Here is a 54917-nt window from a genome sequence, read left to right as displayed (position 1 = left end):
ACATGTGGCCGCTGCGATCGATCTCGTCCACAAACTCAGCGCGCGTTAAAAGCGTCAGACGTGAGATGGCGACCGGACTGCCGGAACTAAACCGTCTGCGACTCACGTCTAACCTTTCACGAAGGAAGCCATGCCTGGACCACAACGACCGATTGCCGTGCTGCTGATGGCCATGGGCGGTCCCGACCGCTTGGAGAACGTCGAGCCCTACCTGAAGGATGTGCGGGGTGGTCGCCCTACGCCGCCGGAATTGGTCGAAGAGATCAAGGAGCGGTACCGCGCAACCGGCGGCAAATCGCCGGTGTTGGGGATTACCCGCGAAGTGGCGAGAAAGCTCGAGCAGCGACTCAACGGTCCCGGTGGCGAACGGTATCGGTGTTATGTCGGGTTACGTCACTGGCATCCGTTTATCAAGGAAGCCTACTCGGAATTGCTGGATGACTTTCCGGAGCGGGTGATCGGTCTCTGCATGGCGCCCCAGTATTCCTCGCTGAGCATCGGGGCCTACATGAACAAGGTCGAGGAAGCTCGCGCCGAATTGGCGAATGAGACGCCGATCAGTTTCGTGACGAGTTGGCATCGGCATCCCCTGCTGGTGGCGGCGATTACCGACAACATCCAGCAGTCTCTGCAAAAGTTTCCCGCCGACGTCAGGGCCAAGGTGCCGGTGCTATTCACCGCGCACAGCCTACCGGAGCGAATCGTGGCCATGAAGGATCCGTATCCCGACGAGGTCAAAGCGACGGCCGCTTCAGTGTGCGAACGATTGGGCACCCAACCGACCAGATTCGCGTTTCAGAGCCAAGGGCGTTCCGGCGAAAAGTGGCTGGGGCCAACGGTGGAGGATACCTTGGCGGAATTGGAGCGGGAAGGCCATCGGCACGTTCTGGTTGCGCCGATCGGCTTCATTTGCGATCACGTCGAAACCCTCTTCGACATCGACATCGAGTTGAAGCGATTGGCGCAGACCAAGGGCATGCAGCTCGAGCGGATCCCCATGTTGAACGCCGCCCCGGCGTTGATCGATATTTTGATGGCGGTGTTGGAACAGCACGAGGCGTCTCTCGTGGCCGGCTCAACGGCGAACTCATGAGCCGCGGCCGTCCGATCCGGTGCGGCCAGCGCACGACCGGTCCCGCGCGCTGACCCTCGGCAGTGGGTGGCTAAATTCCCGTGGCGCGTACTCCCAAGTCAGTTGTCATTATCGGCGGCGGTATCTCCGGGCTCTCGACCGCCTTCTCCTTGGTGGAACAGGCTCAATCCGCCGATTTTCCCGTTACCTGCATGGTACTGGAAGCCTCCCCGGCCTGGGGTGGGAAGATTGTGACCCATCGGGTCGGGCAACTGGTGATGGAGGCAGGGCCGGACTCCTTCCTGTCTCAAAAACCATGGGCGCTGGATCTGTGCCGTCGCGTCGGTCTCACCGATCAACTCATCAATACGAATCCCACTCCGAAGAAGGCCAGTGTCCTCTGTGACGGCCGGCTCCATGAATTGCCGGAAGGGTTGGTTACGTTCACCCCGACGCAATTGGGGCCGCTGTTCCGCAGCGGGCTGCTTTCTTGGATCGACTTGGCCCGCATGGGGTGTGATGTGCTGATCCCGCCAAAGCGATCCGGTGAGGACGAATCGCTGGCCGGGTTCTTTCGTCGCCGATTCGGGCAGCGTGCGACCGAGCGTGTGATGGAGCCGCTGATGGCTGGCATCTACGCCGGCGATGCCGAGCACATGAGTCTCCGGGCGACGTTTCCCAAATTCTATGAACTGGAGCAAACGCACGGCAGCGTGATTCGTGGGATGATGGCGGCGAGGCGAGCCCGCGCGCAACAACGTCCGTCCGGTAATGCGCCGCGCACAATGTTCGTCACCTTGCGGAACGGGTTGAGTGACCTTGTGACGGTCGTGGCTGGGCACCTCGTCAAGGCCGGCGCCGTACTCAAGGCGGGCGTGCAGGCAGAATCCATGCGGGTGCGATCGCATAAGCCCGGGCGTTGGACGTACGATATTCTCTGCACCGATGGGACGACCTTGGCTGCCGAGGCCGTGGTGTTGGCGACACCTGCCTACATCAGCGCCGACCTGGTGCGTCCCTTGAGTCCGGTCGCGGCGGGCGTCATGGATTCCATCCCCTATGCTTCGACGGCGACAATTTCGCTGGTGTATCGGGCGGCGGAAGTCGGTAATCGGCTTGAGGGGTTTGGTTTCATCGTGCCGCGGGCGGAAGGGCGGAATCTGATCGCGGCTACCTGGACCTCACAGAAATGGCCCTATCGCGCCTCCGACCAGGATGTTTCGGTGCGCTGCTATCTCGGCGGTGTGGGGCGCGAAGCGATTCTGGATCACGACGATCAGCATCTGGTGCATTGCGTGCGATCTGAACTGGCCTCGATCGTGGACCTTCATGCGGAGCCCCACTATGTGGAGGTCAACCGCTGGCATCGGGCCATGCCGCAGTATACGATCGGACATCTCGACCGATTGGCCCAATTGGACGACGCCCTGTCGCGTTTCGGTGGATTGCTGATCACCGGGGCGGGCTATCGCGGGGTTGGCATCCCCGATTGCATCCGCGATGGGACAGACATCGCGACGAAAGCCCTGCGATATCTACAGTCCGCTCAACCGTAATTCCCGGGACACAACCCGGCGCATTGAAGAGAGGCATGAGGCTATGGACGACGAACTCAGAATCACCGACGTGAGCGGGCCCTTTCGGGAACCGCGTGAGCCGGTGCTGTCCTATGACTATTCCATTCACCGGACGATTTGGCCCACCCCCCATGCCGTGAGGGTGAAGGTGTCCGTCGCCGATGAATTGGATCGCATGAAGCAAGCGTTGATGGGGAACGTGACGGGATCGCCCGGCCAACAACTGATGCTGACCAAGCTCTTGTCCCGCAAGATTGGCGATGAGAAACTTCGCATTGCGGAGGCGGAAGGCATGTTGAAAGAGCGTCGCGATGTGCTGCTCGCTCCCTTCACCGGACCGCTGGCCCATCTTTTCCCTCGACTTGAAGCCTGGGTCCAGGCCGAGCAAGTCAACCTGCGAGAAGAAATCAAGCGCACGATCGGCCTCTCCGTTTAAGCCGGTTCGGTTCCGTACCTCACGATCCCCTGCGTTGGAGCGGCATTTCGTGTCGCACTCCTGTGGAAAAGATTGTGGATAGTGTACAGGTTTTCCGCCGGCTGCGGGACCGGCCGGCTCTGTCGAGAGTCTGCCTCATAATGAGCTCTTGTGTCGAACTGGTACAAGACCACAAGGATTGGTAGAAGATGGAAACCCTTAGGGAAACCTGATAGATCCGGTTTTGACCTGGGGATAATTGGTTCGACTTGGCGCGGGTTTCAGGGCGAATGGCACGACTGGGAAACAGACTGGTTTCCCATACCGCATTCGGGATCAGCCGTTCCCGATAGAAGTCTGCTAGAAGATTCTCCGGTAGTGCTTCGAGTGAACGCCGGACTCGTCCGCAAATCCCAAAGAGCCGGTGTCGGGATTGCTCGTGTCGTTCAAGTCGATACGGTAGTGCCCAAGTACCTGCTCCATGGCTTCCTCGAAAGGAATGGCTTGGGGATAGAGGTCACCCGGCGCATGCGCTCCCCGTGCAAGGGTTCGCACCGACTCCGGCTGCGCATACTTGCTCTCTGAAAAAATGTAAATTTCTCCTACGGCATGGTTGCCGAGTTTGTGCCCCGGGCTCGTTGGCGGCAGCAGATCGTCGAGGGATTGGGCAAGTCTCGCGTTCTTGAACCGCTTGAGCAGGCTGACGACCTGACTCGTGGTGGCCTGTGGGGGCACGACCACGCTGACCGCGTTCAGGTCGGGAAGGCTCGCCTGCACTTTGAACATCACCGGGGCCGCTTCTGGATCTTCCATGGTTACTTGGGAAATTTCCGGTCCCATGGCTTGTTTCTGCTTGCCGCTCGGAACGGCCAGGTTGATCAGCACCCACATAATGATGATGACACCGAACACCACCGCCACCGGGTGCATGCCCGCGCGTTTTCCTTCTTCGTAGGGGCCCTGGTCGTCGCTCATATCGGTGATCCCGTGCTGTCTGCAGATGACGGCCCCTTCGATGGGGGCACGGCGCCGGCGGCCAGCGCCCGCTTCGCCTCCGTCCAATAGGCTTCCATTTGATCCAGGGTCAAGTCCGCCATCGTGCGGCCGCTGAGCGCCGCCTGGCTTTCGATGTATTGAAACCGGTCGGTGAAACGGTTCGTCGCTTGGCGCAGCGTATCTTCCGGATTGACTTTCAAATGCCGTGCGAGATTCACGATCGAAAACAAGAGATCGCCCAACTCCGCCTCGACCTCAGGCGTCGGTGGAGCCGGCGCCGGCTGCGCTGCCACCGCCTCCTGCAATTCGCCCAATTCCTCCGTGACCTTGCCGAACACGCCGGCAAGGCCCTGAGGGCTATCCGGCCAGTCGAAACCGACCCTTGCAGCGCGGGCTTGGACCTGATAGGCCCGCAACAGGGCAGGGAGAGCCTTGGGAACGTCCTGAAGCATCGAGTCGGGCTTGCCGGCATTCTTACGCTCGGCTCGTTTGATTTCTTCCCACCGGTGCACCACCTGATCGGAATTCAAGGACTGGTCGTCGCCTTTTTCGCCGAATACGTGGGGATGGCGGCGGACCAGCTTGTCTCCCAACACGCGCAGGACGTCTTCGATCGTGAAGGAGCCAGCTTCCGCGCCGATTTGGCTGTGAAAGAGGACCTGAAGGAGCACGTCGCCCAGCTCTTCCTTCAGCTTCGGGAGATCGCCTTGGTCGATCGTCTCCAATACCTCGTAGGTCTCCTCGAGTAGGTATGGCTTGAGTGACTCATGGGTCTGCTTACGGTCCCAGGGGCACCCTCCCGGAGCGCGGAGCCGAGCCATGATGGAGACCACGTTGTCGAAATCATCTGACATACGGAGGATCCTTTCGTGGCGCCACTCTAACCGACTTGAGCCCTGCCTTCAACGGGGGTGCTGTCTTGAACCCCAGGGGGGGCTATGATAGGGTACGCGCCTGCGAGCCGCTCAGGCCGCGCGGTTCGAGCGTTGGGGGGGATTCCATGGCAGAAGAACAGGACCAGGGGTTCGTCATCCGGGATCGCCGAGGACGGACCGAGGAGCCGGCCAAACCGGCGACGGCACCGACGCCGCCGAAGAGTCAGGAGCAGAGCCACCAGGCTGGTGACCACGTGGCCATGGGCGCTCAGCTCCCGGTCAATTTTGCCTCGTTCGTCATTTCGATGGGGAGCTCGGCGCTCATGCTCATGGGTGAGCAACTCGATCCCCAGCAGCCAGCCCTCCCGCTCAACCTGCCGCAAGCCAAGGAAATCATAGATTTGCTCTCCATGCTGGAAGACAAGACTCGGGGGAATCTGACCCCCGATGAGCAGGTCGTGATGAAGGACATGCTCTACGCCCTGCGGATGAAGTTTGTCAGCCTGACCTCTGGTACGTCACCGTTGCACCAGCCATAGTGTGTTCCCTGGAGAGGCCGTCGAGCGGCAATTCGGACGGGTCATTTCTCCTGCCCGACCCATCGCGTGCCTGTTACAGGATAGTCTCGCCCCCACGCACGGGGATGAGTCTTTTTTGAGACTCCCGCCGGAATTCGATATAGTGTCAACGGGGTAGAACCGGAGGAGCGAACGCCTCATGGCCGAACGCGGAGAGATACAGCGGATGGTCCCTCCTGGCGTGATCGCGGACGCGCCGGCACCGGCGACACCGTCGATCGTCGACAGCGAGCACCGGAAGCGTCATGTGCGGCCGGTCTGGATCGTCTTGATCCTCCTGCTCCCCTGTCTGGCGCTGACCGTCTACTATGCCCAAACAGCGATTCCCATCGGAGAGGAATCGGACTCTTTCCTGCCCAGTACCGGGTACGCCTTCGTCCTGCTGCTGGTCAATCTCGACCTCATCGGCTTCGTCGTCCTCACGCTGCTGCTTTCCAGAAACCTCATCAAAGCCTATTTCGAACGCCGCCATCGCATGGTGGGATCCGGGTTCCGGGCCAAGCTGGTTGCGGCTTTCATCGGGTTCTCGCTGATTCCAACGGTATTGTTGGCGTTGGTGGCCAGCGGGTTGGTCAACAAAGCCGTCGATGTGTGGTTCAACGATCAGATCGAGCACGTGATGAAGGATTCCTACGAGGTGGCGCGCATGCACCATGCCGGGCATGTGACGCTGGCGATCAATAGCGCCAGGGCCATCAGCCACGAGATCTTCCGCGAGGAATTGTTGCTCCCCGAGCAGCGCGACCTATTGGTGGCCGCCATCGCCAGGAAGCGAGCCGAATACGGAACGGCGGGAATCGAAGTCTTCTCCGCCAAAATGGAAACACTCACGAAGTCGCATGATCCGGAAGTGCCGGTTGCAGTACTGGATCTGCCGATCGGGCAGCTCGTCTTGCAGGTCATCAATGGGAAACAGGAACTGACCTCGGTGCAGGAAGCCCAGACCGGGCGGTTGGTGCGGGCGGGCGTGCCGATTGCCTCGAGTGTGAGACGCGGAGAAATCGACGGAGTGGTCGTCGTCGATGCCTACGTGCCGGAGTCATTGCTGGGCAAGATGGAGAGCATCGGACGGCAATATTCAGAATATAAGCAGATGAAGGCGATGAAGAATCCCATCAAGGCTGGCGCCTATCTCCTCGTGGCCGTGATCACGGTGATGATTCTGTTCAGCGCTACCTGGTTTGGGTTCTACGTGGCGCGCGGCATTACGGTGCCGATTCAGCGGTTGGCCGAGGCGACGGAAGCGATCGCGCAGGGCGACCTGTCGGTCCGCATCGAGGCGAAGGCCACGGACGAGATCGGCACGCTGGTCGAATCGTTCAACCGCATGACTGCGGACCTGCAGGGGAGCAAGGGCAAGCTGGAAGAGGCCAACGTCTCGCTGCGCCAGTCCAACCTCGAGTTGGATCGTCGCCGTGCGTACATCGAAACCGTCGTCGATACGATCGCGGCCGGCTTGCTCTCGATCGATCGGCAGGGGATCATCACAACGTTCAATCCCTCGGCAGAGCGAATTCTCGGCCTCTGGGCGGACCGGTTCCGTGGGCGGTCCGCGAACGAGGTCTTCAAGGAATACAAGCTCGATCTCTTCCAATCGGTCTACGACCGCATGCTGGCTGACCAGCGGGACAACATCGCCTTGGAGGGGCAGCTCGACTTACAGGGGCGTTTCTTGACCATCGGGGTGCATTGTTCGCGCATGCGGGACGAATCGAACAAGGACCTGGGGTTCGTGCTCATTTTTGAGGACCTGTCCGAACTCATCAAAGCGCAGAAGGCCGCCGCCTGGCGGGAGGTGGCCCAGCGGATTGCGCATGAAATCAAGAACCCGCTCACGCCCATCCAGTTGTCGGCCCAGCGACTCCGAAAGAAATTCCAGGATAAGGCGCCGGACTTCGACCGGATCTGCGATGAGTCGACCCAGGTCATCGTCAACGAAGTCGCGAGTCTCAAGCAGATGCTCGACGAGTTTTCCAAGTTCGCGCGGATGCCCGCGCCCCACATGACGATGAATTCGTTCGACGAGGTAGTCAGGGAAGTCGTCGCGCTTTACCAGAGCGCCCATCGCGAGGTCGAATGCGTCGTGGACCTGGACCAGGATCTGCCTCCGTTCAATTTCGATCGGGAGCAAATCAAACGGGTCTTGGTCAACCTCTGCGACAACGGCATCCATGCCATGAACCACAAAGGGCATTTGTGGATCCGGAGCCGCTACGATATGAAGCGCCGGCGCGCGGTGGTGACTATCGCCGACGAGGGAACCGGCATTGCGCCTGAGGATCAAGAAAAACTGTTCGTGCCGTATTTCTCGCGCAAGAAGACGGGCACCGGCCTTGGTTTGGCCATCGTGCGGCGCATCATCACGGATCACGACGGGCAGATCCAGGCGGGCAATAATCAGCCGAAAGGTGCCCAATTCACGTTCGAATTGCCGGTGTAGTTGAGAGTTCGATGTGGCGATTTCGTGCGGTGATCGCCCCGATTCACCGGATCAGGTGTTTTCAGCAGTCACTAGATCGTCAGATCCTACGTTGTACTTGGAGAGGATATGTCTGCATCGATTTTGATCGTCGACGATGAAGTTTCGATTCTCAACTCCTTGAGCAGCATTCTCGAGGATGAGGGTTATGACATTACGGTGGCCAAGAGCGGCGTCGAAGCCCTGCGCCTCTGTACCTCCGATCCGCCGGACCTTATGATGCTGGACATTTGGATGCCGGAAATGGACGGTCTTGAAACCCTGCGTCGGGTGCGAGAGCTCGCGCCGTATACCCAGGTCATGATGATGTCCGGGCACGGCTCGATCGAGACTGCCGTGAAGGCCATCAAGCTCGGCGCCTACGACTACATCGAAAAGCCGCTCTCGCTCGAGAACGTGACCCTGCGGGTTAAGCATGCGCTGGAGCAGCACCGGTTGGAGCAGGAAAATCGCACGCTGCGCACGAAGGTGCAGGGGAAGTTCGAGCTTGTCGGGCAGGCGCCGGTGATGCAACAGCTTCGTCAGCTGATCGAAACGGCCGGACCGACCAACAGCCGCGTCTTGATCGGTGGAGAGAACGGAACCGGCAAGGAATTGGTGGCTCGGGCGATACACCAACACAGCGCACGGGCCAGCCGGCCCTTCGTGGCCGTCAACTGCGCGGCGATTCCTGAAACCTTGATCGAGAGCGAACTCTTTGGCCATGAGAAGGGGGCGTTCAGCGGCGCTACCACCATGAAGCGCGGCCAGTTCGAGCAGGCTGACGGAGGCACGCTGTTTCTCGACGAAATCGGCGATATGAGCCTCAACACGCAAGCCAAGGTGCTTCGTGCTCTGCAGGAACAGCAGTTCACTCGGGTGGGGGGGACGAAGCTTATCAAGGTCGACGTGCGTGTGCTTGCGGCGTCGAATAAGGATTTATTGAAGGAAATCGAGAAGGGGGCCTTTCGCGAGGACCTGTTTTATCGGCTCAACGTCGTACCGATCATCGTCCCGCCGCTGCGTGACCGTAAAGACGACATTCCGCTCCTCGTGAAGCATTTTCTCCACCTGCATGCCGAGGAACAGGGGCTGAAGCTCAAACAGGTGTCGCCGGAGGCCATGGAGGTCTTCACCCACTATGAATGGCCGGGCAACATCCGAGAGTTGCGCAACCTGATCGAGCGGCTGATGATCATGGTTCCTGGGCCGGTGATCGAGTCGGGGCACGCTTCGCTGGCGTTGCAAGTGAGGCCGAACCTGCCGGCCGCTCAACCGGCGGCTGGGGCTGCACCGGTGAGCAATTTGCTCAGCAAGCCATACGATTCCTTGCGCGATGCCCGGAATGCCTTCGAGAAGGAGTTCATTGCCCGCAAGTTGCGAGAGCACCATTGGAACATCTCGCGCACGGCGGAAGATCTCAAGATCGAGCGCAGCCATTTGCATCGGAAGATTAAGTTGCTCGATGTCGAAATGCGCCCCGAGAGCTGATCGGGCTGCGGAAACAGCACCCAACGGCGTTCTCGGCTTGAATCGATCCTCAACGTACCCCCGAGGGTACGCCTCGCTGTTCGAAGAACCTGCCGACTCACCGCCTCGCCGGCGTGCGCAACCGTGATGCTCGTTATCCCTCGCATCGCGCACCCTGCGGCCTTGTTGGATGAGCTGTTTGAGCAGCCCGAAAAGCGTCGTGCGTAGCTCTATGCCCTTTTTCATCGAGATGCTTCACAAGCCGCGCGTCGCCGCGTCTCCCGGCATCGGTGGGTCGTAGTTGACCAAGCCTCCATTGCATCGCTAAGATGCGCCCTTCCTATGACGACCTATCGCGATGCCGGGGTCGATATCGACGCCGGCGATGAATTTGTTGAACGTATTAAGCCCCACGTCCGGGCGACCTTTCGTCCGGAGGTGATGACCGACCTGGGTGGGTTCGGCGGATTATTCCGGTTTCAGGCCAGCCGCTACCAAGATCCGGTGCTCGTGTCCGGCACCGACGGGGTCGGCACCAAGCTCAAGATCGCTTTTTTATCGGACAAGCACGATACGGTCGGCATCGACCTCGTGGCGATGTGTGTCAACGACATCGCGGTCAGCGGGGCCGAGCCGCTGTTCTTCCTCGACTATTTCGCTACGGGCAAGTTGTCGCTCAAGACTGCGGAGGCGGTGGTGCGCGGTATCGCCGACGGTTGTCGCCAGGCAGGCTGCGCCTTGATCGGCGGCGAGACGGCGGAGATGCCTTCGTTTTATGCCGAAGGGGAGTATGACCTGGCTGGGTTCGCGGTCGGAGTCGTCGACAGACCGAAGATGATCGATGGCCGGACCATCGTTCCGGGCGACGCGGTGATCGGTCTGGCTTCCACGGGCGTGCATAGCAACGGCTTTTCGCTGGTGCGCAAGGTGTTGCTGGAAGGGAGCGGGCTTAAGGTCCTCCAGGTGGTCCCCGAATTGGGCCGTCCCCTCGGTGAAGTACTTCTGGCGCCGACGCGGATCTATGCCAAGCAAGTCTTGGCCTTGGCCCAGGCGTTTCCACTCAAAGGCATTGCCCACATCACCGGCGGCGGTATTACCGAGAATCTTCCCCGCGTGTTTCCTGCTCACTGTGGCGCGCGCGTCCGTCGCGGTTCCTGGCCCGTGCTACCGATTTTTCAGTCGATCCAAGAGAGGGGCAGGGTGGCGGTCGATGAGATGTACCGTGTGTTCAACATGGGCATCGGACTCATTCTGGTGACCGCGCCCGAGTATGCAGACTCCGTGATCGCCAAGGCGACCGAAATGGGTGACAAGGCGTATCGAATCGGTGAAATCGTGAGCCAGGCGTCGGAAGAGGGGACGGTTGAGTATGTCGGGTGAGGCGCCGCGAAAAGTAAAAATCGGCGTACTGGTTTCCGGACGCGGCTCGAACCTTCAGGCCATCATCGACGCCATCGAGGCCGGCAGACTTTCCGCCACGATCGCCGTCGTGGTGAGCAACAAGAAGGACGCGGGTGGGCTCGAGCGGGCGCGCAAGCATGGTCTCACCGACGTCTTTCTCGATCCTAAGCCGTTTGCGGGCCAGCAGGACAGCCGCGAGGCGTACGACCGGGCAGTGCTCGACGTACTGCGCAAGCACGAGGTGGAACTTGTGTTGCTAGCCGGATACATGAAGATCGTGACCGGCGTGCTGGTCAATGCCTACGCCAACCGGATGATGAATATACATCCCTCGCTGCTGCCGTCGTTTCCCGGCCTCGACGTGCAGAAGAAAGCCATCGAGCATGGATGCAAGATCGCCGGTTGCACCGTGCATTTCGTCACCGAGGGCGTCGATGAGGGCCCGATCATCATTCAGGCGGCCGTGCCGATTGTCGAAGGCGACGGACCGGAAGCGTTGGCTGCCAGGATTCTCGAACAAGAACATCAGATCTATCCGCGGGCGGTTCAGCTCTATGCGGAAGGGCGGTTGCGGGTTGAGGGGAGGCGAGTCGTCGTGAGTCGGCCCGGCGCGCCGCCCGCGGGGTTCATCAGCCCGGCCTGATTCGCAAGTTCGTGTAGAGAGTCGAAAGACTCTCGTGTATAATGCAGCCTGGATTGAGGGACGAACGTCAGGCTTTCTCCCCGTCTCCTCCGCAGCATCAGACGATCCGCGCATTGTCGCGCGGAACAACCCTGCGGTTCGGTTTTCGACGTTCGTCCCAACTTTCCGGCAGGCAAGCTCCCATCTTCAACAGAGTGGGGCGGTGACCTTGAGGACGACGAATCGGTGAGGGTGGGGTCCCAACCTCCATCGCTCGGTAAACAGTGCCCATCCAGGCATCGGTGTGGGGGGCTAGCTCAGTTGGGAGAGCACTACGTTCGCAACGTAGGGGTCGGGGGTTCGACTCCCCTGCCCTCCACCAAACCTCGCTTCTTCGAGACCCCACGCTTCCAATAGGCGAGGGGTTATCTAATACCTCCAGTGAAATGTAATCCCTTTTCGGTTTGAGCCGGCGGCTCGTGAGGCAAAGCCTTTTGAGATTGCTGCGGCAGCTTGATGCTTCCCGACAATCTGCCCGCGCAGTTTCTTTCGTACGATACAGAAGTGGTCGAGGGATTCTGCTTTCACGCATGAAGAAGGCACGGGGGAGGAATTCCTGCGGGACCGGGCTGGGATTGGCGATCGTGAAGGGGATCGTCGTGCCTACGAGGGCACGGTCTCAGTCGAGACGCAGGTCGGAGGGGCTCCGATTCGGCCTTGTGGCTTCCGGCGCTTTCAGCGGAGCTCGGCTGAGGGGGGAGGGTGCTTGCGCGCCTATCGCTTGTAGACGACTTCCACCCTCGCGAGAAAATCCTTCAACTCAGCGCATTGCTGCGTAATGGTAGTCTGGTCTCCGGTCAAAGCGGCCTGTTCCAACCGTCCGCCGATCTCGCTGATGCGGTCGAAGCCGTATCCACCGCCGTCACCCTTCATGCGGTGTCCCAGCAGTCGAACGGTCTGCCAATCCAGCTTTTTCAGACAGCCATCCAATGTCGCCATATCACGCTGCCGGTTTTGCAGAAAGACCGGCACGATATCTTCAAGGTCGGGGTCGATCTGCACGACGATCTTTGACTCCTGGTTGACTGACTTGCCTGGCGTCATGAGGGACGCGTCCTTTCAAAGGCCGACAACAGTTCCAACAGCGTCGTTTTCTTGAGCGGCTTCGTCATGTGCGCGTTGCAGCCGGCTTCGACGATTTTGACCCCTTCCTCCTTGAGCGCGAGCGCCGTCAGCGCCACAATTTGGACCGGGGGAAGGCCCTCCTGCCGCTCCCACTGGCGGATCGTGCGAGTCGCGGTCAGGCCGTCCATGACCGGCATCTGCATGTCCATAAGAATCAGGTCGTAGTGGCCGTGTTGGAACTTCTCCACCGCGATCTTGCCGTTGTCCGCGATGTCGAGGCGGTGCGGCGATTGTTTGAGGTATGACTGAATGAGCAATTGGTTGTCCGAGGAGTCCTCGACCAGGAGGATCCGGAGAGCCCGTCCCGACGGGGCTGGAGGCTGCGTCTTCGCTTCGGTTGCGGCGGCCAAGGCGCTCTTGCTGCGGCCCAACGCGATACCGATTGTTTGATACAGATCGGAGCGCTTGATGGGTTTCACGAGATAGCCACCGAGCCCCAAGTCGTAGGTACGGGCGATATCGTCGGCCCAGCGGTCGGAGGCAAGCATGATGATCGTAATGTCGCGCAGCGCCGGATTGGCTCGAACCTGCTGCGTGACTTCGAACCCGTCCAGGCCTGGCATGCGGCAGTCGAGGAGCATGAGGTTGAAAGGCTTACCGGCCTGCTGGGCCTCCTCGAGCACGGCCAATCCCTGTTCACCGCAGTCGGCCTCGGTGACAACCGCGCCCCAGCCGTACAGGATCTCGCGCAGGATCAAGCGATTGGTCGGGTAGTCGTCCACGACCAAACAGCGGATCCCCTTCAGGTTCAGGAGCACCGGTGTCTTGGAGCGAGGCATTTCTTTCTGGATGCCGAGTCGTACTTGGCAGTGAAACGTGCTGCCTTGCCCCACGGCGCTTTCCACCCAGATGCGCCCGCCCATCAGTTCGGCCAGGTGCTTCGAAATCGAGAGGCCGAGCCCCGTGCCGCCGTATTGGCGGGCGATGGCGCTATTGGCCTGTGTAAAGCTGTCGAAGATGGCTTCCAGTTTGTCCGGAGGAATGCCGATCCCGGTGTCCGTCACGGAAAAGCGGATCGCCCCCGGCTCCTTGAGATCGGGATCATTTACGATCTTCATGACGACCGCGCCTTGCTCGGTGAACTTGATGGCGTTGCCGATCAGATTGACGAGAATTTGATGGAGCCGGTTCGGGTCGCCGAACAGGTGGCAGGGCACGTCCGTCGCCAGATGGCAGGCCAGTTCGAGGCCCTTCTCATTCGCGCGAAGCGCGAGGATTTCGCTGGTCTTATCGATGAGTTCGCTGAGGTCGAAGTCGATCAGCTCGAGATCCAAATGACCCGACTCCACCTTCGAGAGGTCGAGAATGTCATTGATGAGGCTGAGCAGACTGCTGCCGGCGCGCCTGAAGATCCGAAGGTACTTGCGTTGCTCCGGCGTGAGTTCCGTTTCCCACAACAGGTCCGCCATGCCGATGATGGCGTTCATCGGGGTGCGGATCTCGTGGCTCATGCTGGCGAGGAACTCGCTCTTCGCGCGGTTGGCGATTTCGGCGGTATCTTTCGCTCGTTGCAATTCCTCCACGCGCCGTTCGAGCTCGGTCGAGACCTGTTCCAGCGCGCGTTCGGCCTTTCGGCGGGCTGTCGTTTCGCGGCGGAGGTCGGAAGAGGTCGGCACGCTGGTGCGGGAGGGTGCTTTTCGAGACAGCGGTCGAGGAGAGGGCTTTCGTGAGGGCTGCTTGGCCATGCCGTGCCGGGTCAATCCTTCGGCTGGTTATGAACCAAGGTGAGTACACCGGCTTGCTTGGCCCGATTGCGTCCCTCTTGCTTGGCCTGATACAGGGCCTGATCCGCGCTGCGGATCAGATCGGTCGATGCCGCGACGCGGCTGGGGACGGTGGTAGCGAACCCCAAGCTGATGGTGACTTGCTGGCCGTCCGGATGCTTGATGGCGGCTTCGAGGACTTTTCGGCGCAGGGAGTCGGCCACTTGGGCTGCGCCTTCGACGGTGGTGCCGGGGAGGACGATCACAAACTCGTCGCCACCGTAGCGGGCGACCATGTCGCCGGGGCGGTTGACATTGCCGGAGATGATCTGCGCGACTTGCCGCAAGCACTCGTCCCCTGCCTGATGACCGTGACTGTCGTTGAAGGTCTTGAAGTGGTCGATGTCGAGCATGATCAGCGAGAGAGGCGTCGATTCACGAGCCGCTCGGCGCCATTCCTGATCGAGGAAATCGTCGAACTGCCGTCGGTTGGTGATGCCGGTGAGGCCATCCAGACAGGACAGCCGCAAGAGCATCTGGTTGGCCTCCTGCAACTGGCGCATCACTTCCAGCAATTCCTGTTCGCGCGCCCGGCGGCGTTCAATTTCGTGGACCAGTCGGAGGACGCAGCGGACGCGGGTGAGGAGTTCGATTTTGCTGATGGGCTTGGCCACATAGTCGATCGCACCGGCGGCAAACGCCAGCTGGAGATCGACGGGGTCGGTCTTGATCGTGACCATGATGATCGGGGTGTCGCGGTAGCGGTCGGTGGCCTTGATTTGGCGGCAGGCTTCGATGCCGCTCGTGGACGGCATGAAGATGTCCATCAAGATCAAATCGATACGACCGGCCGTATGCTTGCCGCCGTCGAGCCCCAAGTGACGGAAGGCCGCGGCGGCCGACTCGGCGACGAAGGTGTCTTCGTAGCCGGCGTTACTCAGAATAGATTGGATCAGCAGACGATCGTCCGCCGAATCATCGACGATCAGAATACCCATGGGATGGTAACTCCGTGAGGCCGTGACCCAGGGAAAATGCTAGCAGCTAGTCTTTGTAAACACCAGGATAAAGCTTTTTTATGCAGGGCGTGCAGAGGCCGTGGCTGAACTCCGCTTCGGAGTGTTGTTGGATGTATTCCTCCAACTGTTGCCAGAATCCCTGATCGTTACGGATCTTCTTGCAGGACGCGCAGATCGGGACCAATCCCTTGAGGACTTTCACTTCCCGCAGGGCCTGTTGCAGTTCGGCATTGCTCCGTCGGAGCTCCTGCTCACGGAGTTTGCGGCAGTCCATCTCCTTCTTCAGCATCAGCGCCGAATTGACACGCGCCAGCAGCTCGACGCTGTTGACCGGCTTCGTGATGAAGTCCATGGCACCTGCCGCGAAGGCAGCCTGCAGGTTGCCGAGGTCGGTTTTCGCGGTCACCACGATGACGGGAATGTCCCTGAGATGTTCGAAGCTCTTGATGTGCCTCGTGGCCGCGACGCCGTCGGTGACGGGCATCATGAAGTCCATCAGGACGAGATCGATCGGGTGGGTTTCGCCCTGGGGCGCATCGGTGCCTAACTTCGCGTAGGCGGCGGATGCGGAGTCCACCATTGCGAGATCCAGGTGTCCGGCCTTGGTAAGGATGGACTTCAACAGCAGCTGTTGGTCGTGAGAGTCGTCGACGATCAAAATGCTCATTGCGAGGAATCCTTCGGCGGCGGTCGCTATCTCGCGGTCGCGAGGCCGATGCCGAACGGCCGAACCGCGAATGATGTGAGTATAGCAGCGAGACGGCCGTTGAAAAGAAATTTCAACGCTTGGAGCAATGCGGCTGTCGATTCACTACGTAAGCGAACGTGGGCTGACGCGCGTGTTTACTTGCCGGCGAGGGCGGATTTGACGAGGTCGCTGACGAGCTTGCCGTCCACGGTTTGCCCGGCCAGGCGCGCCATGACGGCCTTCATGACGTGCCCCATGTCTTTCAGCGACGCGGCGCCGGTTTCGGCGATGACCGCCTTGACGATCGCGCCCACCTCATCGGTCGACACGGCTTTCGGGAGATAGGCTTCGATGATTGTGATCTCCTGACGTTCCTTTGTCGCGAGATCGGCCCGGTTACCCTTGTCGAATTGGTCGGCTGCCTCTCGCCGCTGTTTGATCAGGGTGGTCATGATGCGGCTCATCTCGGCATCGTCCAAATCCTTCTTGATCTCGACCTCCTTGTTCAGGACCGCCGCCTTGATCATCCGAATGACATCCATCCGGAGCTGGTCCTTCGACTTCATGGCGAGTTTCAGGTCTTCGGTCAATCGATCTCGTAACGACATGGCATCCTTTCCTCGATTACGTTGGAGACAGGATGGCAGAATAACCGGTCCGGCGGAGGCAGTCAACGCGGTGCGGGAGCAGGACGTTAGGGCCTGATGGGACGGACCGGCAGCGAGATCCTGATTCCGGTTGAGAGTCTCGGGTGGCTGCTCCATAATACGGCGCCGGCGCGTCCGTCGGCCCAAGAATCGACAGGGAGGATGCAGGATGATACGGACACAGTGGAGTTCGAACTGGAAAGCGGGAGCGGTCTGCGGGATTGTGGCTGCCGTCATGCTGACCGTCGGCTGTTCCAGCGATAAGCCCAAGCCGATGGCGCAACCATCGCCGGAGCAGGTGAAGGGGAACGCCGACCGTGCGTTCGACAAGTTAAAGCAGGAAGAGCGAGACCACAAACCGGCTGGGATGTAACGGCCCTCGCAGCCGACCTGCCCTGAGGCGGCCGTCCGTCAGCGGGGTGAACGGGAGGGCCAGCGCGCCATCAAAGGCTTGATGAGCGGGAGCTCTCTCACCAGTTCGCCCTGCGACATGGTCTCGATCTTGCGCGGTTCACCGAACCGCCCCAACATGCTGATCGCGATGGCGAGCCGCAGCAGCCCGGAAATGAAAAATACAAAGGGCAGGTTCGAGGCCGGCGTCAGGTCCCAGAAGGCAAACCGAAGCTGGGCAGGGACGATTGTGGCGAGCCAGCTGCCCGTCAAGGCGCCGAGTCCCCAGCCGATGGCGTTCATCGCATTGGCCAGTGCGACGCCCCTTGTGCGTTCTTCGGGGCGAAGCGAATCAAACACATAGTTCTGCAAACCGAGCGATAGTCCCGCCCACACGATCCCACCGAAGAAATTGACACCCAATAAATACGGGTACTGTCCGCTCACCAGGTAGGCCATCGGCAAGACCGGCACCGCAAAGGCGGTCACGCGTAGCAGGTTCTTGTTGCCGTATCGATCTCCGAATTGTCCCCAGGGTTTCAGCGTCGTGAACTGTCCGAGAATGCTCGCCGCCATCCACCCGGCATAGTGCAGGTAAGTCCAATGCAGGTCCCGCAGCAGGTAGATCACGAAAAAGGGGCCGGAGATCAGCACGGCCCAATGGACCAGCCCTGAAAAGAGCATGAAGCGGCGGAAATCCGGCGTGGCCTGGTGAAGTAGAAAATGCCGGAAGCCGTGAGGTGCGTCGATGCCGTGGCCGGCTGTCCGTGCGGCAACCAGCGCCTGGCAATGGGTCGCACCGAGCCGCGCCGAGGCCGCGCCGAGAAAGATCAGCACGAATCCCAGCCAGCTCACCCCCCAAGCCTGTCCCACGGTCAGAATCGTTCCCGCCGCGCCGAGCGCCAGAAAGCTGACGAGCGCGGTAATACGGGCCCGCTGGGCAAAGTAGGCTCCGCGGGTTTCCGTGTCGGTGAGCTCGATCAGCAGGCTATTCCACGCCGGTGCGGTCGCATGGCCGAAGGCAAAATACAGGACGGCGCACGCGATCAGTACCCAGGGGCCTCGCGATGGTATGAGAAGCGGCAACGCCAGGAGAGGAAGCCAACAGAGGGCTTGCCCCCAGCCTCCGAACACGACCAGGCGCTCCGGCTTTCGAAGGTATTGGAGCAACTTGACCGAGGAAAGCTGCGACACTATCCCGACGAGCTGCGGTAGGGCAGAGAGGATGCCGATTTGAAACGGAGAGGCGTGCAACAGCAGGGCGAAGGCCGAAAAATAATTCTCTCCTCCGCCTTGGGCAGCTGCTTGGAAGGCGGCATCGCGAAGGCCTTGTTCACGTTGCGAGGTCTTGGTGCCGGAGTATGGCGATTCTGTCGGGGGCTCGGAGTCGGTCTGTAAATCTGTTGCAGGCAGAGAGGGCGCGGCGTTCATGCAGCTCAGAAGAATATCCTGAAAAAGCCTCCCGGAGCGGCAGCTTCGGGAATATCTGGGATTATATCAAAGAGACCCCCCCTTGCCTCGTTCTTCCGGCGTTTCCGCCGACGAGTTGAACCCTTCCGGACAAGTCGGTACGATGATCGTATGCTATCAACACGTTCCGGTTACCGATTGGGTCGCCAGTGCCGGTGTCGGCTCGCCGGCGCATGGGGCATCTGCTTAATGGCTGCCTTGGCATGGATAGGCCCACAGTCGGCGGAGGCGCGTGATCTCCTCGCGCCCAAGGAGCAGGCGACGACGGAATTCGAGCCGACGGAAGCTCCCTCCATGGACCTCCAGCAGAAGGGCATTCCCCAATCGCTCTTCACCTGGATCAAGATGGCTCGAGGCTATGACGTTGAATGGGATACGTTCGGACGCAAAGGGTGGTTTACACAGGACCCGCGGCTCAAGCCGGTCGAGCCTGGCGCCAGCTTATTTCCAGCAGACGCGCCTGCAGTCTTCATCGTATTTGAAGTGGCGCCGCTCGAGGATCCGGCTCAGTTCGCGGCCCAAGTGTTTCCGATAGCACCGGACGGCAAAGTCGGTACCTCCCCGTTGGTGTGGGATTCGCTCGAAGTGCCGGGCCACGAGCGGTATGGATTCTTGGAGCTGAAGCGACCGGGCGAAGCGTGGCCGGTCGGCTCTTATTTGGTGAAGATTTATATTACCTCGCTGGGGCAGCAGCCCTTCCACGCAGTCAACCAGGTCGGCACCATGCGATTCTCCGTCGGTGATCAGCCGGCCCCTTCCTCGCCCCCTTCCGACGCCACGCCCCGTTGAAAAGAGCCGGGTCCCTGGTCTAACGTGCCTCATGGGCGACGTTCGGTCGCCGATGGTGCGTAGACGCGGGGAGTAACCGTTATGAAGGAAACGGATGCAGAAAAGCTGGCGTTGCTCTACGAACGATTTCGGGACGTTTGTCTGGTCGAAAAAGAAGTGTGGACGGAGATCTACATGCCGCGAACGTTCAAGGACGGGACCGCGGTGCGGACAAATATTCAGGATCGTTATGACGTGGTGATCGACGACCCAAAGGTGGAAGAGGCGCTGGACGCGAACATTCCACTGGGGAAGGCGGCGCTGGGCGCGGCCATCCAAGAATATCAAGGGCACATTAGTTTCGTGAAGAAGACTTGAGTGGAGGGGGTGCGACTCTCGGTCGCACCCTGTAGCGCCTAGTCGCTGACTGCGGAAGGGGTCTTGTCGAGGCTGGGTCAATTCTTCGTGAGGTAGTGTTCGACATCCTTCACGATTTCAGAAGCCAGAGGCTTGGTTCCGTGGTGGTACCGGGCTACGACGTTTCCCGACCGATCCACGAGATACTTCTGAAAGTTCCATTCCACCTCGCCGGGGAATGGGCTCTGTTCCGTGAGATAGCGATAGAGCGGGTGCTTGTCGGCGCCCTTCACGCTGATCTTGCTGAAAAGGGAAAACCCCACGCTGTATTTTGTAAGGCAGAAGCCCTTGATCTCCTCGTTCGTCCCCGGTTCCTGCTGCCCGAAGTTGTTGGCCGGAAACGCGAGAATTTCGAGCCCGCGAGCCTTGTAGGTTTCGTACATCTTTTCAAGGTCCGCATACTGCGGCGTATTCCCGCAGAAGCTGGCGGTGTTCACCAGCATCACGACCTTCCCTTTATATTGGCTGAGCGAGACGGGCTTGCCGTCGATATCGTTCAGCGTGAAGTCATAAATGCTTCCCGCCTTCGCTGCCATCAGCATCGCTCCTTCTTCCGCTGCGCCGGCACGCTCCGTAGCCACGAGCAGACCGAGCCCGACTCCAATGATCAAGCCCCCGAGCAGCATCTTCCAGGTGCAAGTCGAATCTCTGGTCACCATTGGCCTCCTGCTCAATTGGTGGATCGCCGGGACCCCCGATTCGGTTTCCGGCTCCGCACTGGAACCGGGATACCGGGGGGAGACACCAGCTTACCGAAAGCGGTCATCAACCCCTGCCAGATCGACCGTAGGTCCAGTCGAGACAGGCCAATCCTCACACCCTTACTGATGCCTCGGACTGTCGCCATGATCGAGCCGGTGAACATGCGGACCCTCCTTGAATGGTGTAGTCGTTATGAAAGCCGCTGCAATGCTGCGACCCGTTCTTCGATGGGGGGATGGGTCGCAAAGAGATGCATGAATCCTGACGTGTTGCCCGAAATCTTCATCGTCGCCAGCGCGTCCTGGGTGCTGTACTCGAACTGAGCCCGGTTCACCCAACGATCGATGGCTTGAAGGGCGCCGATCATCGAGTCTTTCCCGTACACCTTGGCAGCGAAGGCGTCGGCGGCATATTCGCGGCGTCGCGAATGCCAGCTTACAACCAACATCGCCAGGACAGACAGGATCACCTGCAGCACGATGTACACGACGAACGCCAGGATCGGATTGCCGCCTTGCCCTTCTTCGCGATTCTCCCCTTGGGGTTGTCCGATCATGGAGTAGACGAAGTTGCTGATATAGTGCACGAACGTGTTCATTAAGCCGGCCAATACCGTCGTCGTGAACATGTCGCCGTTGTAGACATGGCCCATCTCGTGCGCGAGAACCGATTTCACCTCATTTTCTCGCAGGTTCGCAAGTAAGCCAGTCGACACCGCCACCATCGAATTGTTCTTGCTCGGTCCGGTCGCAAAGGCGTTAGGGTCCGGCGATTCATAGACCCAAACCTCCGGCATGTTGATGTGCAGCCGCTGGGCGATCTCTTGCACCGAACCGAAGATCACCTGCTCCGCCTGAGTGCGTGGCTGGGTGATTTGCTGGCAGTCCAACATGGCGCGGGCCATCTGCTTGGAAAAGAGCAGACTGATGAACGCACCGCCGAAGCCGATGACCAACGACCAAACCAGGAGTTCCTGGCTGAAGGCCCCACGCACATCGATACCGAAGGCCGGCAGCACGACGTTGATCAGCACCCGAACGGTGATCGAAAGCGTCAGATAAATGAGGAAGTTCGCAATGAGAAACAGCCCGATACCCTTCAACCACTTCATCTGTGTCCTCCTTCATCGCCCACCGCCCCTTCTACATGACTATACGGGACCGGACGGGCACTGGATGTCATTATACCGGACGCGCAGGCGGTTTTCAGAGCCGGGGGACCGGCCTGGCTGTACCTACCTCAGATAATGCCTCCTGCTGAGGCAGTCAAGGCGCCTGTGGTCCTGCAGATTCTACCAGGAGTCAAGCTCGTGGGGGGGCTGTGGATAAGGGCGGCTGGTTGGTTGACCGACCCGGTTCCATCTGTTAGAAGACTTGGCCATGAGTAGGCCGTTGGCCATAGGGATGGGCGCGTTCCTCATGCTTTTGCCCGGAATATCGGGCATCCAGGTAGGTCGGGCGGCCGATCAACCGCCGCAGGTTCCCCCCTTGGCCGTTCCACTCGACCAGCGGGACATGGTGCAGCGGGCCACCATCATCCTCGATAGCTATTCATATACCCCCAGCCACCTCATTGTACAGGCCGGGAAGCCGGTCGAACTGGTTCTCACCAGCATCACCTCGATCACCCCGCACAACTTCATTTTGAAGGATGAGTCAGCCGGGCTGTCTATTGAACGCGACGTCGGCGCCGGCAAGACCGTGACGGTGCAGTTCACACCGACCAAGCCTGGCACGTACGCCTTCTATTGCGACAAGAAGCTGTTATTCCTTCCAAGCCACCGGGAAAAGGGCATGGAAGGCAAACTTGAAGTCAGATAAGCAGGTCCAGCCACGAGTACTCCCCCGTCCAAGCACGAACTGCTGCACGTCATTCTCAAGCAGGTCTCTCGCTCTTTTTACTTGACCCTGAATGTCCTGCCGTCGGATGTCCGTGACGAAATGGGCTTGGCCTATCTGTTCGCACGCGCGGCAGACACCATTGCCGACGCCGACTTAATCGGGCGGGACCAACGCCTGCGCTACCTCACCATGTTTCGTGCCCAGTTTGCGGCTGATGAGGTTCAGCTGCAGGATGTGCAGGCAATCCAGGCGGGTCTTTTGCCGCACCAGACCGATTCAGCCGAGCGTGTTCTGCTCCAGCGCTTGCCGGAATGTCTGGCGATGTATCGGCAGTTCGATCGCGGAGACCGTGAGCGTATCCGCTGGTTGATGGAGGTACTCCCGAACGGAATGGAAATGGATCTGACCAGGTTTCCAGGCTCCTCGGCGAAGGATCTCACAGCCTTGGAACGCCCGGAGGAGCTGGATCGCTACACCTATTACGTTGCGGGTTGCGTGGGCGAGTTCTGGACCCGTATGGTCTGCGCGCATCGCCGGGCGATGGCGCATTGGGATGTCGACCGGATGTCCGCGATTGGCGTACGGTTCGGGAAAGGGCTGCAACTGACCAATATCGTGAAGGACCTTGCCCGTGACCTTCACAACGGCCGTTGTTATGTGCCGACGCAATGGCTGGACGAAGTCGGCCTCAAACCGGTGGATCTGCTCAGACCGGAAAGCCTGCCGACCTTTCGCCCGATCCTCCTGCGCATGATTAAGCAGGCGGTCGAACACTTGGATCAGGGCTGGATGTATGCGATGGCGTTGCCGAGGCTCGAGATCCGGCAGCGATTGGCCTGTATGTGGCCCATCCTACTGGCCGGTGAAACGCTCAAACGTGTCGCTGCAGCCCCCGATTTGCTCGATCCTGCCGTCAACGTCAAGGCTCCGCGCTCGGTCGTCTATCGAGTCATGGCCCTTACCACATTCACCGGTGCCTGTGGCTACGTCGGTACCGCCTACTGGGGCCGTCTCAGAAAGCAAATTTGCTAATCAGCACGAGTGATTGTTGAAGGTGCATCTTAAGCTCCAGACGTTCTTTGGGACAGGTAACATGCCGGATCTGCGGATAGTAGCGCGGGAGTACCGGGAGAATATTGCAAAAAAGTCGTTTGAGGAATTGGTGTTGCTTCCCCCCAAGGGGGCCAAGAATCGATCATTCGCGATGGGTACGATCTTTCAGTGACGGTTTGGCATGACTTGCTCGATTCCGGAGAACATAGAATTGTTGTCCAAGTCGGAAAGCCTGGGATGCTTGCGTCATGGCGATTCGAAGCGGATGGTTTCGTGATTGTGAGTTTGACCGGGCGACGATCATTGACAGATGAGGAACTTTCCCCGTTTCGCCAGTTCACCGTTGCAATGCTGAACCCGCAAAGTCCCCCTCCTGCGGCCTTCCACGGGGGCGCTTGGCTGATCCCTACTGCGCGTTCAACGAGGGCCTTGCGAGGTCGCGCGTTGCGCGAGCACAGGGATCTGCCGGGTGCCCCCGACTACTTCTTTTGCGGCTCCAGCAGCTTGTCGCCTTTGCGGTAGACCGCATAGATCGCTTGCGAAGGGCAAGCGTCAAGACACAGCCGGCAGCTTTCCAGGCAACGGGACGGATCGAACTTGTAAGGCGGCGTCGAGAGCCAGGCGCTCGTCGGGCAAACCGGCATGCAGATAGCTTGGTGGGTGCACCGGTCAGGATGGCGCACCAGGTGATCGCGAACGAGCATCATAGGCTTCACTCCTTCGAAGAGACCTTGCGAGAAGATCTCGAACATATTCTTTTTGGGCAGACTGCTCACTTCCACTCCTTGACCAGATCCTTGAGCCGGTCTTTCAATTCGGGGATCTGTTCCAGGTTATTTTGGATCGCACCGAGAATCTTTTCGAGCCGGGCGGACCGCATCGCGTCCTTGTCTTTCTGAACCAACCGATCGTATTCCTCATACCACGCCGGTTGCCGGGGTTGCAGCTGCGGCCGAGCCGCTTGTAGGGCCTCTCCTAACTCGAACGGTTCGGTTGCCGGCGGCGGCGCGATCAGAAGCGTCCCGTCCGTAAAGATCAGGGCCGCAGAGCCGGCCTTGCCTTTCAGCGGCGCGACCGCTTCTACGGTTTTGCCGCGCAACTCCTCCCATCCCTGCAGGAGGTTGGGGAAGGCTTTCATGAAGGCCACCTTCTCCATATTCGCCTTCCATTTTTCATCGGCGGGCATGACAACCTCTGATGGCACGGTCGGGGGCGGTGCTTTAGCGTTTCAGCGGGGAGAGCAACGCGGGTGGAGCCTGGTCCGGCATCAGAAGGCGTTGGACGACCTCGCCCTTGAGAATATGGCGCTCCATGATTTCGGTCACATCGGCCTCGGTGCTCACCCGGTACCACACCCCTTCCGGATAGATCACCACGCTGGGGCCCTGCGCGCAGTAATCAAGGCATCCGGCTTTGTTGGCCCGTACGACTCCCTTGAGGTTCAAACGCTTCGCTTCCTGCTTGAACCGGGCATGCAGCGATTCTGAGCCTAACTTAGAGCAACTGCCGCGAGGATCGTCGGGCTCCCGCTTGTTCGTGCAGACAAAAATATGACGTTGGTAGCCGGTCATGGTGGTGAATGGGCGGTCTCGGTGGTGTGATTGGACCGATCAGGCCCGCGCGTGCAGTCGATCGATCAGTTGTTTGACGTCCGCCGCATCCAGCAATGTGGATCCGGAGGGCTGGGCCCCGGCAATGGTGGCGATCTCTTGCAACCGAAGCTGGGCACGCTGTTTGGCTTCAGGTTCCGACACCGCTGAAGATTGGCCCTTGGCCAGTTTGTCGAACTCGGAGCGAATGTCCCTGAAGTCCCGTTGCAAATTCTTTATCATCGAGCAGGGCTCACAATACCACTTTGGGCTCTGGTCCGAGGAGGGGGACAGGCGGTCATAGGTTCGTCCGAAAAAGTCCTTACCCAACGACAACTTCATCAAGGCTGTGCCCGTGGCACCACAGGCATTGCAGGCTTCGACTTCCATACGCGAGTGACTCCTCTCCGCCTTCGGCGGTCAATGGGGGCGAATCTTACCGCACGGGCCTTTGCGGTAGCAAGCCGCCACGGGGACGGTGTGAGGCGATCTGTGTATAATGCAGCAGCGGTGGCAGTGAGCGCTCTTCAGGGAGGGAATCATGCGTATCGGGGTACCGAAAGAAATTAAAGATCATGAGTATCGCGTCAGCGTGACCCCCGATGGAGTTCGCGCCTTGCGGCATGCCGGCCATCAGGTGCAGGTCGAAGCCTCGGCGGGACAGGGCAGCGGCTTTTCTGACGACGAGTATCGCCAAGCCGGGGGCCAAATCGCCGTCTCCAAGGAGGCGTTGTTCGTTGAATCCGACCTCATCGTGAAGGTGAAAGAACCCCAGCTCCCTGAGTGCAGTCTCTTTCGCCCCGGACAGGTTCTCTTTACCTACCTCCATTTGGCTTCCCTGCCGGAATTGACCAAGGCGTTGATGGCAGCGAGCATCACAGGGATCGCCTATGAGACGGTGGAGGCGGCCGACGGCAGTTTGCCTATGTTGCGTCCCATGAGTGAAATTGCCGGGCGGCTCTCCGTGCAGGTGGGCGCACGCTATCTCGAACGGGCGCAAGGCGGCCGTGGCGTGCTGCTGGCCGGAGTCCCCGGGGTGGAACCGGCCAAGGTGGTGGTGGTGGGGGCCGGCGTATCCGGGGCTTCGGCGGCACGGATTGCCGTGGGGATGGGAGCGCAAGTGACGGTGTTGGATTTGAATCTCGATCGGCTGCGGGCGCTGGACGATCTCTACCATGGTAGGATCATCACCCGAATGTCGACCCATGGGGCCGTCGAGCAGGCGGTGATGGAGGCAGATCTCGTGATCGGCGCCGTGTTGGTGCATGGTGCGCGCGCACCGAAGGTGGTTAGCCGGGCGGCTATCGGGAGCATGCGGCCGGGCTCGGTCGTCGTGGATATCGCGGTCGATCAAGGCGGCTGTTTTGAGACGACCAGGCCGACGACCCATTCAGATCCCGTGTATGTCGTTGACGGGGTTACCCACTATTGCGTGGCCAATATGCCGGGGAGTGTCCCTCGTACCTCGACCCTCGCTTTGACGAATGCGACATTGCCGTACCTGCTGCGCCTGGCTTCCGACGGAGTCGATCGGGCCATTCGATCCGATCGCGGTTTGGCGCGCGGAGTGAACGTGATGGAGGGCAAAATTACCTGTCAGGGAGTGGCGGATGCGCATGGCTTGCGTTTTACCCCCGTCTTGTAAGACAATCCGCAACTCGTTTCCCGTGTCTGCCCGGTCGGGGCGTAGCGCAGCCCGGTAGCGCACTGCGTTCGGGACGCAGGGGTCGGAGGTTCAAATCCTCTCGCCCCGACCAAACAGAACTTCCCAGATCTTCCCTTCTCATGTGCTCCCAGACATCCGGCACCTTTTTTCATATTCAGTAGCGGTTCGTGCCTGTCGGCGGCAGATCGAATGCAGCCGTTCTTTGTTGTCGCCGCCGGATGAACTTCTTTGGGCGATCTGCTGCTTTCGTGTGCTCCGCCGTGCCTCCCTAACGGCTCCTGATGACGGGACCTGCGCACCGAGTAGTTTTTCATCTGTGTCCCACAACCCGCCGGCGGCGCCATCCGATTCCCTGAGGTTGCGCGCGAATCGTCATGGCATTGACGCACTCGTTCCGTCTGAGGGGCATTGCGTACCGACCTAATCCTCAAGTTGTGTTCCGAACAAGCCGATTCTTCTACAAGCAGGCGGACAGTGGGTTGATCTGTCGACCTTGCCGGACGGACGTTTGAAACAACTCGCCGGTCGTGATGAGCGGCAAGAAATGTGGGATCGCGCAAACTCCTAAAAAGCGTGACGGCCTTTTGGAGGTGTGAGAATATCCACGCAAGGCGAGACCACTTCAGCCCGTCAACCGTCAGTTCAGTGTGAGCGTCGTCAGCCCATGCCTCAGAGCGATTCCCGCGAACACGTGTATGCGAGGGTGTTGGTGAGCGGGAGGGTTCAGGGCGTTGGGTACCGGGCCTTCACGCAGCGAGTGGGGACGGCGCGACGGCTTGCGGGCGGCGTACGAAACCTCGATACCGGACAGGTTGAACTCGAAGTCGAAGGCAGTCGGGCGGTGATCGAGGATTTGCTTGCGGAATTGCGGAAGGGGCCGGTCGGGTCGCGTGTGACTCAGGTGCAGGTCGAGTGGAGTACGGCGGCCGATCGATTCACGGATTTTCAAATTTGGTATTGACCGATAAGGACTATGGCACGACGCGCGACAGCTCTCAGCCACGATGACGACGAGGTCAAGGCTTCCGCCGCCCTGCGTCGCCGCCGCTCCGCCCGTTCGGACGAGGATAACGAGGAGGCGACTCACGGCTCCGAGGAGTCGCAGACGGAACAGCGGCCGGCCGAATCGGAACGATCGGAAGGCCTCGACACGATTAAAAGTTACCTGCGCGAGGTGCGCCGCTCCACCTTGTTGACCTTCAAGCAGGAGCAGCAGCTCGGGAAGCGCGTCATGGCAGGCGACGAGCAGGCGCGCCAGCAGATGATCGAAGCCAATCTGAGGCTGGTGATCAGCATCGGCAAGCGCTACATGAATCGGGGGTTCCCGTTTGCGGATATCGTAGAGGAAGGGAACCTCGGGCTGATCAAGGCCGTCGAGAAGTTCAATTACAAACGGGGTTTCCGTTTCAGCACCTATGCCTCCTGGTGGATCCGGCAGTTTATCGAGCGAGCTATCATCAACCAGGGGAAGCTGGTCCGTCTGCCGGTCCATGTCGTCGAACGTTTGAATCGGTATTTGGGCAAGGTCGAGCAGTTGGTGCACGAACTCGGCCGGGAACCTCGCGCCGATGAAGTCGCGGCGAAGATGAAGACGAGCGTTGAGGAAGTGGAAGATTTAAAGCAGTTGGTTCGCACCACCTGCTCACTCGACAGTCCCATCAGTGACCGACAGGATACCTTTCTGCGGGACGTGATCGAAGACCCGCTCTGTCTCTCTCCTGCCGATACGGCCGAGGGCGTCATGCGCCGGGCAGAGATGATGGCTTGGGTCAAAGAGCTGCCTGAAAAGGAACGGATCGTGATTCTGGCTCGGTTTGGACTTGACGGCGCGGAGGCTCGGACGTTAGAAGAGATCGGCCGCGAGATGGGTCTGACACGCGAACGAGTCCGTCAAATCGAGACGGCCGCGCTCGTCAGGCTGCGCGGGATCATCGAACGAAAGACCATGAAGCGGGGGGACCTCCTATGATGAACCCCTGCGCCGACCGTGCCCATGAACTACAAGGCTCTCATCCGCGAAGTTCCGGACTTTCCTAAGCCCGGTATCCTCTTCTACGACATCACGACTCTGCTAAAGGACGCCCGCGCCTTTCGTACCATTGCCGACGAACTGACGGCTCGGTATGAGGGGAAGGGAATCGCGAAGGTCATCGGAATCGAATCCCGTGGATTCATTCTGGGCGGCACCTTGGCCGCGCGCCTTGGGGCGGGATTCGTGCCGGTCCGGAAGCCCGGGAAGTTGCCGGCCGATATCTACGAGGTGAAGTACAACCTCGAGTACGGCTCGAGCGCGCTCGCGATCCATCGGGACGCCGTGTCGATCGGTGAACGGGTTCTGATCGTGGACGATCTCCTGGCGACGGGGGGGACAGCGGCGGCGACGGTCCACTTGATTCGCCAACTCGGCGGTGAAATCGCGGGATTGGATTTTCTGGTCGAATTGAAAAGTCTCAGCGGGCGGGAACGCTTGGCAGGGCAGGAGGTCCATTCGACGATCGTCTATCCCTGATTCCCCCATATCTTGTGGATAGAAGGACTTGTCAAACGACGTGTAGCGTGATATACCAGCCGAACTTTTGCGCCTAACCCTCATCACGAAAGGTCATGAGTCACTATGGCGACGAAAGTCCAAGCGAAGAAGAAACCGTCCCCCACCACTACAAAGGCAAAACCTTCCGCGCCGCCGTCGGCCAAGCCGGTCGTGAAGCCGCGGACGGCTGAGGTTAGTACTGTGATTGAGAAAGATAGCGATAGCGTTGCCGCCCGCGTGGTGGCTGCGCTGACGGCGAAGGAAACACCGAAAGAGCGGGAAGCCCGCGAGCGTCGTCGCGATATGTTGCAGCAGATGCTCATTCGCAAGCGCCAGGAAATCCTCAAGGAGATCGAGGGAAACCTCGGTCAGTCCCTGACGGAAGATCAGCAACGGCGTTTGGAGTCCGCGCGTGACGTCGGAGACCAGGCCTTGATGGACTTGGAGCGTGAGCTCGGCATTTCGCTCATGGAAATGCGGAACCGCAAGCGCCAGTCCATCGATGAGGCATTGACTCGGCTCACCGAAGGCACTTATGGAATTTGCGCCGAGTGCGGCATTGAGATCAGCGAGAAGCGCCTCGAGGCAGTGCCGTTCGCCAAGCTCTGCGTGCAATGCCAGTCTCAGCTCGAGTTGCTGGAGAAGATCGAGAAGGAAGAGGAGCGCGACTAACGCGTTCCTGTTCCGGAGGCTGTTGCCCCAACCTACCCGAATTTTCTTCCTTCCGGGGAGTGCATTACCTTCGGACGCGAGCATAATTCATCGCGTTCCATCCACGTATGATCGCTGCTTCAGCGAAGGCCGTCATTCTCCTCAGCGGGGGGCTGGATTCTGCCGTGACGGCTGCCGTGGCCAAGAGCGAAGGGCATGATCTGTATTGCCTCACCGTGCTCTATGGACAACGCCATCAGGTGGAGGTAGAGCGGGCGAAGGCAGTGGCAGGGGCGTTGGGGGCCAAGGGGCATGTGCTGCTGGATCTCGACCTGCGGGCGATCGGGGGCTCAGCCCTCACCGGCGACCAGGCCGTGCCAAAAGACCGAAGCGAGCAGGAGCGAGCCGGCGACATTCCCGTAACCTACGTTCCGGCGCGAAATACCATCTTTCTATCGCTTGCCTTGGCCTACGCGGAAGTGGTTCATGCCGGTGCGATCTATTTCGGCGCCAACGTGGTGGATTATTCCGGCTATCCCGACTGCCGTCCCGAATTCATCGCGGCGTTCGAGACCATGGCAAGGCTTGGGACCAAGCGGGGAGCGGCCGGCCAGGTCATTGAGGTGCGGGCGCCGCTGCTGACGTCCTCGAAGGCCGACATCATTCGGAAGGGATTGGCTCTCTCAGTTCCGTTCGAATTGACCCACAGTTGTTACGATCCTGATGCTCAGGGGATCGCCTGTGGCCGGTGCGATAGCTGCCAGATCCGTCGGGAAGGATTCCGCCAAGCAGGTCTTGAGGATCCGGTACGGTATGCGATACCTTAGTCTGGAAGTTATGTTTGCGTGAACAGATGATGTGGTGAAGTGACGGTTTGAGCTGCCTTCGCCGGTCGGTTCTACGCTTCTACCGCTACAAGGAACGATGTCTCCTGAAGAATTCTTCATGTACCTCACCATCGCCTTGATCGTGGTGGTTCCGGTGGCGGTTCGTCTCTATCGACGGGCTACGCTCAGCCGGACGACCGAAATGCTGCGGCAAGAATTGCATCATCCGACCTCATCTGCCGCCGATAAGCCGGAGCAGAAACCGTCATGATCCTGCGAAATTTGCGTTCGTCCCGTTGGGTGGGACCGATGGCCCTTGGGTTCTGCCTGATGCTGAGCGGGCTGGCCGCCTGCGACTCCGGCGCAACGAATCCCGGGTCCCCCCAAGCGTCGAACTCGGGGATACCGGCTGAGTTCCAGCCCGGTGAGGCAAAGTTCAATGCCAACTGCGCCGCTTGCCATGGCGCGCGGGGGGTCGGTACCAGCCAGGGGCCACCGTTGGTTCACAAGATCTACGAGCCGAATCACCATGCCGACGTAGCCTTTCAACGCGCCGCTGCCAATGGAGTCCGGGCGCACCACTGGGAATTCGGAAACATGCCGAAGATCGAGTCGGTGTCGTCGGAGGACGTCGATCAGATCATCCGCTATGTGCGCTGGTTGCAGAAGCAGGCCGGCATCTTCTAAGTCACGTATCTCGTGAAACGTCGATCGTTTCTGATCTCCCGTCTCCTCGTCGACTGACGGGCTCTCGCTCGTCTCTCCCTCGTCAGCATTCGGGTTCGCCCCCTTTGACAAGATCGGTTTTGGTTCGTAAGGTAACTGCAGTGCAGGCGCAGCGGGAACGCAGGTCCACGTGCGCGCGGGAGGGGTGGTGTTGGCTGGGCCTTATCACAGGAGGGAGCTATGAAACAGGGAGTCGGGTCCATGCTGGGAGGGGTCATCGGAGTGGGCGCCTTGTTGCTGACGACCGGCTGCGCGGCGATTGAAGCTGGGCATGAAGGGGTGATGGTCGAACAGCCCTTCTTATTCGGGCACGGCGGAGTCGATCCGGTACCGACCAAAACCGGTCGCGTTTGGGTGGCTCCGACGACCAAGGTCATCGATGTCGATGTCCGTCCCGTTCAATATTCGGAGCATTTCGACATCATCTCTGCTGAAAACGCACCGGTGTCGTTCGATGCCTTCCTGATCGCCAACGTCGTGGAGGGACGATCGCCGGAACTCATCAGCCGCTACGGCTCAAGTTGGTATCAAAACAACGTGAAGGAAGCCTTCAGGACGTTCGTCCGGGAGGAGGTGCAAAAGTATCCCCTCTTTCAGCTGACCACCGACCCGACCACGAGGACCAAACTGCAAGATGCCATCGCGCGGGAAGTCCAGACCAAGCTGATCGAGAAGCAGAATATTCCGATCAGGCTCAACCGGGTCGTCGTGGGCAGCATCCTTCCCCCCAAGGGCGTGGTCGAACAGACGACCCAGACCATCGTGCAGGAACAGCGCAAGATTACGATGGTCGAATTTCAGAAGGCAGAGGAGGCACGCGAGAAGGCCGAGAAGCAGCGCGGCATTGCCGATCGCGCCTATCGCGAATCGCTGGGGTTGACCGCGCCGGAGTTCGTGGACCTTCGCCGGATTGAGGTCCAGAAGGAGATCGTGCAGCACTCACCTTCGGCCCTGACCGTCATCATGGGGTTGGAGCGGGTGGGGATCAATATGCCGCCACTCGCGGCGGATCGCTAATCTCGAACAACCCGTGGGAGAGCCGGGATGTTCCTTGGCTCTCCCGCCGCGGGCCGCTCACTTCACCAGCCAGACCCGGTAGGTCTTCGTGTTCAGGGGCTTGGCTATCTTCAAGGTGCCGACCTCTCCGGGATTCATTACATCGTCCCCGCCGGCCGTGCGCCTGGCCGGGTAGCGGGTACTTCGCAACAGAGCGCCCTGCTCATCATAGAAATCCACCATGACGTCCGCTGACTCGCGTAGGCTGCCTTGATAGGCGGTGCCGAGCCAGTCCAGCCGCTTCAAGGCCTTGTAGACGATAATCACGGTACCGTCCGCGTCCTCGCGCACACTGAGGATCTTCAGCGCACGATTTTGGTCCAACCCCGGTTCGCTGCCTCCTGCTGTCTGCGTGAGGAATACGCGCTCGACGTCGGAGGCTTGAAACAGCGCCTTGATTTTGCAGTAGACGGTCCGTCCTTTTTCGCTCTGCTGTAGGATCTGCTGCTCGGTGACATGCTTGGTCGCCAGTTGGTGCACAAGGTTGCGGAAGAGCGTGGAATCCACGATGCCGATCATCTGCTCGCGAACCGGCGCGGATGTGCTGATAGCCTGGTGCAGGGCTTCCGTGCAGGCCGTTTGCTTTGCCTCGGCTGCGGTTTCCGGTTCGTGAAATGCGTACCGGTAGTCACCAGTGACTTCAATACGGCCGCTGTCTGCGTAGGCGTCCAACGGCGCAGCGAGGGCCAAGCTCTGGGTGGCGAGGAGCAGGATGCCGAGGCTCGACAGGGACAGGAGAGGAGTCATACAAGCCACCTTCCTTTCTCTGGCTACACGTCAATCCGGCAGGGCCCTCATAGTGGAGCCACTTCATGCTATCACGCAGCTGTGGGGGCATCAATGTCGGGGAGCCGCTTCGGAGCGGGGTTTGAGTTGGATTGTCCGGTCGGATGCGGAATGCGGGAGGAAGACAGTCACGTAGACAGGCGCTGCAGTTCTTCGACGATAGCCTGAACCGTTTTCGGCGCATGGCCTTCCGCGCGATTGTTCGCCAGCACATAGGGCGTCACGCCCTGCTGATCCGCTTGTTGCGCGAGGACTGCGGCCTCGCGACGCATTTCCGGCTGAGCTTTCACGATTTGGTTGTAGGGCGCATAGCGTTCAACTGCCTTGGCAAACGCCAGTCCCAACGGCGTCAGCAGCCGCATGACCAGAAACGGCGCAGTGAACTGTTCCTCCAAGAGGCGATGCTGCACCAACAAGGGCGGCATCCCGGTCCAGTGGTTGTAGGTGTGGCCCACGCGATGGGCCCCTAAGATGTCACGGTACCTCCTGCCGAGAATGGCGGGATTCCTGATTTCAACGGCATAGGGATAACCGGGCGGGAGCTTGCCGAGAAACGCATCCAGCGCGTCGAGGAACTGCGCCGGCTCGAGACCGGTGCGTTGGAACTCGAAGATGAACGGTCCGAGGCGTCCGGGCAGGCTTTCGACGAACGGACCGAGCACCAGATCGTGAAATGTTCCGGGGTCGAGGAATCTGGGATTCGGTTTGCCGGCCTTCGCACCGTATCGCGGGAGATTGGCGTAAGCCGGAATCGTGAGCTCTTCCCAAACCTTGGAGCAAAAATGGAAATTGGGCGGCACCTGCGCGGCATAGTGCCTAAGTTGCGCCGCCGATGCCGGTCGATAAAACGTATGGTCGATCCCGACGGTGCGGAAGAGCGGATGGCCGTCATATTCGTAAGTCGCATACTCGGCCAAACTGTCTTTGGAGAACCGGCTCGTTGGATAGGTACGTTGGTAGACTTGGCCCTGCCATCCTTCATAGGCCCATGAACTGGTGCCGAAGCGAATCAGGGATGACCGCACCATATCTGTTTCCATTGTTGCCGTTGTAAACCTGGTGGTTGTGTCTGGATGCTCAGTGCGCGTGTGCGCTGCATGATGCCAGAGCCGCCCGCGATTCTCGATATCTTTCTGTCGCCCTGCGAAGGTCGGGCACTCCGAAAAAGTTCGACATCAGACTGGGGAGCGTGCCTCAGTCTGTTGATGGTCGGTGCGCATTTGCCTTGACACTCGTTGGAGCGATCCGGTAAGGATTGCACTTCGTCGTCGACGCACTTCTATGAGTCCTATGAGATCTACACTGCTGGCACTTGGGATCCTCCTCTCGGGATGTCAAATGCTCGAGCCAGCCGGTACTCTTCCCGCTTCGCATCCGCCCAGCGTGATGTCGATGTGGGATCTCTATCGCTACTGCCAAACGAGCAGTGACGTGGAAGCAGTACTGACTGCGGCGAAGGAACTGCGTCAGTCCGCCGACACCCATGTGGTGCCGACAGCGGATTTGCCGAAGAGTTTCGATCGGTTCGTGGCGCGGCAGCCGGTGAGAACTACTGTAGACCCGAAAGCCATGGCGGCATCTTGCACGTTGCAGGCGGCGCGGACGAGCTTGAGCGCCGGACGTGGTCGAGAAGCCGAGCAGCTGCTTCACTCGGTGGTGGCCAGCTACCCCGAGATGGAATATACCTTCTACGTCGAGCAGGCCAGGGTTTGGATCCAAGAATTGCGGCGGCCCGGATCGGACAATCCGGAATTGCATCCCATCTCGAATTTCTGACCGCTTCTTCCTTCGTCCTAAACACGACAGCCTATAGTGCCGACCAGGATTGGTCGTTGTTCTTGCTTGTGGTATCACCATGTGCGCGAGGTCTCGCGGCCGACTGCGGCGAGCAGACGTGCGGAGTGACGAACGGGGATGCTGGACGACCACCAGGGGTGGGATGGGAGCCAAGGCGGATGGCGAGCCAAGCTTCGGGGCAAACGGCCCAAGCATGTCATTCGTGCGCTCCTCGTCCACGTCTGGCCGCTTTCGATTGTGGGTCGCTGGCTGTATCGGCTTCGTTGGCTGGCTCCCGTTTATCAGGCGATCAACCGTCGATCTCGCCGTCTGTATGCGGCCCATCGCCAGCGGCTTGACCTACCGGCCTTCCACGCAGTGCGTTCCTTGCGAAAAGACGGGCTCTACCAAACCTCGATTGCGGGACTGCTCGGACGAGCCGAGCTATTCGACGACTTGCGGGCCGACGCCGGACGGCTCCTGGCCGTGCCGGAAGTGCAGGCACGAATCCAGCGTCGAAGCCATAGCCTCGATCGAAAGTGGTACGTCGTGCGGGCGATCGGCCATCGCGCGCGCCGGCAGCCGATTCCGGCGAGCTTCGGCGAGTTTTTTCTCCACGAACGGATGTTGGCGATTGCGAGCGCCTACTTTGGTGTGCAACCCCGGTTGAACTACGTCGACGTTTGGCACAACTTCGCGGTCCGGGACGGCGAGCCAGCGATCAGCGCCGAGTATTGGCATCGGGACCACGAGGACAAGCATGTGCTCAAGGTTTTTCTTTACCTTGAAGCGATCGACGAGACGATGGGACCACTGACCTACCTGCGGGGCTCGCAACCGGGCGGGGCGTTCGGCACTCTGTTTCCCGCTGTTCCCCCCACCGGTTGCTATCCAGAACCGGCAGCGCTCGCCGCGCAGGTGAAAGCGCGATCGATTCCGGTCCTATCTTGCATCGGCGAAGCTGGTACGGTCGTGCTGGCGGATACCGGCGGGCTGCATCGTGGAGGTCGGTCGCATACCAAGCCTCGTGTCGTACTCATAGGCGTCTACACCTCCAACGCCGGTCTGGATTCCACGCGCTATAGCCTGATCGATGCACCGCGCCGGGCTGCCCTCTCACCCATGGCCCGCTTTGCATTGTACCGCTGACCTCGCCAGCTCCCGCTCTTGACAGCACTCCGGTGCCGCCGTACCCTCCAATGAAATCGCGGGCCGATCGTCGCCCGAGAACCACAAGGAGAGAATCATGATGCCGGCCTATTGCGCGAGTCACGATAGAGGTGAAAATTTCATGAAGACTGTCGGTATGGCTGTGGCCTTTCTGTGTGCGGTGGCGGTGAGTCCAGGACTGGCAGGGGCGACGGAAGATCTGCCGAAGGAATCGGTTTTGCCGTCGGCACTGGCGGCCAAGGCCGTACAGGCGGCGATCGAGCATTGTAAAAGAGACGGGTATCGAGTGAGCGCTTCGGTGGTGGATCGCTCGGGTCTGTTGCGGAGCATGACCAGGGCCGATGGCGCCGGTCCCCATACCATCGACAGCAGCCGGAAGAAAGCCTATACCGCAACCAGTTTGCGCCGTCCCACCAGCGAACTCGCCGATATGATCTCCAAAACCCCGACGCTTCAGGCGCTCCGCGACATGAACGAACAGATCCTCATGGTCGGCGGCGGTCTGCCCATCGAAATCGGTGGGGAAGTGGTCGGAGGGATCGGGGTCGGGGGCGCCCCAGGCGCTCATCTAGACGATGCCTGTGCCGAGGCTGGACTCGATGCGATCGGAGCTGCACCCAAGGTGCCGACGGGCAAGTGAGCCGTCAATTCGGATCGGTGCTGTCTACGCTGCTGCTCGTTCTATCGCTGAGCGGCTGCAACAGCGATCGGCCGGAACCGGCCGAGTTCACGCTGGCTCCTGAAGGGCTTCTGGTTCGCATTACGAGGGTGGCGACCCACCCCTTTCTTTCTCGTCACAACCTGACGTTGCGCGTCGAGCAACTCGGGGGCTGCACGGCCACGGCCGAATTGTTTCCCGACACAGGGTACGCAGGCCGGCGCAACGTCTATCGTCAGTCCTCTGGGCGGATCGGCATCGTTGGGCAATATGATGTCCGAGTGATCGAACCGGGGACCTGTTTGATTCGGCTGATCGAGTTCCAAGCCTGGGACCGACAGGGGCAGTATCTTGGGGCATTCGATGCCGATGCGCAGAAACGCTGGCGGTTCTTTCCCAAGGCGGAGCGGCAGGAACTGCCGTTTGAAAAACTCTAACTGCCGATGTCGGCGGACCCGTCTATTGCCGTGGGGCCATCCGAAGAGGTACGAGACCGCACGCTAGCGAGCTCTATTGCGTGCGCCTAAGAGTATCGCGGCTGCAATGGTCGCGGCGCCGAGTGCAACGATCGTAAGACCAATCTGGTTGAAGAAGGGGGCGCTCTCGTCCCTTGCCATGAGGCGCCAGCAGGGGATAGCGGAAGACACCAGGAAGGCGCCACAACAATAGAGGCCTAGGATGGTCGCGCGGTCTGGCTTCGGAGCGTGCGATGGTGGGCTGACCCTGTCTGGCCGGATCTGTGGTACTCGAAGGGTTCGTTGAAGCCGATACCCGCCGTAACCGAGCGCTACCACAAGGAGTAGCCAGCCCAACCCGTCGGCGCCGTGAAGAAAATCCGAGATGTCCGTTCCGCTTGGAATCGTCATTAGTACTAGGTGATTCTAGCACTAGTACTAAATATGACAACAAGCCGAGCAAAATGCTCTTGAGGAGCTCGGGTCAGCCGGCGCCGAAGGGATGGTCGATCACGAAGAGCCAACGGCCATCGGCTTGCCGGCGAGCCACTTCGATATTCTGCCCGCGCATTTCAATGGGCTGCCCGTCAGCCGCCTTGGCGGTGAGGTGCCAGTCGCCTCGCAGGAGAGCAAGGTCCTCTGTCTGGACGACATAGACGGTTGAGATCGTCATCCGGCCCTTGAGGGCCATGAACTGCTCCAGCGCTTGCCGGTTCGCGGCGGCACCGATTGTGATCTGACCCGGTTGTGGGACCAGCGCTGCCTCCGGTTCATACAGGCGCATCACAGCGTCCAAGTCTCCGCTATTGAAGGCTTGGGTGAAGGCTCGATGAAGCTGGTCTGGTGCAGTGCTGTGCATGGGGACTCTTGTTGGATTACATGATCAGTTCGGCAAGTCCATAAACCGGAACTGTCCGTTCTCCCGCGGTAATCTCCCCTGTGACGATGCCCATCGAAAAGCCGCCGATGAACCAACTGCTGAGGGTCTTCCGAAAGGACAGGCTGATGTTCATGGTGCCTGGTCCGGCGCTGCTCATCCAGGAAATGCGCCATTGTTTCGGCCAGCGGTACATGCCGGGCGCGAAGTCCTCGTCGAGCACTTCGATGCGGATGTCCTGCATCGATTCGGGGACGTCCCCGTTGACGGTAAATCCCATCAGCTTACTGACCAGCAGCGCGAGACGGTCGCTCTGGTGGCTATGCAGGTACAGATCGGTCGGGTTTGCCGCAGACAGGTACAGCCCCTGGAAGCCTTTCCACATGCCCCAGTAGGTCTTGGTCAGGCGGTTGAAGTTCGGCATCATCACATATTCGTAGATGACCCGGCCGGGAATCGTGCGCCCGCGCCACGTGAGTTCGGCCGGTCCGGCGCTCATCCAGGTTTCTCCGCCGTTGTGCTGGTTTTGGGTATGGCGGGTCAGGCTTCCGATCTTTAGAACCAAATTGTTCGATGAACTGCTGATCGTGATGCCAGATTCCGGAGTGCCCTCGAACCGGAAATTCGGGGAATCCGGAATGCGGGCGGTGTCGTGGTGAAGGTTGGGATAGGACCCGTTGCCCGCCAGTTCCACCCAGCCTTGCTGTTCGTCATGCAGGAGTACGAGGTGCTCGGCCTGATATTTTGCGCCGTCCTTTCCCCGATTATTGTCGAGGATGAACGACACATGCCCCTGGGCATCGGTGCCGACGAAGGAAAAATAGTCCGAGATGTAGAGGAGGGAGGGGCCTGGGGCCGACGGCGTGTGGGGCGTTTGTTCGGCGGCCCGGCCCGACTGGGGAAGGGCCACAAGGCCGCAGAGGACGAAGCACAGCCGAATGACAAAGCCCAAGCCGGAGTGAGTCAGAATCCCCTCCCTCTTCCTGCGCGGCACTGTGGAGGATCGTCCTCAGCAGGACTGCGTAGTCCATGAAAGCCTAGCGGGACTGGCCCGTTCTGTCAACGAAACCGCCGCTTCTCCCGGGCGGCGTCGCGAGGCTTACCCGGCCAGCCTGTCTTTGAATGTCAGCTCGGCGATGGCGGACTTGTCCAACTCCCCCTTGCCTTCCTCCACCAGCCGGCTGTACTGCGCATAGGTCGCTTGCGCAACCGGAAGGGTGAGCCCGACCTGTTCCGCCAGCGCGAGGGCGATGCCTGAGTCTTTCGCTGCATGCGAGGCTGAAAAGTAGCAATCGTGGGCGCGCCGCTGCATGTCCTCGCCGTCCGTTTCGAGCACGCGGGAGTTCGCGCCGGTTTGGGCGAAGACTTCCCGGAGCATGGTCAGGTCGAGCCCGAGCGCGGCGCCCAATCCCAACCCCTCTGCGAGGGCGGCCGTGTTGGCATTCATCACCATGTTGACCAAGGCTTTGACGTTGGCCGCGGTGCCGGCCGGTCCGATGTAGCGCAGGTGCGCACTCAAATCCTCCAACAACGCACGGGCACGATCGAAGACCTCGCGTCGGCCGCCGCACATGAGGTACAGAGTGCCTTGACGGGCTTGCGGGATACTGCTGGCCATGCAGGCTTCCAGCGTCGTGCCTCCACGCTGCTCGACCAGCGTCTGGATTTCTTGATGGATACCGGGTGACAGGGTTGCGCAATTGATGAACAGGCGATCCTTGGCGTGCTGCAAGAGGCTATCGGGTCCGCTGGCGGAGAAAATGTGGCGCATGGCGGTGTCGTCGGATATGACGGTGAGTACGGTGTTCGAGAGTCCTGCGAGACGGGCGGGCGTGGCAGAGGCGTCGCAGTTCAGCTCCTTGGCCAGTTCCTGCGCGCGCCGTGCGTCGGCATCCTGCACGGCCACTACCGTATAGCCTCGATCTTTCAATCGGCGGGCCATGTTGGCCCCCATCCGGCCGACCCCGACTATTCCAATGCGAAACTCTGCCGTCGTCATTCGTTCCTCCTGTCTGCCGTGATACGATTCCGCCGCCGGGAGTGTAGCATAAACGCAAGAGTAGGGCGGATGGCGGTGAGGGTTTACGTGAATGTACGCCGTGCCGTGATTAGGGGGAAGGGATGCAACAGAAGATAGTCGGCTACCATCAGGACGAAGAAGGACACTGGGTCGCGGATCTGGCCTGCGGCCACGGGCAACATGTGCGGCATCAACCGCCGCTGACTACGCGCCTGTGGGTGTTGACCGAGGAAGGACGCCGGACGAGGCTGGGGATGGTGCTCAACTGCAAGCGCTGCGAGGAACCGGATCCGCCGAAGCTGTAAGCTTGAAGCACCCGGGGGCTTCCCAATCGCTGGGCCTGCCCCCGGAGGGATCGGTCTATGCCCAGATCCAATCGAGGAGTGAGGAGAACCAGGCGGTTAGAGACGAGAGCCAGGATTCGTCCTGCGGCGCAGGCTGGGCAACAGGTTGCGCCGTCGGCCTTGGCGCCGGGGGGGCAGCCTTGGCGACCTCAGGGGCTTGGGTTGCAGGCGCGGAGGAGGTTGCCGGAGCTGGAGCGGAGGCCGGTGCAGGCACTGGGGCCGCAGGTGGCGCAATCAGATCGGGACGGGACGCTGCGGCTGAGGATGCAGGAGCCTGCGGTGCCTCGGCCGGGTTTGACTGCGGCGTGACGACGGCCACGAGTTTCTGCTCAGGAGCGGCCCCACTGATCGGTTCCGCCTGGGTTTCCGGGCCGTCCAACGTCTTCCCCATCACCTTTTCATAAGTGTTGGTAACGGACTTGAGCTTGTTCTCCTGCCGCTTCGTGTCGCTAATTTCTTTCAGCATCGCTTGATGACGGGCGCGCAGGGCCGCAATGTTCTGTTGCAATGCCGCGAGTTTGTCCCGATTGGTCTTTTGAATCTTCGCGTATGCCGCTTGGATGTTCTTGAGCTCGTTCTGCAGATTGGACAGCGACTGCTCGTCTTGCCGGTTGGTGCTGTGGAGTGCGTCCCGTTGTCTCTCCAGTCCTTGAATGTCCGCCTGCGTCCTCGCCAGTTCACCGTATCGTTCTTTTGCCTGTTGCCTAGCCGCCTCATAGGTGTTGGTGGAGACGCATCCCACCATAGGAAGCAGGATGGTCCCGGCAATCCAAGCCAGGCGGGGGGACTGCCGAGGCCGAGGAAGAACGGTCTGGGGGAGGGGGCGAAGCATGTTCGGATTCATGGGGCGCTCCTTGCTATGAAAGTGCAATGCGACCGCTTTCGCGAGCTCATCGGTCGGGGTCAGCAGCGTGCCTTGAGGCTAATTTTTCAGAAAAGGCCGGAAACGGCAAAAGATTTCAGGAAATTTGCAGGTCATGGGCAGCCGCGATGGCGTCTGTGAGGGTTGCCCTGTGGGGCGAATCTCGGCAGGGATTAGCTGACGATGATGGCGTCGGGAGGCGGAAGGATCGTCATGTCGAGACCCGGTTCACGCCAGGGTTGCAGGTGCGGGCCATCATACCGATAGCCACCGGTCACGGGATCATCGGCAAGCAATAGCGGAGTATCGAGATCCAGAACATCGAAATGTCCAAGCCCCAGTACTAGACTGAAGGAGCATCCCATCGCCACTCGGGTTTCGACCATCCCGCCGACCATCAAGCGGAGGCCGGCTTCGAGGGTGAGCTTCGCAATATGGAACGCTTCGATGACCCCGGTCTTCATGATTTTGATGTTGATATAGTCGGCGGCGGAGGACTCAACTACCCGACGAGCATCCTCAAGGGAGCGGACCGATTCGTCGGCGGCGACGGGAATGCCGGTGAGGTGGCGAATCGCATGAAGTCCGTCGAGATCCTCCCTGACCAACGGCTGCTCCAGCAGCACCAGCCGTCCGCCGAATCCCGCCACTCCCCGCGCAAACGCCAGACATTCTTCGCGGGAAAACCCCTGGTTTCCGTCCCCGATGAACGCGATCCCAGGTAGAGCCTGATGCACAAGCTCCAGCCGGCGGATGTCTTCGTCCACATCGAGTCCGACTTTCATTTTGAAGAGCCGAAAGCCTCTCGCATACCAACCTTTGGCGAGTTGGATCGTCTTTTCGGCATCGCAAATCGGAATGGTGATGTCGGTGCCGTGCGCACGCACCTCGGCCGATCCCCAGAGGGCCCAGAAGGGAATATGTTGCGAGCGGCACTGGGCGTCGAGGATGGCTGTTTCCAGTCCGCAACGAGCAGCGGGATGGGAAAGCGCCGTTTGCTGTAGGTCTGCCGCAATTTGTTCATAGTCTGAGGCCGATCGTCCGATAAGTGAACGGGCAAGCCTTGTGGCCGCTGCGAGGCAGGACGCGCGGTCCTCGCCGCCGACTTCGGGGAATGGGGCGGCTTCGCCGTAGCCGGTCGTACCGTCCACCAAGGTGACGCGGACAAAGACATTTTGTGCAGTGACGCGTGAACCGGTCGCCACGACGAACGGATCCGTGATCGGAATGTCGACCGGCCAGAGGTGGATGCGCTGAATGCAGTTCGCGTTCACGCGGGTATCAGGGCGTCGCAGCCGACAAGTCAGTCATCAGCCGTACCGATCATTCTTCCAGGGGAAGGCTGTGTTGGAATAGCCGCGGACTTCCCAGAAGCCTTTTTCGTCGCGATCCGAAAATGTGATCTCCTTGACCCATTTCGCGCCCTTCCAGGCATAGCGTTTGGGGACGATGACGCGAACCGGGCCTCCGTGTTCCTTGGTGAGCGGCTGGCCGTTCCATTTGTGGGCGAGCAGCACGTCGTCGTCGTCACAGGCTTCCATGGGGAGGTTTGTCGTGTAGTCGTCGTATGATTTAAACAGCACGTACTTGGCGAGGGACAGTGGCTGGGCGACGGCGATCAGTTGCTTGAAGCTTACGCCTTCCCATTCGTTGTCGTAGCGACTCCAAGATGTGACGCAGTGAAAATCAGAGATGTCTCTGAATTGCGGTTGCGCCTGAAAATCATTCCACGTCCAGGTTACGGGAGTTTGGACGAATCCCTTGATGGCTAGCGTCCATTCGGAGAGCGAGATCTCTGGTTTGAACCCCAAATCCAGCACAGGCCAGGTTTCAACGAGGTGTTGTCCGGGCGGGAGCCGGTCATCTCCTTCGTAAAAGACTTCTCGTTCTTCCCCACCCCGACGGGCTTTAGCCCAGTTTTCCTTTGCCTTGGTCAATCGGTCGTTTTGATCCATGTCCAGCCTCCTTGTACAGGGTAGGGCAAGAGCCCTGTATCTTACAAGGCTGTTTGGATGTGCACACGGAACAGTGGGGGCAAGGCTCCGTGGCCGTAGAAGGGGATAAGAACCGAAAGGGATGTCCCGTGCAGATTCGTATGCTGCTATACGAGCCGTTGTTGGATAGCGGCGCGAAGCAATTGTGCGGTGTTGGAAACGCCTAGCTTCAGCATCACCGATGAGCGGTGGGCTTCAACCGTCCGCACGCTGATATTGAGGCGTTCTCCGATTTGACGGTTCTTCAGTCCGGCCCAGATCAGGCGGACCACCTGGACTTCGCGTGGGGTCGGTTGTCGCAGTCGGATGCTGATCGCGAGGGGTTTTTTCGGTGCGGCGGACGGCGATACTTTCTTCCACTGTTTCAATTGGCGGCGCACGGTAGGTCTGTTCATCAAGAGCCTCTTTCGTTAGAAAAAGTGCGGCTGACGGAATACTCACTCTTTTCTAAGCCAAGCGCGAAGAGGTTTGCAGGTTCGATGGGGCATCGACGATTGGTTTTTGGCCTCTACACAGCAGCCGGCGAATGGACCTAGTTTCAGTACGTAGGCACGTTTGTGGCCGTGGACGGAGCGGGAACTTCAACTGGGAGGGATGATGGGTCCCACCGGCTGTGTAAGAGAGAACTTTGAGGAAACGGCGTTGGAGGAATGGAGTACGGAGATCACACACCGACACGGCAGGGGGATTGTGTGCCTACCCCTGCGCTACCCGAGGTGACTGCGAAGGCTAGACGTGGAGCCTAGTCTCCCGTTCGCACCACCGCTCCGGGCGCATCAACGTGCCCAATGCTGCGATGGCGCAAATAGTCGCCAACAGGACAAAACTGGCAATGAGGAAAAATCCGCCTTTCATATCGTGCATCGTAAGAGGGACCATTGTCTCACCTCCCTCTAGGAGAATTCTACCACTTCATGAGTTTTGCCACCCGCAACCGCAAGCCCATGAATCTTCTGGAGTTTCTTTTGTGAGTGGAGCTCGACATTGAGGACATGCACGCATCCAGACATGGAGACCGGTTCTGCTGTCGGCATCAGCACGGCGGGGGATGGGAGTCGGCTTGGTCGACATGGTCGGTTCAACGAGTTCGATGAGCGCGTGTGTGGTCACCATAAAGCCCCCGATTTTCTACCGACAATAGATCTTTCGGTGGGCGGGGGTGAGTTCTTGAGCCTGTGCGCCAGTAAATTCCAGCGAACCACGGCAGTGAGATGGGGTGCGGGGGGCGGGGCTCGCAAGGGCCTGCTACACTTGAAGAAAACCCATCACTGCTATATGAAACTCCCCGATTCCCTGATCCTTTCCATCTTGGTCGTCTCCTCCGTATGTGATATCCCTGCGTTCTCAGCGCCGGTGGAGAGCATAGAAAGACGGCAGGGTAACGGCAAAGCAACTAGCTCGAAATCGGGCAGTCTACTTGCGCAGCATCAAGACGTCTGTGATCGGGGTGGTGCTTCAAAATCGTCGGTGAAGAAGACAAAGGCAAATGTAGCGGTGAAGCCGAGTACGAACTGTACGACGGCTGGATCGGTTGTCTTGGGCAATCGGACTGAAATGGGAAGGGCAAAGTCGGATGTGGCGCCAATTCAGGATCGACATGCCGTGCTGCCAGCCCGTTGCGCGCTGCCCTCAATCGATACTGAAGTTTCAATCCTGGATGAGGTCGCCCCTCACGTGCCTTCTCGTGCGCAACGTGACCTTGATCGTAATCGAGATGGCGTGGTCGATCCGATGGAACGAGCCATGGGGCGGATCGATATGAGCGTTAAGGGTGATATTGGGCTGCGAGGAGTCGATATGCTGGTCGAACGCCTGCACCAGGGTGACCCTGTGCTCCTGCGTAGCCACACCTTCTCCTCGGTCGTCGAGTTGCCGAAGGAGCCCTCGCAGGTCCAATTGCCTCGTGCCGTGAAACAACCGCCTCCGCGCAAGCGGGTTGCGGTGACTCGCGTGCCTGCGCACTGACTATTCGGTCTCCGTTCCGCCGTTCACTCCCATTCATTTCCTCGTCTTCCTGGCAGACACTGCCGGAGATCTCCTCCGCCACAGGGACTATGCCGGTAAGATCCTCTCTCTCAGGACGACTGAGCTTGTAGGGAAATGGCCGTGACGTCCTTGAAGGATTGACACCAGGGAGGCAAGACACCATGATATCCACTCAAGTGGCGATGACGACGTCGATTGAACCATCCGGCTCGAGTAGGAACGCCGGCTCGGGCCGGGTTCTTCTTGGGCTCAGCCTAGCCTTGGGTATTGCCGCCTTTTTCTATTTCGATCTTGGGCACTTGCTCTCCCTCGATGTCTTGAAAGCCAATCGAGATCGACTCCTCGCATTTACCCAAGAACACTATGGCGCGGCCGTAGGCCTCTTCGTGCTGGTCTATTGCACTGTGGTGGGGTTATCGTTGCCCGGCGGCACGATCATGACGCTCGCGGGAGGTTTTCTGTTCGGGAGCCTGCTCGGCACACTCTACGTCAATCTTGGGGCCACAACCGGCGCGACACTGGCCTTTCTGTCATCGCGCTATCTGCTGAGGGATTGGGTCGAACGGAAGTTCGGGCACAGGCTGGGGCCGATTCAAGATGGATTTGCCAAGAATGCCTTCAGTTACTTGATGACGCTGCGCCTGATTCCGCTGTTCCCGTTTTTTCTGGTGAATATGGTCTCCGGCCTCACCCGCGTGAATGTCGGGACCTACATGCTCGCGACCGCGCTCGGGATCATCCCTGGGAGTTTCATTTTCGCCTATGCGGGCCGCCAGCTCGGAACCATCAACTCGATCAAGGAAATCGCCTCTCCCAATGTGTTATTGGCCTTTACGCTGTTGGGCCTGCTGACTCTGATGCCTGTTCTGTACAAGAAGTACATGGGCAAAACTGCATGATCCGGTCCCGCGTGTGGGGTGCCGAGTTCTATAAGTGCGGTTCCATTTCTCCAGAAGCCAGAGAGGTTCCGTGTGTCTGATCAGCCCACCATGTTGCCGGATGACGAATACAACCGGACATTGCTGCACAACGTTCATCCTTCAGACTGGGAGAATCCCACCCCGGCCGGCCGGTACAATCTGGTCGTGATCGGGGCCGGCACCGCGGGCCTGGTGACGGCCGTGATTGCCGCAGGGGTGGGGGCCAGAGTTGCGCTTGTTGAGCGGCATTTGATGGGAGGGGATTGTCTCAACGTCGGCTGTGTGCCGTCCAAGGGATTGATACGGGCTTCTCGCGCGTGGTCGGATCTGCGCCGGGCCGCTGAGTTCGGGCTGGGGATTCCGGCCGGCGTCACGTATGATTTCGGGATTGCCATGGCGCGAATGCGCAAATTGCGCGCACGGATCAGCCATGTCGATTCCGCTCACCGGTACCAGTCGCTCGGAGTGGATGTCTATATCGGGGCCGCGCGCTTTGCTGCGGGAAATCGCGTCACGGTGGAGGGGGCGGCAGGTCACCGTACGCTCGACTATGTCAAGGCGGTTATCTGTACGGGGGCTCGCCCGTCCGAGCCGGCGATTCCCGGCCTCCAAGACACCGGATATCTCACGAACGAAACGGTTTTTGGTCTCACCGCGCTCCCGGAGCGTATCGGAGTCATCGGTGCCGGTCCGATCGGATGTGAGCTTGCGCAGGCCTTCGCACGGTTCGGCAGCCAGGTCTCTCTGATCGAGGCAGCCCATGGGATCATGCCGAACGAGGACCGGGATGCGGCGGCGATTGTGCAACAGGCGATGCTGCGAGATGGGGTGACACTGCGTTGTTGCGGACAAGATCTGCAGGTGTCGAAGGTTGAGGGAGGAAAGCGTCTGACGGTCCATTCGCACGACCACCGCTATGATATAACGGTCGACGAGATTCTCGTCGGAGCCGGAAGGATGCCGAATGTCGAGGGGTTGGGGCTCGAGGCGGTCGGAGTCGTCCATGACAAGTCGGGCGTCACCGTCAATGAAAGGCTCCAGACCAGTAACCCCGAGATCTTTGCTGCCGGCGACGTGTGCTCCCGCTATAAATTTACCCATGCGGCGGACGCGATGGCGCAAATCGTGATCCAGAACGCACTGTTTCCCCATCCATTGGGGCTGGGCTACGCGAGTACGAAATCGTTGGTCATGCCCTGGTGCACGTTTACGGAACCGGAGGTGGCGCATGTGGGGTTGTACGAGGCTGATGCGCGCAAGCAGGGCATCGAGGTTGAGACCTACACCTATAAGTTAGATGAAGTAGACCGTGCCATTCTTGACGGATCCGAGGAGGGGTTCGCGCGGATTCACGTCCAGAAGGGCACGGGCAAACTGCTCGGCGCGACGGTCGTGGCGCTTCATGCGGGAGATTTGATCAGCGAGTGGTCTGTTCTCATGAAATCGGGGGCCAGCGTGAAGACCTTGGCCTCGACCATCCATCCCTATCCCACGCAGGCTGAAGTCAATAAGAAGGTCGTAAATCTCTGGCGAAAGGCGCACTTCAGCCCCGGAACCAAAGCCTGGTTGATGAAGGTATTTGCCTGGATGAGGCGTTGATGCGGTCGGCGATGGCCATAGCCTTGTGCACGGTCAGCGCCCTTGTCCCGCCGGCATCATCCGGCTCGGCACAGGGCCCTGAAAGCATACCGGTGGCAACATTCTCAGCCGCTGTACCGGGAGAAGCCGCCCCCGAGGGGTGGACGCCGCTGACGTTCAAGAAGATCCCCAAACATACACACTATGTCGTGGTGCGCGAGCAGGGGCAGACCATTGTAAAGGCCACGAGTCAGGCTTCGGCTTCCGGACTCACGAAGGCGGTGACGATCGATCCGAAAGAATACCCCATCGTCCGATGGCGTTGGCGGGTCGAGAATGTGCTGCAGAAAAGCGACATGACGAGAAAGGACGGCGATGACTATCCCGCGCGCCTGTACATCACCTTTCTGTATGAGCCCGACCGTGTCAGCTTTGGTCGGAAGCTCAAGTATCAAGCGGGCCGCGCACTCTTCGGAGACATTCCCATCGCTGCATTGAACTACGTTTGGGAGAGCCGCGCGCCGGTCGGGACCATCATCGATAACGCCTTCACCGATTTTGCCAAAATGGTCGTCGTGCAGAGCGGATCCCAGCATGTGGGAGCATGGGTAGAGCAGGAGCGGAACGTCTACGAGGACTACCGGCAGGCGTTCGGCGGCGAACCACCGATGATCAGCGGTGTCGCCATCATGACGGACACGGATAATACGGGAGAGCAGGCAACCGCCTACTATGGCGATATCGTTTTTGTGAAGGCCGGCGCGACGCCGAAGTAAACGGCCCGAGGAGCTGTGGATGGGCTCACCCGTGCAGGGTCAGCCCATCCAAGGACACCGGCGGGTTGATGTGGGTTCGCGGAGTGAATGGGTTACTGAACGGAGTTCGCGAAGCCACCGTGCGTGATTTCAGCCCGGATGGTGTCTCCCACCTTCTTGTTGCCGCGAAGGTGTTTGGTTCCCTGCCCCACGTACATCTTCATTTCCTGCCCGTCATAGTCTTCGACGGTATAGACGTCGCCCTGGATGCCCTTCACCGTTCCGCCGACCGTTTTCCAGGCTGGACCGGGCCGCGAGTCATGTTGCCCTGGCTTCGGAGCAGGAATCGTTTCGGGGACCGATCCCATCTGTTGAGCTGCAGCGGCAGCGGATTTGGCCGACATCTGGGTCGACTTCTTGGATTTTTCCTTGGCGAAGGCCGGGGCTGCGATCATAGTCAGGGCCATTAGTGCCGCCGTGGCAGCCATCACCTGAGTCTTGGCAATCTGTCTCATGTACTCCTCCTTGAAGACGTGAGTGGAAGCGGTCTTAGGGAAATCTCAGCAAGGCATATGCCGGGGGGATCGTGCGGAAAAATGTGGGATCTCACAGCCTTTTGTCGATTGCTTCCAGTTGTTGGAGGGGGAGGGGAAGGTTGCCAGGAAAAAAACGGCAGGGACTGTTCAAATATGCCCAGTACAGATAGGCCCCATGATGAGTGGACTCACGTATCATCCGCGGCACTTCGGTGATAACGGAATCGGCGGAGGCGGTCAACCGACACATTTCGGATGAATGCAGGGTGTTGGGGCTTCTGTGGCTTCTTCCCTGAAGTCGAATCCGTAATTTCATTGTCAACCGCATCGGCCACTAGTACGTTGTAACGGGTGTCGGATCGGGGTACCCACTCTCAAAGGAGGAGCTATGAGACAGGTTATCTGTGTAATGGGGGTTGCGTCGGTCTTTGTGGGATCCATGGCGTTCGCTCAGGCCAACACACCGGGCATCGATCAGCGTCAAGCCAACCAGGAACGGCGAATCGATCAGGGTATTGCCAGCGGTGAACTGAACCAACGCGAGACCAATCGTCTGAACAAGCAGGAAGAACACATCAATAAGATGGAGGATAAGGCGAAATCCGACGGCGTGGTGACCAAGAAGGAACGTGCCCGCATCGGTGCGGCGCAGAATCGCACGTCGCGGCACATCGCCAAGCAAAAGCACGACCGCCAGTAGCTGTCAGGTATTCCTGCTTCGGCGGCTTGGTGCGCATCCGATAGTAGGCGGCGCCCGCAACAATCGTTGCGGGCGCTGTTGTTTTGGTCTCGGACTCGAGGCGGCTGTCTTTCGATTGTCCCGCTTATCAATCAGCGGATGGCGTACATCTTAGAACCGCGAGGGCAGCAGACTCGCCGCCCGTCCGCCATGCTGCTTTCCTGTGTGGCCCTTCGTCAATGTGCCACCTGAATTGCTCGGCCCCTCCTGCTACAATGGGCCCGTGGACCTCATTACGACCCACCTCAATGCCGACTTCGACGGGCTTGCCTCTATGGTTGCGGCGGCGAAATTGTATCCCGGGGCGCTGTTGGTATTTCCCGGCGGCGCCCAGGAGTCGGTGCGACGGTTCCTCTCCACCCACGACGTCGGAATACGCCGTCTGAAAGACGTGCCGCTCGATCAGATCCGTCGATTGGTCCTCGTGGATGTGCAGGAGCCGGAGCGCATCGGACCGTTTAAAGTGCTGTGGGACAATCCGGATGTGGCCGTGCAGATCTACGATCACCATCACGTCGACGGAGCCGGCATTGAAAAAGGCCGTGTCAGCCGCATAGGCGAACTCGACTGTGAAGTGCAAGAGGTCGGGGCGACGACTACTATCCTCGCGGGCTTGCTGCGGAGTCGAAACATAACCTTGACTCCGGACGAGGCGACGGTGCTTGCCTTGGGGCTTTATGAAGAAACCGGCTCCTTTGCGTTTGCCTCCACCACACCGCTTGACCTTGAGGCGGCGGCTTGGCTGGTCCGGACCGGGGCGGATCTGAACCTGGTCAGCGAGATCATCAAACATCCGTTGGATTCGGAACTAATCGCGCTGCTCGATGATCTGCTGGGAAGTGCCGAAACCTATTACCTCGAAGGGCGCAAGATCCTGCTGGCGAGCAGCACATACGACAAGTATCCGGGGGACTTGGCCGAGGCCGTGCAGCGGGTGGCTGAAATGCAGGGCCTGGACGCCGTCATCGTCGCCATGGCGTTAGACGACAAGGTGGAGATCATTGGTCGCAGCCGAAGACCGGACATCGATGTGGGCTGGATTGCGCGGGAATTTGGTGGGGGTGGGCATGCGGTCGCCGCCGCCGCGAGCGTCAAGGGCAAGACGCTTGTTGAAGTCCGCGAACGGCTGCGGTCGTTGTTGACGGAACGGTATCGGCCGACGTTGTTGGCGAAAGATGTCATGACGAAGCCGGTCAAGGTGATTGGGGCGCAGGCGACCGTGGCCGAGACAGAGCGGATGATGACCACGGCAAGCGTCAACGTGCTGCCGGTGCTCGACCCAAACGAACGATTCTTGGGCACCGTGTCTCGTGAGACGGTGCAAAAGGCGCTGTTTCACCAGCTCGGGCAGGCCGCAATCGCCGATTTTGTACAGAGTGACCAGTACAGCGCTTCGCCGGATACCGCATTTCATGAGGTCGAATCTCGAATGATCGAACGCAATCAACGCTTTGTACCGGTGTTGTCCGGCAACAAGGTCATCGGCGTGATCACCCGCACAGACCTCTTGCGCACGTTGCACGACGATGTGTTGTCCGCTGCGCGGGGGCAAGCCGGCCTTCCAGCCTCTGGTTCGCAGGGCGGGCCGATGCGAAAGCGTGACATCCGCGGCATCCTGGCCGAACGGCTTCCACAGCCCCTCATCCATTTGCTCCGGCGAGCCGGCGAATTGGCCGAACGCCGGGATTGTGCCGCCTACGTCGTGGGAGGAGTAGTTCGGGATCTTTTGCTTGGAATCGACAACCTGGATCTGGACTTGGTGGTTGAAGGGGATGGCATTGCGTTCGCGAGGGCGCTGGGCAAGGAAACGGGAGGTCGAGTGAAGGCTCACGAGCGGTTCGGCACCGCCGTGGTTGTGCTGCCTGACGGGTTCAAACTCGACGTCGCGACTGCGAGGACGGAGTTCTATGAATATCCGACCGCATTGCCTACCGTGGAACAGAGTTCGATCAAGAAGGATTTGTACCGCCGGGATTTCACCATCAATACGTTGGCGGTGCGAATCAATCCCGGGTCATTCGGGGAGTTGATCGACTTCTATGGCGGACAGCGGGACTTAAAAGAACGAACGATCCGCGTCCTGCACAGTCTGAGCTTCGTGGAAGATCCCACCCGGGTTTTTCGAGCCATCCGGTTCGAGTTGCGGTTCGGTTTCCACTTGAGCAAGGAAACGTTGGCGCTCATCCGTGGGGCGGTGAAGATGGAATTGTTTCATCGTCTCTCCGGCCATCGGTTGCTCGACGAGTTGCGGCTACTCTTCTCCGAGCGCGCGCCGGCAGGCGCGGTTCGGCGGATGGCGGAATTGGACCTTTTGCCGTTCATCCATCCCAGGTTGAATTGGTCAGCCCGCTTGGAACGGCTCCTCATGGCCGTTGAAGAAGCTTTGGACTGGTATCGGCTGTCTTACTTGGATCGCCCGATGGAAGCGTGGCTGGTATATGTAATGGCGCTGCTCCAGGTTCTGCCGGACCGAGCCCTACAGGAACTACTCAAGCGGTTCCCGTTCTCCGAGAAAGAACGCTCCATGCTGCGGGCCGCAAGGTGTCTTCCGGGCTCCATCGCCCGCCGTTTGCATGCCCGTGGAACCGTTCGTCCTTCGGAAGTGGTGCGGCTGCTGTCGGGGTTGCCGCATGAGACCCTGGTCTTCGTCCTCGCAAGCGCCAAGTCGGAGTCGGCCAAGCGCCGTGTGTCTGCCTACCTCACGACCTACCAGCACACCAAGCCCGCCTTGACTGGGAAGGCCCTGCAATTGATCGGCCTCAAGCCTGGTCCGCTGTTCCGGACGATTCTGGCCCGTCTCACTGAGGCAAGGCTCGATGGCGAGGTTCACACGGAAGCCGACGAGCGAGCCTTGGTCTCGCGCCTCACGCATGCCAAATCCGCGGAGTAGTCTATAGTTTCGTTCCGGCAAAGATGAGTGGGGTTGGGAGCGCAGCGACAGCGATGCTGCTTTCGGGGTAAGGATGTGGCCGAGCCTGTCCCGCTTGAGCAGGCCCCCGCAAAGCATGGCAAGCGGGTCAGACGTTCCGACCTCCGGGAGTCGCCTCCCGGCTGAAACGTGACGTCGACTGTTACGCCAACGGATTGGCCGGCTCGAGTTCTTCCAAAATCACGATGTCGCGAGCATCTTTGCCCATGGCAGTGAGGATGCCCTCGTAGACCGTGCGAGCCGCGTCGGACCATTTAGGATTGAACGGGCGACCGGTAAAAGCGGCTTCTGCCGCCTTTTTCTCGTCGTAGGTGAGTTCTCGAGGAGTCAGTGGTGTATCCATGGTTTAAGCATAGATCGCTTCCAGCGCTTGTCAAGGACTCACGCGATAACCCTGCCTCCCACTTAAGGGGCGTTCCCCTACTCCGGGCTTGCAGGTGGGAGCAGACGATCAAGTTCCGCCCGCGTCGTCCGAAGCAGTGAGGATGCCTCCTCCGCGGAAACCCATCGAAAGCCGACGGAGTCTCCCGGTAGTAACTGGCCTGCCTTGGGTAGATCGACGGAGATGACGACCGCGGGTTTCGCGTATCCCCCCGTCGTTTGACAGTCCGCCATCAGAAGAATGGGTTGCCCGTCCGGCGGGACCTGAATTGCGCCGCAGACCACGGCGTCAGAGACGATGTCCGCTTGTCCTTTGAATTGGAGTATTGGGCCGGCGAGCCGATACCCCATTCGATCCGATTCCGATGTGATGCGATAACCGCTTTCGACCAAGGTGGCCAGCGAATCCTTCGTGAAATAGTCGAGCTGTGGGCCGGACAAAACTCTGAGGGTGGGGGTGGAGGAATAGTCCGGTCTGTGCGAAAGCGAAAGTGCCCGTCCGGCGGGTGGAGGTATCCGGTTTGGCGGTGCGCCGATCGCCAGTTGATCCCATTTCTTCAGCGAGCGCCCCTGCATCCCTCCGAGGCGGCTTCGTGTATGGGTCGAGTGGCTTCCAAGAATCCGCGGACCTTCGATTCCTCCGGCCACGGTGAGATAGGCTCGGGCTCCCTTCCGCCGCGCCCCGAATTCCACACGAGCGCCGGCCGGCAACTCGACCACCGTCCACATCGGCAGTGCCTGTCCTCGGCAACTTGGGCTCAGGTCGCCGCCGGTAATCGCGATCCAGCTCCTCTTGTCGAACAGTAACTCTGGACCCTGAAGCGTTATTTCCAATCCGGCTGCGCCATCGTGATTGCCGAGCAAGCGATTGCCCACCGTCAGCGCCCATCGATCCATCGCCCCGCTTACAGAAACACCATAACGGCGGAACCCATGGCGCCCCAGATCCTGGACTGTCGTGGACAGTCCGGGGCGGAGTATATGGATCGTTGCGTATTCAGTTGCCACGATCGATCCGTCTCACGATGACGCCTGCGTTCTGGAGGGCGTCGTACACGGCTTTGGCTAGGCGTAGCGCTCCCGCTGTATCGCCATGCAAACAGAGTGTGTCCACATGAAGTCGCAGGCTCGTGCCGTCGCCGGCGATTACCGAATGTTCGAGGGCCAGCGTCAGGGCCCTCGCGACGACGAGGGCCTCGTCGGTTACAAGCGCATCGGGCTGGGAGCGAGGGATGAGATGCCCATTGGAGTAATAGGCGCGATCGGCGAAGCCTTCGGCCGCCACCCTGAGTAGGGCATTCTGCCCCGCGACCAGGAGCTCGGAACCGGCCAACCCGACGAGAATCAATGACCGATCGAACGCCTGGACGGTGGAAGCGATAGCGTCGGCCAGTCTGAGGTCCCGAGCCGCCATATTGTAGAGCGCTCCGTGCGGTTTAACATGAGTCAGCCTAGCGCCGAGTTCCCGTGCGATTGTCTGCAGTCTGTTGATCTGGCTCCCCAGTTCATTCTTGATCCACTCGGCAGTCCACGGCTGCTCCTGTCTTCCGCCTGTCGCTCGATCGGGGAACCCTGGATGGGCGCCGATGGCGAGGCCTCGCTCGATCGCTGCTGCAACGAGTCGCCGCATGCTCTCCGCGGTACCTGCATGTCCGCCGCAGGCGATATTGACTGAAGTGACGAAGGGTAGCAGTCGCAGGTCCTGGGAAATCCCGCTCGGTGTCTCCGCTTCACCGAGGTCGCAATTCACGTCGAGGCG

62 protein-coding genes and 2 tRNA genes (2 of these 64 cut by a window edge) are annotated in these 54917 nt (G+C 59.9%); 36 read left to right on the top strand and 28 right to left on the bottom strand.

Going from position 1 to position 54917, the window contains the following annotated elements:
• The 4 genes from hemE to KF814_05845 form a co-directional block, all read left to right on the top strand.
• On the top strand, nucleotides 1–49 hold the 3' end of the coding sequence (gene hemE / locus KF814_05860) for a uroporphyrinogen decarboxylase (protein MBX3235657.1). 977 nt of this gene lie to the left of the window's left edge; only the last 49 of its 1026 coding nucleotides appear in the window; its start codon lies beyond the left edge, outside the window; the stop codon is at nucleotides 47–49.
• Between the two features lie 81 nt (nucleotides 50–130).
• Entirely contained in the window at nucleotides 131–1093 is a 963-nt protein-coding gene (hemH, locus tag KF814_05855) for a ferrochelatase (protein ID MBX3235656.1), read from the top strand.
• Nucleotides 1094–1173: 80 nt separating this feature from the next.
• Entirely contained in the window at nucleotides 1174–2628 is a 1455-nt protein-coding gene (gene hemG, locus KF814_05850; GenBank protein MBX3235655.1) for a protoporphyrinogen oxidase, read from the top strand.
• 43 nt (nucleotides 2629–2671) lie between these two features.
• Complete coding sequence (locus KF814_05845; GenBank protein ID MBX3235654.1) at nucleotides 2672–3085, top strand: hypothetical protein; 414 nt, start codon at nucleotides 2672–2674, stop codon at nucleotides 3083–3085.
• Nucleotides 3086–3424: 339 nt separating this feature from the next.
• Here KF814_05845 and KF814_05840 read toward each other — a convergent pair whose 3' ends face one another.
• On the bottom strand, nucleotides 3425–4039 hold the full coding sequence (locus KF814_05840; protein MBX3235653.1) for a hypothetical protein: 615 nt from the start codon (nucleotides 4037–4039) through the stop codon (nucleotides 3425–3427).
• On the bottom strand, nucleotides 4036–4914 hold the full coding sequence (gene mazG / locus KF814_05835; GenBank protein ID MBX3235652.1) for a nucleoside triphosphate pyrophosphohydrolase: 879 nt from the start codon (nucleotides 4912–4914) through the stop codon (nucleotides 4036–4038). The genes KF814_05840 and mazG overlap by 4 nt, the downstream gene beginning before the upstream one ends.
• 146 nt (nucleotides 4915–5060) lie before the next feature.
• Here mazG and KF814_05830 point away from each other — a divergent pair, with 146 nt between their 5' ends.
• The 6 genes from KF814_05830 (at nucleotide 5061) to KF814_05805 (ending at nucleotide 11846) form a co-directional block, all read left to right on the top strand.
• Nucleotides 5061–5474, top strand: a complete 414-nt coding sequence (locus KF814_05830) for a DUF1844 domain-containing protein (protein MBX3235651.1) — start codon at nucleotides 5061–5063, stop codon at nucleotides 5472–5474.
• A 178-nt stretch (nucleotides 5475–5652) separates the two neighbouring features.
• Nucleotides 5653–7953 (top strand): HAMP domain-containing protein, encoded by a 2301-nt coding sequence (locus tag KF814_05825; GenBank protein MBX3235650.1) that lies wholly within the window; start codon nucleotides 5653–5655, stop codon nucleotides 7951–7953.
• Between the two features lie 108 nt (nucleotides 7954–8061).
• Complete coding sequence (locus KF814_05820) at nucleotides 8062–9462, top strand: sigma-54-dependent Fis family transcriptional regulator (GenBank protein MBX3235649.1); 1401 nt, start codon at nucleotides 8062–8064, stop codon at nucleotides 9460–9462.
• A gap of 321 nt (nucleotides 9463–9783) precedes the next feature.
• Entirely contained in the window at nucleotides 9784–10821 is a 1038-nt protein-coding gene (purM, locus tag KF814_05815; GenBank protein ID MBX3235648.1) for a phosphoribosylformylglycinamidine cyclo-ligase, read from the top strand.
• Nucleotides 10811–11485, top strand: a complete 675-nt coding sequence (locus tag KF814_05810; protein MBX3235647.1) for a phosphoribosylglycinamide formyltransferase — start codon at nucleotides 10811–10813, stop codon at nucleotides 11483–11485. The genes purM and KF814_05810 overlap by 11 nt, the downstream gene beginning before the upstream one ends.
• A gap of 285 nt (nucleotides 11486–11770) precedes the next feature.
• Nucleotides 11771–11846: transfer RNA gene (locus tag KF814_05805), tRNA-Ala, on the top strand.
• A 392-nt stretch (nucleotides 11847–12238) separates the two neighbouring features.
• Here KF814_05805 and KF814_05800 read toward each other — a convergent pair.
• From KF814_05800 to KF814_05780, 5 genes are all read right to left on the bottom strand, one after another.
• On the bottom strand, nucleotides 12239–12568 hold the full coding sequence (locus tag KF814_05800) for an Hpt domain-containing protein (GenBank protein ID MBX3235646.1): 330 nt from the start codon (nucleotides 12566–12568) through the stop codon (nucleotides 12239–12241).
• Nucleotides 12565–14334: a response regulator gene (locus KF814_05795; protein ID MBX3235645.1), complete on the bottom strand. Its 1770-nt coding sequence runs from the start codon at nucleotides 14332–14334 to the stop codon at nucleotides 12565–12567. Before KF814_05795 ends, KF814_05800 begins: the two co-directional genes overlap by 4 nt.
• 11 nt (nucleotides 14335–14345) lie before the next feature.
• Nucleotides 14346–15350, bottom strand: a complete 1005-nt coding sequence (locus KF814_05790; protein MBX3235644.1) for a diguanylate cyclase — start codon at nucleotides 15348–15350, stop codon at nucleotides 14346–14348.
• A gap of 46 nt (nucleotides 15351–15396) precedes the next feature.
• On the bottom strand, nucleotides 15397–16038 hold the full coding sequence (locus KF814_05785; GenBank protein MBX3235643.1) for a response regulator: 642 nt from the start codon (nucleotides 16036–16038) through the stop codon (nucleotides 15397–15399).
• A 176-nt stretch (nucleotides 16039–16214) separates the two neighbouring features.
• Nucleotides 16215–16667, bottom strand: coding sequence for a GatB/YqeY domain-containing protein (locus KF814_05780; protein ID MBX3235642.1), 453 nt, complete (start codon nucleotides 16665–16667; stop codon nucleotides 16215–16217).
• 208 nt (nucleotides 16668–16875) lie between these two features.
• On the opposite strand from KF814_05780, the gene KF814_05775 reads away from it, so the two are divergent.
• Nucleotides 16876–17079, top strand: a complete 204-nt coding sequence (locus KF814_05775) for a hypothetical protein (GenBank protein MBX3235641.1) — start codon at nucleotides 16876–16878, stop codon at nucleotides 17077–17079.
• Nucleotides 17080–17117: 38 nt separating this feature from the next.
• On the opposite strand, the gene KF814_05770 is transcribed toward KF814_05775, so the two are convergent.
• On the bottom strand, nucleotides 17118–18527 hold the full coding sequence (locus tag KF814_05770) for an MFS transporter (GenBank protein ID MBX3235640.1): 1410 nt from the start codon (nucleotides 18525–18527) through the stop codon (nucleotides 17118–17120).
• A gap of 150 nt (nucleotides 18528–18677) precedes the next feature.
• Here KF814_05770 and KF814_05765 point away from each other — a divergent pair, with 150 nt between their 5' ends.
• A complete protein-coding gene (locus KF814_05765) occupies nucleotides 18678–19355 on the top strand; it encodes a hypothetical protein (protein ID MBX3235639.1) in 678 nt (225 codons plus the stop codon).
• 81 nt (nucleotides 19356–19436) lie between these two features.
• Nucleotides 19437–19712 (top strand): hypothetical protein, encoded by a 276-nt coding sequence (locus KF814_05760; GenBank protein MBX3235638.1) that lies wholly within the window; start codon nucleotides 19437–19439, stop codon nucleotides 19710–19712.
• A gap of 77 nt (nucleotides 19713–19789) precedes the next feature.
• Here the strand turns inward: KF814_05760 and KF814_05755 are convergent, their stop codons facing one another.
• Both KF814_05755 and htpX read right to left on the bottom strand, forming a co-directional pair.
• On the bottom strand, nucleotides 19790–20287 hold the full coding sequence (locus tag KF814_05755) for a glutathione peroxidase (GenBank protein ID MBX3235637.1): 498 nt from the start codon (nucleotides 20285–20287) through the stop codon (nucleotides 19790–19792).
• Between the two features lie 356 nt (nucleotides 20288–20643).
• Nucleotides 20644–21564, bottom strand: a complete 921-nt coding sequence (gene htpX, locus KF814_05750) for a protease HtpX (protein MBX3235636.1) — start codon at nucleotides 21562–21564, stop codon at nucleotides 20644–20646.
• A 268-nt stretch (nucleotides 21565–21832) separates the two neighbouring features.
• On the opposite strand from htpX, the gene KF814_05745 reads away from it, so the two are divergent.
• Both KF814_05745 and KF814_05740 read left to right on the top strand, forming a co-directional pair.
• Complete coding sequence (locus KF814_05745; GenBank protein ID MBX3235635.1) at nucleotides 21833–22273, top strand: cupredoxin domain-containing protein; 441 nt, start codon at nucleotides 21833–21835, stop codon at nucleotides 22271–22273.
• 51 nt (nucleotides 22274–22324) lie between these two features.
• Entirely contained in the window at nucleotides 22325–23326 is a 1002-nt protein-coding gene (locus KF814_05740) for a squalene/phytoene synthase family protein (protein MBX3235634.1), read from the top strand.
• A 500-nt stretch (nucleotides 23327–23826) separates the two neighbouring features.
• Here KF814_05740 and KF814_05735 read toward each other — a convergent pair whose 3' ends face one another.
• The 4 genes from KF814_05735 to KF814_05720 all read right to left on the bottom strand — a co-directional run bounded on the left by KF814_05735 (nucleotide 23827) and on the right by KF814_05720 (nucleotide 25326).
• Nucleotides 23827–24054, bottom strand: coding sequence for a hypothetical protein (locus KF814_05735; GenBank protein ID MBX3235633.1), 228 nt, complete (start codon nucleotides 24052–24054; stop codon nucleotides 23827–23829).
• Nucleotides 24055–24119: 65 nt separating this feature from the next.
• Nucleotides 24120–24533, bottom strand: a complete 414-nt coding sequence (locus KF814_05730) for a hypothetical protein (GenBank protein MBX3235632.1) — start codon at nucleotides 24531–24533, stop codon at nucleotides 24120–24122.
• A 34-nt stretch (nucleotides 24534–24567) separates the two neighbouring features.
• Nucleotides 24568–24918, bottom strand: a complete 351-nt coding sequence (locus tag KF814_05725) for a (2Fe-2S) ferredoxin domain-containing protein (GenBank protein ID MBX3235631.1) — start codon at nucleotides 24916–24918, stop codon at nucleotides 24568–24570.
• 39 nt (nucleotides 24919–24957) lie between these two features.
• Nucleotides 24958–25326, bottom strand: a complete 369-nt coding sequence (locus tag KF814_05720) for a hypothetical protein (protein MBX3235630.1) — start codon at nucleotides 25324–25326, stop codon at nucleotides 24958–24960.
• A gap of 151 nt (nucleotides 25327–25477) precedes the next feature.
• On the opposite strand from KF814_05720, the gene ald reads away from it, so the two are divergent.
• The 10 genes from ald to KF814_05670 all read left to right on the top strand — a co-directional run bounded on the left by ald (nucleotide 25478) and on the right by KF814_05670 (nucleotide 32353).
• Entirely contained in the window at nucleotides 25478–26581 is a 1104-nt protein-coding gene (gene ald, locus KF814_05715; GenBank protein MBX3235629.1) for an alanine dehydrogenase, read from the top strand.
• A 35-nt stretch (nucleotides 26582–26616) separates the two neighbouring features.
• Nucleotides 26617–26693 (top strand) — tRNA-Pro (locus KF814_05710).
• 573 nt (nucleotides 26694–27266) lie between these two features.
• Entirely contained in the window at nucleotides 27267–27563 is a 297-nt protein-coding gene (locus tag KF814_05705) for an acylphosphatase (protein MBX3235628.1), read from the top strand.
• A gap of 12 nt (nucleotides 27564–27575) precedes the next feature.
• Entirely contained in the window at nucleotides 27576–28571 is a 996-nt protein-coding gene (locus tag KF814_05700) for a sigma-70 family RNA polymerase sigma factor (GenBank protein MBX3235627.1), read from the top strand.
• A 24-nt stretch (nucleotides 28572–28595) separates the two neighbouring features.
• Nucleotides 28596–29111: an adenine phosphoribosyltransferase gene (locus KF814_05695; GenBank protein ID MBX3235626.1), complete on the top strand. Its 516-nt coding sequence runs from the start codon at nucleotides 28596–28598 to the stop codon at nucleotides 29109–29111.
• Nucleotides 29112–29216: 105 nt separating this feature from the next.
• A complete protein-coding gene (locus KF814_05690) occupies nucleotides 29217–29804 on the top strand; it encodes a TraR/DksA family transcriptional regulator (protein MBX3235625.1) in 588 nt (195 codons plus the stop codon).
• A gap of 107 nt (nucleotides 29805–29911) precedes the next feature.
• Nucleotides 29912–30610 carry a 7-cyano-7-deazaguanine synthase QueC gene (queC, locus tag KF814_05685; protein MBX3235624.1) on the top strand — a complete coding sequence of 233 codons (699 nt, stop codon included), beginning with the start codon at nucleotides 29912–29914 and terminating at the stop codon, nucleotides 30608–30610.
• Between the two features lie 97 nt (nucleotides 30611–30707).
• Nucleotides 30708–30881 (top strand): hypothetical protein, encoded by a 174-nt coding sequence (locus tag KF814_05680; protein ID MBX3235623.1) that lies wholly within the window; start codon nucleotides 30708–30710, stop codon nucleotides 30879–30881.
• Nucleotides 30878–31297 carry a cytochrome c gene (locus KF814_05675; protein MBX3235622.1) on the top strand — a complete coding sequence of 140 codons (420 nt, stop codon included), beginning with the start codon at nucleotides 30878–30880 and terminating at the stop codon, nucleotides 31295–31297. Before KF814_05680 ends, KF814_05675 begins: the two co-directional genes overlap by 4 nt.
• Before the next feature lie 219 nt (nucleotides 31298–31516).
• Nucleotides 31517–32353 carry a hypothetical protein gene (locus tag KF814_05670; GenBank protein MBX3235621.1) on the top strand — a complete coding sequence of 279 codons (837 nt, stop codon included), beginning with the start codon at nucleotides 31517–31519 and terminating at the stop codon, nucleotides 32351–32353.
• Nucleotides 32354–32410: 57 nt separating this feature from the next.
• Here the strand turns inward: KF814_05670 and KF814_05665 are convergent, their stop codons facing one another.
• Nucleotides 32411–33139, bottom strand: a complete 729-nt coding sequence (locus KF814_05665) for a hypothetical protein (protein ID MBX3235620.1) — start codon at nucleotides 33137–33139, stop codon at nucleotides 32411–32413.
• 167 nt (nucleotides 33140–33306) lie between these two features.
• Nucleotides 33307–34206: a DUF72 domain-containing protein gene (locus tag KF814_05660; GenBank protein ID MBX3235619.1), complete on the bottom strand. Its 900-nt coding sequence runs from the start codon at nucleotides 34204–34206 to the stop codon at nucleotides 33307–33309.
• 262 nt (nucleotides 34207–34468) lie between these two features.
• On the opposite strand from KF814_05660, the gene KF814_05655 reads away from it, so the two are divergent.
• From KF814_05655 to KF814_05640, 4 genes are all read left to right on the top strand, one after another.
• On the top strand, nucleotides 34469–34954 hold the full coding sequence (locus KF814_05655) for a hypothetical protein (protein MBX3235618.1): 486 nt from the start codon (nucleotides 34469–34471) through the stop codon (nucleotides 34952–34954).
• Between the two features lie 138 nt (nucleotides 34955–35092).
• Nucleotides 35093–36103, top strand: a complete 1011-nt coding sequence (locus KF814_05650) for a hypothetical protein (GenBank protein ID MBX3235617.1) — start codon at nucleotides 35093–35095, stop codon at nucleotides 36101–36103.
• 142 nt (nucleotides 36104–36245) lie between these two features.
• Nucleotides 36246–36764: a heme-binding protein gene (locus tag KF814_05645; protein MBX3235616.1), complete on the top strand. Its 519-nt coding sequence runs from the start codon at nucleotides 36246–36248 to the stop codon at nucleotides 36762–36764.
• On the top strand, nucleotides 36761–37219 hold the full coding sequence (locus KF814_05640; GenBank protein ID MBX3235615.1) for a hypothetical protein: 459 nt from the start codon (nucleotides 36761–36763) through the stop codon (nucleotides 37217–37219). The genes KF814_05645 and KF814_05640 overlap by 4 nt, the downstream gene beginning before the upstream one ends.
• A 502-nt stretch (nucleotides 37220–37721) precedes the next feature.
• Here the strand turns inward: KF814_05640 and KF814_05635 are convergent.
• The 3 genes from KF814_05635 to KF814_05625 all read right to left on the bottom strand — a co-directional run bounded on the left by KF814_05635 (nucleotide 37722) and on the right by KF814_05625 (nucleotide 40113).
• A complete protein-coding gene (locus KF814_05635; GenBank protein ID MBX3235614.1) occupies nucleotides 37722–38096 on the bottom strand; it encodes an SgcJ/EcaC family oxidoreductase in 375 nt (124 codons plus the stop codon).
• Between the two features lie 16 nt (nucleotides 38097–38112).
• Nucleotides 38113–39108 (bottom strand): hypothetical protein, encoded by a 996-nt coding sequence (locus KF814_05630; GenBank protein MBX3235613.1) that lies wholly within the window; start codon nucleotides 39106–39108, stop codon nucleotides 38113–38115.
• Between the two features lie 105 nt (nucleotides 39109–39213).
• Nucleotides 39214–40113 carry an NAD(P)-dependent oxidoreductase gene (locus KF814_05625; protein ID MBX3235612.1) on the bottom strand — a complete coding sequence of 300 codons (900 nt, stop codon included), beginning with the start codon at nucleotides 40111–40113 and terminating at the stop codon, nucleotides 39214–39216.
• 122 nt (nucleotides 40114–40235) lie between these two features.
• Between KF814_05625 and KF814_05620 the strand changes: the two genes are divergently transcribed.
• Nucleotides 40236–40439, top strand: a complete 204-nt coding sequence (locus tag KF814_05620) for a DUF3565 domain-containing protein (GenBank protein ID MBX3235611.1) — start codon at nucleotides 40236–40238, stop codon at nucleotides 40437–40439.
• Nucleotides 40440–40494: 55 nt separating this feature from the next.
• On the opposite strand, the gene KF814_05615 is transcribed toward KF814_05620, so the two are convergent.
• The 5 genes from KF814_05615 to KF814_05595 all read right to left on the bottom strand — a co-directional run bounded on the left by KF814_05615 (nucleotide 40495) and on the right by KF814_05595 (nucleotide 44213).
• Nucleotides 40495–41322, bottom strand: coding sequence for a hypothetical protein (locus KF814_05615; GenBank protein MBX3235610.1), 828 nt, complete (start codon nucleotides 41320–41322; stop codon nucleotides 40495–40497).
• A 191-nt stretch (nucleotides 41323–41513) separates the two neighbouring features.
• A complete protein-coding gene (locus KF814_05610) occupies nucleotides 41514–42635 on the bottom strand; it encodes a dipeptide epimerase (protein ID MBX3235609.1) in 1122 nt (373 codons plus the stop codon).
• Between the two features lie 15 nt (nucleotides 42636–42650).
• On the bottom strand, nucleotides 42651–43295 hold the full coding sequence (locus KF814_05605) for a sulfite oxidase-like oxidoreductase (GenBank protein MBX3235608.1): 645 nt from the start codon (nucleotides 43293–43295) through the stop codon (nucleotides 42651–42653).
• Between the two features lie 146 nt (nucleotides 43296–43441).
• A complete protein-coding gene (locus KF814_05600; protein ID MBX3235607.1) occupies nucleotides 43442–43729 on the bottom strand; it encodes a response regulator transcription factor in 288 nt (95 codons plus the stop codon).
• 334 nt (nucleotides 43730–44063) lie between these two features.
• The gene (locus KF814_05595; GenBank protein ID MBX3235606.1) at nucleotides 44064–44213 is read right to left on the bottom strand and encodes a hypothetical protein; all 150 of its coding nucleotides are present in this window, start codon (nucleotides 44211–44213) and stop codon (nucleotides 44064–44066) included.
• Nucleotides 44214–45053: 840 nt separating this feature from the next.
• Between KF814_05595 and KF814_05590 the strand changes: the two genes are divergently transcribed.
• The 4 genes from KF814_05590 to KF814_05575 all read left to right on the top strand — a co-directional run bounded on the left by KF814_05590 (nucleotide 45054) and on the right by KF814_05575 (nucleotide 48594).
• Nucleotides 45054–45299, top strand: coding sequence for a hypothetical protein (locus KF814_05590; protein ID MBX3235605.1), 246 nt, complete (start codon nucleotides 45054–45056; stop codon nucleotides 45297–45299).
• Between the two features lie 182 nt (nucleotides 45300–45481).
• Nucleotides 45482–46219: a TVP38/TMEM64 family protein gene (locus tag KF814_05585; GenBank protein ID MBX3235604.1), complete on the top strand. Its 738-nt coding sequence runs from the start codon at nucleotides 45482–45484 to the stop codon at nucleotides 46217–46219.
• Between the two features lie 90 nt (nucleotides 46220–46309).
• Entirely contained in the window at nucleotides 46310–47839 is a 1530-nt protein-coding gene (locus tag KF814_05580) for a mercuric reductase (protein MBX3235603.1), read from the top strand.
• Nucleotides 47840–47850: 11 nt separating this feature from the next.
• Nucleotides 47851–48594, top strand: coding sequence for a DUF3047 domain-containing protein (locus KF814_05575; GenBank protein ID MBX3235602.1), 744 nt, complete (start codon nucleotides 47851–47853; stop codon nucleotides 48592–48594).
• Between the two features lie 92 nt (nucleotides 48595–48686).
• On the opposite strand, the gene KF814_05570 is transcribed toward KF814_05575, so the two are convergent.
• Entirely contained in the window at nucleotides 48687–49088 is a 402-nt protein-coding gene (locus KF814_05570) for a hypothetical protein (protein ID MBX3235601.1), read from the bottom strand.
• Nucleotides 49089–49497: 409 nt separating this feature from the next.
• Here KF814_05570 and KF814_05565 point away from each other — a divergent pair, with 409 nt between their 5' ends.
• Together KF814_05565 and KF814_05560 are read left to right on the top strand one after the other, a co-directional pair.
• Nucleotides 49498–49809, top strand: a complete 312-nt coding sequence (locus KF814_05565; protein ID MBX3235600.1) for a hypothetical protein — start codon at nucleotides 49498–49500, stop codon at nucleotides 49807–49809.
• A gap of 262 nt (nucleotides 49810–50071) precedes the next feature.
• Complete coding sequence (locus KF814_05560) at nucleotides 50072–52738, top strand: CBS domain-containing protein (GenBank protein MBX3235599.1); 2667 nt, start codon at nucleotides 50072–50074, stop codon at nucleotides 52736–52738.
• A gap of 181 nt (nucleotides 52739–52919) precedes the next feature.
• On the opposite strand, the gene KF814_05555 is transcribed toward KF814_05560, so the two are convergent.
• From KF814_05555 to KF814_05545, 3 genes are all read right to left on the bottom strand, one after another.
• Complete coding sequence (locus KF814_05555) at nucleotides 52920–53120, bottom strand: hypothetical protein (GenBank protein MBX3235598.1); 201 nt, start codon at nucleotides 53118–53120, stop codon at nucleotides 52920–52922.
• A gap of 77 nt (nucleotides 53121–53197) precedes the next feature.
• Nucleotides 53198–54166 carry a biotin-dependent carboxyltransferase gene (locus KF814_05550; GenBank protein MBX3235597.1) on the bottom strand — a complete coding sequence of 323 codons (969 nt, stop codon included), beginning with the start codon at nucleotides 54164–54166 and terminating at the stop codon, nucleotides 53198–53200.
• On the bottom strand, nucleotides 54156–54917 hold the 3' portion of the coding sequence (locus KF814_05545; protein ID MBX3235596.1) for a LamB/YcsF family protein. 15 nt of this gene lie beyond the right edge of the window; only the last 762 of its 777 coding nucleotides appear in the window; its start codon lies off the right edge, out of view; it ends in the stop codon at nucleotides 54156–54158. Before KF814_05545 ends, KF814_05550 begins: the two co-directional genes overlap by 11 nt.

The sequence above is a fragment of the Nitrospiraceae bacterium genome, from assembly GCA_019637075.1.
Lineage (GTDB): Bacteria > Nitrospirota > Nitrospiria > Nitrospirales > Nitrospiraceae > JAHBWI01.
The sequence above is the reverse complement of the archived record's forward strand: the minus strand, read 5'-3'. Positions and strand labels throughout refer to the sequence as shown.

Bases quoted from the DNA above. Each gene is read 5' to 3' on its own strand.
- KF814_05810 (MBX3235647.1), top strand. From the start codon at position 10,811: ATGTCGGGTGAGGCGCCGCGAAAAGTAAAAATCGGCGTACTGGTTTCC.
- KF814_05725 (MBX3235631.1), bottom strand. From the start codon at position 24,918: ATGACCGGCTACCAACGTCATATTTTTGTCTGCACGAACAAGCGGGAG.
- KF814_05785 (MBX3235643.1), bottom strand. From the start codon at position 16,038: ATGAGCATTTTGATCGTCGACGACTCTCACGACCAACAGCTGCTGTTG.
- KF814_05620 (MBX3235611.1), top strand. From the start codon at position 40,236: ATGCAACAGAAGATAGTCGGCTACCATCAGGACGAAGAAGGACACTGG.
- KF814_05565 (MBX3235600.1), top strand. From the start codon at position 49,498: ATGAGACAGGTTATCTGTGTAATGGGGGTTGCGTCGGTCTTTGTGGGA.
- KF814_05635 (MBX3235614.1), bottom strand. From the start codon at position 38,096: ATGCACAGCACTGCACCAGACCAGCTTCATCGAGCCTTCACCCAAGCC.
- KF814_05650 (MBX3235617.1), top strand. From the start codon at position 35,093: ATGCTGGACGACCACCAGGGGTGGGATGGGAGCCAAGGCGGATGGCGA.
- KF814_05800 (MBX3235646.1), bottom strand. From the start codon at position 12,568: ATGACGCCAGGCAAGTCAGTCAACCAGGAGTCAAAGATCGTCGTGCAG.
- KF814_05595 (MBX3235606.1), bottom strand. From the start codon at position 44,213: ATGGTCCCTCTTACGATGCACGATATGAAAGGCGGATTTTTCCTCATT.
- KF814_05820 (MBX3235649.1), top strand. From the start codon at position 8,062: ATGTCTGCATCGATTTTGATCGTCGACGATGAAGTTTCGATTCTCAAC.
- KF814_05760 (MBX3235638.1), top strand. From the start codon at position 19,437: ATGAAGGAAACGGATGCAGAAAAGCTGGCGTTGCTCTACGAACGATTT.
- mazG (MBX3235652.1), bottom strand. From the start codon at position 4,914: ATGTCAGATGATTTCGACAACGTGGTCTCCATCATGGCTCGGCTCCGC.
- ald (MBX3235629.1), top strand. From the start codon at position 25,478: ATGCGTATCGGGGTACCGAAAGAAATTAAAGATCATGAGTATCGCGTC.
- KF814_05555 (MBX3235598.1), bottom strand. From the start codon at position 53,120: ATGGATACACCACTGACTCCTCGAGAACTCACCTACGACGAGAAAAAG.
- KF814_05780 (MBX3235642.1), bottom strand. From the start codon at position 16,667: ATGTCGTTACGAGATCGATTGACCGAAGACCTGAAACTCGCCATGAAG.
- KF814_05700 (MBX3235627.1), top strand. From the start codon at position 27,576: ATGGCACGACGCGCGACAGCTCTCAGCCACGATGACGACGAGGTCAAG.
- KF814_05690 (MBX3235625.1), top strand. From the start codon at position 29,217: ATGGCGACGAAAGTCCAAGCGAAGAAGAAACCGTCCCCCACCACTACA.
- KF814_05615 (MBX3235610.1), bottom strand. From the start codon at position 41,322: ATGAATCCGAACATGCTTCGCCCCCTCCCCCAGACCGTTCTTCCTCGG.
- KF814_05605 (MBX3235608.1), bottom strand. From the start codon at position 43,295: ATGGATCAAAACGACCGATTGACCAAGGCAAAGGAAAACTGGGCTAAA.
- KF814_05570 (MBX3235601.1), bottom strand. From the start codon at position 49,088: ATGAGACAGATTGCCAAGACTCAGGTGATGGCTGCCACGGCGGCACTA.
- purM (MBX3235648.1), top strand. From the start codon at position 9,784: ATGACGACCTATCGCGATGCCGGGGTCGATATCGACGCCGGCGATGAA.
- KF814_05585 (MBX3235604.1), top strand. From the start codon at position 45,482: ATGATATCCACTCAAGTGGCGATGACGACGTCGATTGAACCATCCGGC.
- KF814_05845 (MBX3235654.1), top strand. From the start codon at position 2,672: ATGGACGACGAACTCAGAATCACCGACGTGAGCGGGCCCTTTCGGGAA.
- KF814_05655 (MBX3235618.1), top strand. From the start codon at position 34,469: ATGAGATCTACACTGCTGGCACTTGGGATCCTCCTCTCGGGATGTCAA.
- KF814_05745 (MBX3235635.1), top strand. From the start codon at position 21,833: ATGAGTAGGCCGTTGGCCATAGGGATGGGCGCGTTCCTCATGCTTTTG.
- KF814_05775 (MBX3235641.1), top strand. From the start codon at position 16,876: ATGATACGGACACAGTGGAGTTCGAACTGGAAAGCGGGAGCGGTCTGC.
- KF814_05735 (MBX3235633.1), bottom strand. From the start codon at position 24,054: ATGATGCTCGTTCGCGATCACCTGGTGCGCCATCCTGACCGGTGCACC.
- KF814_05665 (MBX3235620.1), bottom strand. From the start codon at position 33,139: ATGACTCCTCTCCTGTCCCTGTCGAGCCTCGGCATCCTGCTCCTCGCC.
- KF814_05670 (MBX3235621.1), top strand. From the start codon at position 31,517: ATGAAACAGGGAGTCGGGTCCATGCTGGGAGGGGTCATCGGAGTGGGC.
- KF814_05720 (MBX3235630.1), bottom strand. From the start codon at position 25,326: ATGGAAGTCGAAGCCTGCAATGCCTGTGGTGCCACGGGCACAGCCTTG.
- KF814_05600 (MBX3235607.1), bottom strand. From the start codon at position 43,729: ATGAACAGACCTACCGTGCGCCGCCAATTGAAACAGTGGAAGAAAGTA.
- hemH (MBX3235656.1), top strand. From the start codon at position 131: ATGCCTGGACCACAACGACCGATTGCCGTGCTGCTGATGGCCATGGGC.
- KF814_05795 (MBX3235645.1), bottom strand. From the start codon at position 14,334: ATGGCCAAGCAGCCCTCACGAAAGCCCTCTCCTCGACCGCTGTCTCGA.
- KF814_05660 (MBX3235619.1), bottom strand. From the start codon at position 34,206: ATGGTGCGGTCATCCCTGATTCGCTTCGGCACCAGTTCATGGGCCTAT.
- KF814_05765 (MBX3235639.1), top strand. From the start codon at position 18,678: ATGCTATCAACACGTTCCGGTTACCGATTGGGTCGCCAGTGCCGGTGT.
- KF814_05790 (MBX3235644.1), bottom strand. From the start codon at position 15,350: ATGGGTATTCTGATCGTCGATGATTCGGCGGACGATCGTCTGCTGATC.
- KF814_05575 (MBX3235602.1), top strand. From the start codon at position 47,851: ATGGCCATAGCCTTGTGCACGGTCAGCGCCCTTGTCCCGCCGGCATCA.
- KF814_05695 (MBX3235626.1), top strand. From the start codon at position 28,596: ATGAACTACAAGGCTCTCATCCGCGAAGTTCCGGACTTTCCTAAGCCC.
- KF814_05645 (MBX3235616.1), top strand. From the start codon at position 36,246: ATGAAGACTGTCGGTATGGCTGTGGCCTTTCTGTGTGCGGTGGCGGTG.
- queC (MBX3235624.1), top strand. From the start codon at position 29,912: ATGATCGCTGCTTCAGCGAAGGCCGTCATTCTCCTCAGCGGGGGGCTG.
- htpX (MBX3235636.1), bottom strand. From the start codon at position 21,564: ATGAAGTGGTTGAAGGGTATCGGGCTGTTTCTCATTGCGAACTTCCTC.
- KF814_05625 (MBX3235612.1), bottom strand. From the start codon at position 40,113: ATGACGACGGCAGAGTTTCGCATTGGAATAGTCGGGGTCGGCCGGATG.
- KF814_05830 (MBX3235651.1), top strand. From the start codon at position 5,061: ATGGCAGAAGAACAGGACCAGGGGTTCGTCATCCGGGATCGCCGAGGA.
- KF814_05580 (MBX3235603.1), top strand. From the start codon at position 46,310: ATGTTGCCGGATGACGAATACAACCGGACATTGCTGCACAACGTTCAT.
- KF814_05675 (MBX3235622.1), top strand. From the start codon at position 30,878: ATGATCCTGCGAAATTTGCGTTCGTCCCGTTGGGTGGGACCGATGGCC.
- KF814_05840 (MBX3235653.1), bottom strand. From the start codon at position 4,039: ATGAGCGACGACCAGGGCCCCTACGAAGAAGGAAAACGCGCGGGCATG.
- KF814_05755 (MBX3235637.1), bottom strand. From the start codon at position 20,287: ATGGCAGCGAAGGCGGGAAGCATTTATGACTTCACGCTGAACGATATC.
- KF814_05680 (MBX3235623.1), top strand. From the start codon at position 30,708: ATGTCTCCTGAAGAATTCTTCATGTACCTCACCATCGCCTTGATCGTG.
- KF814_05825 (MBX3235650.1), top strand. From the start codon at position 5,653: ATGGCCGAACGCGGAGAGATACAGCGGATGGTCCCTCCTGGCGTGATC.
- KF814_05730 (MBX3235632.1), bottom strand. From the start codon at position 24,533: ATGCCCGCCGATGAAAAATGGAAGGCGAATATGGAGAAGGTGGCCTTC.
- KF814_05705 (MBX3235628.1), top strand. From the start codon at position 27,267: ATGCCTCAGAGCGATTCCCGCGAACACGTGTATGCGAGGGTGTTGGTG.
- KF814_05770 (MBX3235640.1), bottom strand. From the start codon at position 18,527: ATGAACGCCGCGCCCTCTCTGCCTGCAACAGATTTACAGACCGACTCC.